General features: G+C 71.9%; 52 protein-coding genes, 1 tRNA gene and 1 pseudogene (2 of these 54 running past the window's edge). 16 read left to right on the top strand and 38 right to left on the bottom strand.

The features are described 5' to 3' along the window. Positions 1-2035, top strand: the 3' portion of a protein-coding gene (locus ACH4TL_RS27590) for a BTAD domain-containing putative transcriptional regulator (RefSeq protein WP_398319795.1). It extends 1622 nt beyond the left edge of the window; the window shows 2035 of its 3657 coding nt (coding positions 1623-3657); the start codon falls outside the window, past its left edge; the stop codon is at positions 2033-2035. Between the two features lie 30 nt (positions 2036-2065). Here ACH4TL_RS27590 and ACH4TL_RS27585 read toward each other — a convergent pair whose 3' ends face one another. Further along, positions 2066-2704 (bottom strand): ANTAR domain-containing response regulator, encoded by a 639-nt coding sequence (locus ACH4TL_RS27585; RefSeq protein WP_398319798.1) that lies wholly within the window; start codon positions 2702-2704, stop codon positions 2066-2068. Positions 2705-2805: 101 nt separating this feature from the next. Between ACH4TL_RS27585 and ACH4TL_RS27580 the strand changes: the two genes are divergently transcribed. Beyond that, positions 2806-2879 (top strand) — tRNA-Leu (locus tag ACH4TL_RS27580). Positions 2880-2988: 109 nt separating this feature from the next. Then, positions 2989-3159: pseudogene (locus ACH4TL_RS27575) on the top strand (transcriptional regulator); the annotation flags it as partial. A 79-nt stretch (positions 3160-3238) separates the two neighbouring features. On the opposite strand, the gene pyk reads toward ACH4TL_RS27575, so the two are convergent. Together pyk and ACH4TL_RS27565 are read right to left on the bottom strand one after the other, a co-directional pair. Beyond that, positions 3239-4669, bottom strand: a complete 1431-nt coding sequence (gene pyk, locus ACH4TL_RS27570; protein WP_398319801.1) for a pyruvate kinase — start codon at positions 4667-4669, stop codon at positions 3239-3241. A 134-nt stretch (positions 4670-4803) separates the two neighbouring features. Continuing rightward, entirely contained in the window at positions 4804-5475 is a 672-nt protein-coding gene (locus ACH4TL_RS27565; protein WP_398319804.1) for an SIMPL domain-containing protein, read from the bottom strand. Between the two features lie 145 nt (positions 5476-5620). On the opposite strand from ACH4TL_RS27565, the gene ACH4TL_RS27560 reads away from it, so the two are divergent. Beyond that, entirely contained in the window at positions 5621-7417 is a 1797-nt protein-coding gene (locus tag ACH4TL_RS27560; protein WP_398319807.1) for a bifunctional metallophosphatase/5'-nucleotidase, read from the top strand. Positions 7418-7436: 19 nt separating this feature from the next. Here the strand turns inward: ACH4TL_RS27560 and ACH4TL_RS27555 are convergent, their stop codons facing one another. The 9 genes from ACH4TL_RS27555 to ACH4TL_RS27515 all read right to left on the bottom strand — a co-directional run bounded on the left by ACH4TL_RS27555 (position 7437) and on the right by ACH4TL_RS27515 (position 21663). Further along, the gene (locus tag ACH4TL_RS27555; RefSeq protein ID WP_398319810.1) at positions 7437-8939 is read right to left on the bottom strand and encodes a lysine N(6)-hydroxylase/L-ornithine N(5)-oxygenase family protein; all 1503 of its coding nucleotides are present in this window, start codon (positions 8937-8939) and stop codon (positions 7437-7439) included. Further along, positions 8936-10342 carry a pyridoxal phosphate-dependent decarboxylase family protein gene (locus ACH4TL_RS27550; RefSeq protein WP_398319813.1) on the bottom strand — a complete coding sequence of 469 codons (1407 nt, stop codon included), beginning with the start codon at positions 10340-10342 and terminating at the stop codon, positions 8936-8938. The genes ACH4TL_RS27555 and ACH4TL_RS27550 overlap by 4 nt, the downstream gene beginning before the upstream one ends. Before the next feature lie 156 nt (positions 10343-10498). Then, positions 10499-11236 carry a respiratory nitrate reductase subunit gamma gene (gene narI, locus ACH4TL_RS27545; protein WP_398319816.1) on the bottom strand — a complete coding sequence of 246 codons (738 nt, stop codon included), beginning with the start codon at positions 11234-11236 and terminating at the stop codon, positions 10499-10501. Beyond that, positions 11233-11853, bottom strand: a complete 621-nt coding sequence (narJ, locus tag ACH4TL_RS27540; protein ID WP_398319819.1) for a nitrate reductase molybdenum cofactor assembly chaperone — start codon at positions 11851-11853, stop codon at positions 11233-11235. The genes narI and narJ overlap by 4 nt, the downstream gene beginning before the upstream one ends. Further along, positions 11850-13490: a nitrate reductase subunit beta gene (gene narH / locus ACH4TL_RS27535; protein WP_398319822.1), complete on the bottom strand. Its 1641-nt coding sequence runs from the start codon at positions 13488-13490 to the stop codon at positions 11850-11852. Before narH ends, narJ begins: the two co-directional genes overlap by 4 nt. Position 13491: 1 nt before the next feature. Then, positions 13492-17220 (bottom strand): nitrate reductase subunit alpha, encoded by a 3729-nt coding sequence (locus ACH4TL_RS27530; protein ID WP_398319826.1) that lies wholly within the window; start codon positions 17218-17220, stop codon positions 13492-13494. 111 nt (positions 17221-17331) lie between these two features. Beyond that, positions 17332-18387, bottom strand: a complete 1056-nt coding sequence (locus ACH4TL_RS27525; protein ID WP_398319829.1) for a tellurite resistance/C4-dicarboxylate transporter family protein — start codon at positions 18385-18387, stop codon at positions 17332-17334. A 220-nt stretch (positions 18388-18607) separates the two neighbouring features. Continuing rightward, positions 18608-21172 (bottom strand): aminopeptidase N, encoded by a 2565-nt coding sequence (gene pepN, locus ACH4TL_RS27520; protein WP_398319832.1) that lies wholly within the window; start codon positions 21170-21172, stop codon positions 18608-18610. A gap of 131 nt (positions 21173-21303) precedes the next feature. Beyond that, on the bottom strand, positions 21304-21663 hold the full coding sequence (locus tag ACH4TL_RS27515) for a chorismate mutase (RefSeq protein ID WP_398319835.1): 360 nt from the start codon (positions 21661-21663) through the stop codon (positions 21304-21306). A 217-nt stretch (positions 21664-21880) separates the two neighbouring features. On the opposite strand from ACH4TL_RS27515, the gene ACH4TL_RS27510 reads away from it, so the two are divergent. Then, positions 21881-22258 (top strand): VOC family protein, encoded by a 378-nt coding sequence (locus ACH4TL_RS27510; protein ID WP_398319838.1) that lies wholly within the window; start codon positions 21881-21883, stop codon positions 22256-22258. Positions 22259-22332: 74 nt separating this feature from the next. Here ACH4TL_RS27510 and ACH4TL_RS27505 read toward each other — a convergent pair whose 3' ends face one another. After that, a complete protein-coding gene (locus tag ACH4TL_RS27505) occupies positions 22333-23130 on the bottom strand; it encodes a S1 family peptidase (RefSeq protein ID WP_398319841.1) in 798 nt (265 codons plus the stop codon). A 232-nt stretch (positions 23131-23362) separates the two neighbouring features. Here ACH4TL_RS27505 and ACH4TL_RS27500 point away from each other — a divergent pair, with 232 nt between their 5' ends. Continuing rightward, the gene (locus tag ACH4TL_RS27500) at positions 23363-24250 is read left to right on the top strand and encodes a hypothetical protein (RefSeq protein WP_398319844.1); all 888 of its coding nucleotides are present in this window, start codon (positions 23363-23365) and stop codon (positions 24248-24250) included. 59 nt (positions 24251-24309) lie between these two features. Then, positions 24310-24783: a PPOX class F420-dependent oxidoreductase gene (locus tag ACH4TL_RS27495; RefSeq protein WP_398319847.1), complete on the top strand. Its 474-nt coding sequence runs from the start codon at positions 24310-24312 to the stop codon at positions 24781-24783. Positions 24784-24891: 108 nt separating this feature from the next. On the opposite strand, the gene ACH4TL_RS27490 is transcribed toward ACH4TL_RS27495, so the two are convergent. The 14 genes from ACH4TL_RS27490 to hisI form a co-directional block, all read right to left on the bottom strand. Next, entirely contained in the window at positions 24892-26352 is a 1461-nt protein-coding gene (locus ACH4TL_RS27490; RefSeq protein WP_398319850.1) for a glutamate synthase subunit beta, read from the bottom strand. After that, positions 26345-30889 carry a glutamate synthase large subunit gene (gene gltB, locus ACH4TL_RS27485; protein WP_398319853.1) on the bottom strand — a complete coding sequence of 1515 codons (4545 nt, stop codon included), beginning with the start codon at positions 30887-30889 and terminating at the stop codon, positions 26345-26347. Before gltB ends, ACH4TL_RS27490 begins: the two co-directional genes overlap by 8 nt. Positions 30890-31206: 317 nt before the next feature. After that, positions 31207-31938, bottom strand: a complete 732-nt coding sequence (locus tag ACH4TL_RS27480) for a VIT1/CCC1 transporter family protein (RefSeq protein ID WP_398319856.1) — start codon at positions 31936-31938, stop codon at positions 31207-31209. 178 nt (positions 31939-32116) lie between these two features. Next, entirely contained in the window at positions 32117-33100 is a 984-nt protein-coding gene (gene lgt / locus ACH4TL_RS27475) for a prolipoprotein diacylglyceryl transferase (protein WP_398319859.1), read from the bottom strand. A gap of 72 nt (positions 33101-33172) precedes the next feature. Next, complete coding sequence (locus ACH4TL_RS27470) at positions 33173-33949, bottom strand: DsbA family protein (protein ID WP_398319862.1); 777 nt, start codon at positions 33947-33949, stop codon at positions 33173-33175. 67 nt (positions 33950-34016) lie between these two features. Next, the gene (gene trpA / locus ACH4TL_RS27465; protein WP_398319865.1) at positions 34017-34832 is read right to left on the bottom strand and encodes a tryptophan synthase subunit alpha; all 816 of its coding nucleotides are present in this window, start codon (positions 34830-34832) and stop codon (positions 34017-34019) included. Continuing rightward, on the bottom strand, positions 34832-36067 hold the full coding sequence (gene trpB, locus ACH4TL_RS27460; RefSeq protein ID WP_398319868.1) for a tryptophan synthase subunit beta: 1236 nt from the start codon (positions 36065-36067) through the stop codon (positions 34832-34834). Before trpB ends, trpA begins: the two co-directional genes overlap by 1 nt. Before the next feature lie 133 nt (positions 36068-36200). After that, positions 36201-36338: a tryptophan biosynthesis modulator TrpM gene (gene trpM, locus ACH4TL_RS27455; RefSeq protein WP_398300732.1), complete on the bottom strand. Its 138-nt coding sequence runs from the start codon at positions 36336-36338 to the stop codon at positions 36201-36203. A 7-nt stretch (positions 36339-36345) separates the two neighbouring features. Then, the gene (gene trpC, locus ACH4TL_RS27450) at positions 36346-37155 is read right to left on the bottom strand and encodes an indole-3-glycerol phosphate synthase TrpC (RefSeq protein WP_398319871.1); all 810 of its coding nucleotides are present in this window, start codon (positions 37153-37155) and stop codon (positions 36346-36348) included. Positions 37156-37291: 136 nt separating this feature from the next. Beyond that, a complete protein-coding gene (locus ACH4TL_RS27445; protein WP_398319874.1) occupies positions 37292-37711 on the bottom strand; it encodes a DUF2752 domain-containing protein in 420 nt (139 codons plus the stop codon). 111 nt (positions 37712-37822) lie between these two features. Beyond that, positions 37823-38062 (bottom strand): HGxxPAAW family protein, encoded by a 240-nt coding sequence (locus tag ACH4TL_RS27440; protein ID WP_398319877.1) that lies wholly within the window; start codon positions 38060-38062, stop codon positions 37823-37825. A gap of 107 nt (positions 38063-38169) precedes the next feature. Beyond that, entirely contained in the window at positions 38170-38844 is a 675-nt protein-coding gene (locus ACH4TL_RS27435; protein WP_398319880.1) for a TIGR02234 family membrane protein, read from the bottom strand. 401 nt (positions 38845-39245) lie between these two features. Beyond that, entirely contained in the window at positions 39246-40766 is a 1521-nt protein-coding gene (locus ACH4TL_RS27430) for an anthranilate synthase component I (RefSeq protein ID WP_398319883.1), read from the bottom strand. Between the two features lie 44 nt (positions 40767-40810). Continuing rightward, positions 40811-41176, bottom strand: a complete 366-nt coding sequence (hisI, locus tag ACH4TL_RS27425) for a phosphoribosyl-AMP cyclohydrolase (RefSeq protein WP_398319886.1) — start codon at positions 41174-41176, stop codon at positions 40811-40813. Between the two features lie 131 nt (positions 41177-41307). Here hisI and ACH4TL_RS27420 point away from each other — a divergent pair, with 131 nt between their 5' ends. Continuing rightward, positions 41308-42174: a hypothetical protein gene (locus ACH4TL_RS27420; protein WP_398319889.1), complete on the top strand. Its 867-nt coding sequence runs from the start codon at positions 41308-41310 to the stop codon at positions 42172-42174. 76 nt (positions 42175-42250) lie between these two features. Further along, positions 42251-42883 carry a TIGR03085 family metal-binding protein gene (locus ACH4TL_RS27415; RefSeq protein WP_398319892.1) on the top strand — a complete coding sequence of 211 codons (633 nt, stop codon included), beginning with the start codon at positions 42251-42253 and terminating at the stop codon, positions 42881-42883. A 49-nt stretch (positions 42884-42932) separates the two neighbouring features. On the opposite strand, the gene ACH4TL_RS27410 is transcribed toward ACH4TL_RS27415, so the two are convergent. After that, on the bottom strand, positions 42933-43256 hold the full coding sequence (locus ACH4TL_RS27410; RefSeq protein WP_398319894.1) for a DMT family transporter: 324 nt from the start codon (positions 43254-43256) through the stop codon (positions 42933-42935). 119 nt (positions 43257-43375) lie between these two features. Between ACH4TL_RS27410 and ACH4TL_RS27405 the strand changes: the two genes are divergently transcribed. Beyond that, the gene (locus ACH4TL_RS27405; protein ID WP_398319897.1) at positions 43376-44290 is read left to right on the top strand and encodes a LysR substrate-binding domain-containing protein; all 915 of its coding nucleotides are present in this window, start codon (positions 43376-43378) and stop codon (positions 44288-44290) included. Between the two features lie 6 nt (positions 44291-44296). On the opposite strand, the gene ACH4TL_RS27400 is transcribed toward ACH4TL_RS27405, so the two are convergent. Further along, positions 44297-45319 (bottom strand): LacI family DNA-binding transcriptional regulator, encoded by a 1023-nt coding sequence (locus ACH4TL_RS27400; protein WP_398319900.1) that lies wholly within the window; start codon positions 45317-45319, stop codon positions 44297-44299. A gap of 166 nt (positions 45320-45485) precedes the next feature. Between ACH4TL_RS27400 and ACH4TL_RS27395 the strand changes: the two genes are divergently transcribed. Genes ACH4TL_RS27395 through ACH4TL_RS27385 form a run of 3 tightly spaced genes read left to right on the top strand, consistent with a single transcriptional unit; the run spans position 45486 to position 47808 of the window. Further along, positions 45486-46514: a Gfo/Idh/MocA family oxidoreductase gene (locus ACH4TL_RS27395; RefSeq protein ID WP_398319903.1), complete on the top strand. Its 1029-nt coding sequence runs from the start codon at positions 45486-45488 to the stop codon at positions 46512-46514. Continuing rightward, positions 46511-47299 (top strand): TIM barrel protein, encoded by a 789-nt coding sequence (locus ACH4TL_RS27390; RefSeq protein ID WP_398319906.1) that lies wholly within the window; start codon positions 46511-46513, stop codon positions 47297-47299. Before ACH4TL_RS27395 ends, ACH4TL_RS27390 begins: the two co-directional genes overlap by 4 nt. Positions 47300-47346: 47 nt before the next feature. Then, positions 47347-47808, top strand: a complete 462-nt coding sequence (locus ACH4TL_RS27385) for an OsmC family protein (protein WP_398319909.1) — start codon at positions 47347-47349, stop codon at positions 47806-47808. Here ACH4TL_RS27385 and ACH4TL_RS27380 read toward each other — a convergent pair. Next, positions 47781-48872, bottom strand: coding sequence for an alkene reductase (locus tag ACH4TL_RS27380; protein ID WP_398319912.1), 1092 nt, complete (start codon positions 48870-48872; stop codon positions 47781-47783). The genes ACH4TL_RS27385 and ACH4TL_RS27380 overlap by 28 nt on opposite strands. Positions 48873-48930: 58 nt before the next feature. Here ACH4TL_RS27380 and ACH4TL_RS27375 point away from each other — a divergent pair, with 58 nt between their 5' ends. From ACH4TL_RS27375 to ACH4TL_RS27365, 3 genes are all read left to right on the top strand, one after another. Further along, positions 48931-49296: a MerR family transcriptional regulator gene (locus tag ACH4TL_RS27375; protein ID WP_398319915.1), complete on the top strand. Its 366-nt coding sequence runs from the start codon at positions 48931-48933 to the stop codon at positions 49294-49296. A gap of 83 nt (positions 49297-49379) precedes the next feature. Next, on the top strand, positions 49380-50051 hold the full coding sequence (locus tag ACH4TL_RS27370) for an RNA polymerase sigma factor (protein ID WP_398320639.1): 672 nt from the start codon (positions 49380-49382) through the stop codon (positions 50049-50051). Next, entirely contained in the window at positions 50048-51055 is a 1008-nt protein-coding gene (locus ACH4TL_RS27365) for a CU044_5270 family protein (protein WP_398319918.1), read from the top strand. The genes ACH4TL_RS27370 and ACH4TL_RS27365 overlap by 4 nt, the downstream gene beginning before the upstream one ends. Positions 51056-51113: 58 nt before the next feature. Here ACH4TL_RS27365 and hisF read toward each other — a convergent pair whose 3' ends face one another. The 8 genes in view from hisF to hisD are tightly spaced (at most 49 nt apart) and all read right to left on the bottom strand, a layout consistent with a single transcriptional unit that may run on beyond the window. Next, the gene (gene hisF, locus ACH4TL_RS27360) at positions 51114-51884 is read right to left on the bottom strand and encodes an imidazole glycerol phosphate synthase subunit HisF (protein ID WP_398319921.1); all 771 of its coding nucleotides are present in this window, start codon (positions 51882-51884) and stop codon (positions 51114-51116) included. Continuing rightward, positions 51881-52306, bottom strand: coding sequence for a RidA family protein (locus tag ACH4TL_RS27355; protein ID WP_398319924.1), 426 nt, complete (start codon positions 52304-52306; stop codon positions 51881-51883). Before ACH4TL_RS27355 ends, hisF begins: the two co-directional genes overlap by 4 nt. Next, entirely contained in the window at positions 52303-53034 is a 732-nt protein-coding gene (gene priA, locus ACH4TL_RS27350; protein WP_398319927.1) for a bifunctional 1-(5-phosphoribosyl)-5-((5-phosphoribosylamino)methylideneamino)imidazole-4-carboxamide isomerase/phosphoribosylanthranilate isomerase PriA, read from the bottom strand. The genes ACH4TL_RS27355 and priA overlap by 4 nt, the downstream gene beginning before the upstream one ends. A 49-nt stretch (positions 53035-53083) precedes the next feature. Then, positions 53084-53728 carry an imidazole glycerol phosphate synthase subunit HisH gene (gene hisH / locus ACH4TL_RS27345; protein ID WP_398319930.1) on the bottom strand — a complete coding sequence of 215 codons (645 nt, stop codon included), beginning with the start codon at positions 53726-53728 and terminating at the stop codon, positions 53084-53086. Further along, the gene (locus ACH4TL_RS27340) at positions 53725-53889 is read right to left on the bottom strand and encodes a hypothetical protein (protein WP_179933723.1); all 165 of its coding nucleotides are present in this window, start codon (positions 53887-53889) and stop codon (positions 53725-53727) included. Before ACH4TL_RS27340 ends, hisH begins: the two co-directional genes overlap by 4 nt. Beyond that, positions 53890-54483 (bottom strand): imidazoleglycerol-phosphate dehydratase HisB, encoded by a 594-nt coding sequence (gene hisB, locus ACH4TL_RS27335; protein WP_398319933.1) that lies wholly within the window; start codon positions 54481-54483, stop codon positions 53890-53892. It abuts the gene before it with no gap. Then, positions 54480-55586: a histidinol-phosphate transaminase gene (locus ACH4TL_RS27330; RefSeq protein ID WP_398319936.1), complete on the bottom strand. Its 1107-nt coding sequence runs from the start codon at positions 55584-55586 to the stop codon at positions 54480-54482. The genes hisB and ACH4TL_RS27330 overlap by 4 nt, the downstream gene beginning before the upstream one ends. After that, positions 55583-55656: the final stretch of a histidinol dehydrogenase gene (gene hisD, locus ACH4TL_RS27325; RefSeq protein WP_398319939.1), read on the bottom strand. Its footprint extends 1252 nt past the window's final position; the window shows 74 of its 1326 coding nt (coding positions 1253-1326); the start codon falls outside the window, past its right edge; its stop codon occupies positions 55583-55585. Before hisD ends, ACH4TL_RS27330 begins: the two co-directional genes overlap by 4 nt.

The raw sequence follows: 55656 nt of genomic DNA, 5'->3' as shown, positions 1-55656 counted from the left end.
CGCCACGGCCGAAGGACGCGCCATGGCCGTATCCGCCATCGCCGGAATCGGCGGCATCGGCAAGACCACCCTCGCCGTCCACGTGGCACACACCGCCCGCCCCTCCTTCCCCGACGGACAGCTCTACGTCGACCTTCAGGGCGGGGCGCCCACCGCCGCCGACCCCGAAGCCGTGCTGGGCTCCTTCCTCCGCGCCCTCGGCACCCCCGACGCCGCCATCCCCGACGGCGTCGAGGAACGCGCCGCCCTCTACCGGTCCCTGCTCGGCGGCCGCCGCGTACTGGTCCTCCTCGACAACGCCCGCGACGCCGCCCAAGTACGGCCGCTCCTCCCCGGCACCGAAGGCTGCGCCACCCTGGTCACCAGCCGCACCCGCCTGGTGGACCTGGCGGGCGCCCACCTCGTCGACCTCGATGTGATGAGCCCCGACGAGGCACTGACCCTCTTCCTCCGCATCGTGGGCGAAGAGCGGGTCGTCGGGGAGCGCGACGCCGTCCTGGACGTCGTGGAAGCCTGCGGCTTCCTCCCCCTGGCCATTCGCATCGCCGCCGCACGGCTGGCCGCGCGCCGCACCTGGACCGTATCCAGCCTGGCGCACCGGCTCGCCGACGGGCGTCGCCGACTGGACGAACTACGCGCGGGCGACCTCGGGGTCAAGGCCACCTTCGAGCTGGGCTACGGCCAGCTCGCACCGCGGCAGGCGAGGGCCTTCCGGCTCCTGGCCCTGGCGGACGAGCCGGACATCTCCCTCTCCTCGGCGGCCGCCCTCCTCGGCACGGACACGTTCGAAACCGAAGAGCTGCTGGAGTCCCTGGTCGACACCTCTCTGCTGGAATCCGCCGTTCCCGGCCGCTACCGCTACCCAGAGCTCGTACGCCTCTTCGCCCGCGACTGCGCCGAGCGCGACGAGCCCCCGTCCGACCGGGACACGGCGCTCTCCCGGCTCCTCGACTTCTACCTCGCCACAGCGGCACGGATATACGCGCGGGAACGGCCCGGTGACCGGCTCGTCGAGCATCTGACGCCCACCGACCACCCGGGCCTCGACTTCCCGGACCGCGACGCCGCGCTCGACTGGCTCTTCGGCGAGGGTGACTGCCTCTTGGCATGCACCACCCAGGCAGCCACCGGCGTGGACCTGGGCCGGGCAGCGGACATCCTCCTCGCCGCCTCCGACCTTGCCGAGTCCGGGTCCCATACCCGACGGTACGAGGCCGTGGCCGCGACCCTCAGCACGGCCGCGCAGACCGCAGGGAATCTCCGGGCCGAAAGCCGCGCCAGGGCGGCCCTGGCCCATGCCCTCCACCTCCGCGGTCAGGCCGAAACGGCCCATGAGCAAGCACAGCGCGCCCTGAGCCTCGGCCGCGCTGCGGAAGACCCGGCCGTCAGCGGCCGTCTCCCCCACCTGTGCGGCATCACGGCGATCCTTCTGCTGCGGTACGCCGAGGCTGAGGACCACTTCCGCCAAGCCATCGATGCCTTCCGCGCCGACCGGGACCGGCCCGGCGAAGCCGCGGCGCTGTGCCACCTGTCGCGGGTCCGTTCCGCGCTCGGTCGCACGGCCGACGCCGTCGAGCTGGCCGGGCAGGGCGTGGCGCTGTACGAAAGCCTCGGCCTCACCCTGCGTCTGGCCAACGGGAGGTACGCGCTCGGCCTGGCGCTGGCCGCGGCCGGGCGCCTCAGGGAGGCGGCGGAACAGTTCACCGAGGCCCTCGATGGCTTCCGCGCGCACCGCCAGCGCCTGTGGGAGGGAACAGCCCACCGCCAGCTGGCGGACATCGAGCTGGCCCTGCGCCGACCGGCCGAGGCCGCCGCGCACGCCGAGGAAGCCCTCACCCTGGGCCTCGTCGGCGGCGACCGGCGCCGCGCCTCCACCCTGACCGTGCTCGGCAAGGTCCTCGCGGAACTCGGGCAGATCGACCGCGCCGCGGCCTGCTGGCGCGAGGCGCTCGCCCTTTACGGTCAGCTCGGAACGGCCAAGGGCGACGAGGTGCGGGAGCTGCTGGAGCTACTGGACCCGGTCACGGCGTTCTGAAGCCAACACCGATGGCCCCTGCCCCCGGGCCTACTGCTCGGGCTGCTTCTTCTTCTCCGCCGCGTCCTCGATGACCGCCTCGGCCACCTGCTGCATCGACAGCCGCCGGTCCATCGACGTCTTCTGGATCCAGCGGAACGCGGCGGGCTCGGTCAGCCCGTACTCCGTCTGGAGAACACTCTTGGCCCGGTCCACCAGCTTGCGGGTCTCCAGCCGCTGCGAGAGGTCGACGACCTCCTGCTCCAGCGTCTTCAGCTCGGTGAAGCGGGAGACGGCCATCTCGATGGCGGGCACCACGTCGCTCTTGCTGAACGGCTTCACGAGGTACGCCATCGCCCCGGCGTCCCGGGCCCGGTCGACCAGTTCGCGCTGCGAGAACGCGGTGAGCATGAGGACGGGCGCGATACGGTCGCCCGCGATCCGCTCGGCGGCGGAAATCCCGTCGAGGACCGGCATCTTCACATCGAGGATGACGAGGTCGGGCCGGTGCTCCCGGGCGAGCGCGACGGCCGTCTCACCGTCTCCCGCCTCGCCGACGACGGAGTACCCCTCCTCTTCGAGCATCTCCTTGAGGTCGAGGCGGATGAGGGCCTCGTCCTCGGCGATGACGACGCGGGTGGTCTGCGGTGGGACATGCGACTGCGCGTCGGGGGCGTCAGCGGTGCTCACTGTGCTCCTCGGGTTCCTCTACAGGTGGGGGCACCACGAGCCTACCGATGTCCTGTATCTTTGACGCACGGAGGGGCTAGACTAACCTTCGGAATGCAGGGGCTCCGGTAGTCCAATCGGCAGAGACGATACCCTCAAAAGGTATTCAGTGTGGGTTCGAATCCCACCCGGGGCACTTTTCCTTCGATTCCAAGGTCGCCAGGGAATCGAAAGCTTTCACTCAATGAAGTGAACAACTCTTCGAATGCGCGCACGGGAACCGCTCAGCGGCCAGGCTCGCGCTCGTGTACGACCTCGAAACACGTAAGCGAGCCCTCACGCTGGTCGGCCAAGGCCGAAGCCTCAATTCCGTGAGCAAGCAGACGGGCATATCCCGATGGGCGCTTCGCGCATGGCAGATTCGGCTGGAGCCGACATCTCGTGCGACCGCATGCCCCAGATGCGCACCCGAACCACAGCGTGGCCCGCCGGGCGTCCGTCGCGCTCATGGACGCACACGTCGGGCCGAAGTACTGAGTGCGGGACTAGCGGGGACTAGCGGAGGTCGTCCGCGCCGATGTGGTGGACGCGGACCAGGTTGGTGGAGCCGGAGACGCCGGGTGGGGAGCCCGCGGTGATGACGACGAGGTCGCCGCGCTGGCAGCGGCCGAGGCGCAGGAGTTCCTCGTCGACCTGGCGGACCATCTCGTCCGTGGAGTCGACCATCGGGCCGAGGAAGGTCTCCACGCCCCAGGTGAGATTGAGCTGGGAGCGGGTGCCCGGCTCCGGGGTGAAGGCCAGCAGGGGGATCGGGGAGCGGTAGCGGGAGAGGCGGCGGACGGTGTCGCCGGACTGGGTGAAGGCGACGAGGAACTTGGCGCCGAGGAAGTCGCCCATTTCGGCCGCCGCGCGGGCGACGGCGCCGCCCTGGGTACGGGGCTTGTTGCGCTCGGTGAGCGCGGGGAGGCCCTTGGCGAGGATGTCCTCCTCGGCGGCGGCGACGATGCGGCCCATGGTCCTGACCGTGGCGATCGGGTACTTGCCGACGCTGGTCTCACCGGAGAGCATCACCGCGTCGGTGCCGTCGATGACGGCGTTGGCGACGTCGGAGGCCTCCGCCCGGGTGGGGCGGGAGTTGTCGATCATCGAGTCGAGCATCTGGGTCGCGACGATCACCGGCTTCGCGTTCCGCTTCGCCAGCTTGATCGCGCGCTTCTGGACGATCGGCACCTGCTCCAGCGGCATTTCGACGCCGAGGTCGCCGCGGGCGACCATGATGCCGTCGAAGGCGTCGACGATCTTCTCCAGGTTCTCGACCGCCTGGGGCTTCTCGATCTTGGCGATGACGGGGAGGTGGCAGTCCTCCTCCGCCATCACCCGGTGCACGTCCACGACGTCGTCGCCGTTGCGGACGAAGGACAGGGCGATGATGTCGGCCCCGGTGCGCAGCGCCCAGCGCAGGTCCTCGATGTCCTTCTTGGAGAGGGCGGGGACGGAGACGGCCACGCCGGGCAGGTTGAGGCCCTTGTGGTCGGAGATCATCCCGCCTTCGATGACGATGGTGTGCACGCGCGGCCCGTCGACGTCGACGACTTCGAGGGTGACGCGGCCGTCGTCGACGAGGATGCGCTCGCCCTTGTTGACGTCGTTGGCCAGCCCCTCGTAGGTGGTGCCGCAGCGGAAGCGGTCGCCTTCGATGGGTTCGACGGTGATGGTGAACTCGTCTCCGCGTTCAAGGAGTACGGGTCCCTCGTGGAAGCGGCCGAGCCGAATCTTCGGACCTTGAAGGTCGGCGAGGATGCCGACGCTGCGACCGGTCTCCAGCGAGGCCTTGCGGACTCGCCGGTAACGCTCCTCGTGCTCGGCATAGGTGCCGTGGCTGAGGTTGAAGCGGGCCACGTCCATTCCGGCTTCGACGAGTGCCTTGATCTGCTCGTACGAGTCGGTCGCGGGTCCCAAAGTACAGACGATTTTTGCTCGGCGCATGCTGCCGAGCCTATGACTTACTCGCGGGTAAAGAACCGGAAAGCAGCCACTCCCCCATGGCCTTTGCATGGCGGGTTATCGACAACTAATGAAACGTGCATAGGGGTGCTCCGATGAGCACACAGAGCGTCCTTTCACAGCTCGGGGCGGGTAATCGTGAAGCGCGCCGTGACGTGCGCGGATACGGTCTGGCGCGCGGGTTCGAGGTCGAACGCGGGCGCGTCCCCGGCGGACCGGCCGCGGAAGGCCGCCACCGGCATCGCCAGGTCCGCCTCCCCCTGCGTGTCCAGGTCGGACAGCTCGACCAGGGCGACGAGCCCGGCGCCCAGCGCCCCCGCGTACTCCCGGGCGCGCTGCACGGCCTCCCGGACCGCCTGCTGCCGGGCCTGGCCGTGGACGGGTGAGTCGGGGCGCAGCCCCCACCAGGGTCCTTCGACCCGGGTCAGTTCGAGGTCGGCGAGGCGGGTGGTGAGTTCGCCGAGGGCGGTGAAGTCGGTGACGGTCACGGTGAGGTGCACCCGGCCGTGGTAGGCCCGCACCCGTTCCTGGCGGCCCCTGGCCAGCTCAGGGCTGATCGCGAAGGCGCCGGTCTCCAGCTTCTCGATCGCCTCGCCGTAGGACTTCACCAGCTCCAGCGCCCGTTGGTTGCGGCGGGTGAGGTCTTCCAGCGCGGCGCCGCGGTCGGTGCCGCGCGCGCTGACAGTGACGGAGAGGCGGGCGATCTCGGGGTCGACCTCCAGGTGTGCTTCGCCGAGCACGGCGACGCGCGGGGTGTCGGGGGTGCCGTACGGGACGTGCCGATCCATGGGCGGACTCCTGTTCGGGGCTCGCGGACGTGGCTTGATCCTGCCCTGTGCCGGGGGTGCCAAGGGGGTGTTGCGGAACGGTACGGCTGGGCCAGAATCTACGCGCGTTGTGCCCATTTCGCAGGTATCTCAGGGGAGTTCAGCCATGCCGCTCAACCGTCGGACGTTTCTGGGCCGCACCGCGGCCACCAGCGCGGGGGTCGCGATCGCCTCGGCCGCGACCACGGGAGCAGCCGGGGCTCACGGCGGTGGGCGGGGCCGCGACCGGTACGAGTTCACCGTCATGGGCACCACCGATCTGCACGGCAACGTCTTCAACTGGGACTACTTCACGGACGCCGAGTTCGACGACGCGGCGCACAACGACGTGGGCCTCGCGAAGATCTCGACCCTGGTGGAGCAGGTCCGGAAGGAGAAGGGGCGGCGCAATGCGCTGCTGATCGACGCGGGCGACACCATCCAGGGCACCCAGCTGTCGTACTACTACGCCAAGGTCGACCCGATCACCGGCGAGGGCGGCCCGGTGCATCCGATGGCGCAGGCGATGAACCTCATCGGCTATGACGCGGCGGCGCTCGGCAACCACGAGTTCAACTACGGCATCCCGGTGCTGCGGAAGTTCGAGGAGCAGTGCGACTTTCCGCTGCTGGGCGCGAACGCGCTGGACGCCGCGTCGCTGCGGCCCGCCTTCCCGCCGTACTGGATGACCCGGCTGCGCACGCCGTGCGGGCGCGGCGTGAAGGTGGCGGTGCTGGGGCTGACGAACCCGGGGATCGCGATCTGGGACAAGGCGAATGTGCAGGGGAAGATGACCTTCCCCGGTCTGGAGGAGCAGGCGGCGAAGTGGGTGCCGCGGCTGCGCTCGATGGGTGCGGACGTGGTGATCGTCGCGGCGCATTCGGGCTCCAGCGGGACGTCCAGCTACGGCGACCAGCTGCCGTACGTGGAGAACGCGGCCGCGCTGGTGGCCGAGCGGGTGGCGGGCATCGACGCGATCCTGGTGGGCCACGCGCATGTGGAGATCGCCGAGCGGCGGGTGGTGAACAAGGAGACGGGCCGGGAGGTCGTGCTGTCCGAACCGCTGAAGTGGGGCCAGCGGCTGACCTGCTTCGACATCGGTCTTGAGTGGGCGCGGGGCCGCTGGCGGGTGGAGTCGGTGGCGGCGAAGGTGCTGAACTCGGCTTCGGTGGCGGAGGATCCGCGGATCGTGGGGCTGCTCGGCGATGAGCACAGACGAGTCGTCGGGTACGTCAACCAGGTCATCGGCACGTCCACGGCGGCGATGACGGCCGCGGAGGCGCCGTACCAGGACGCGCCGATCATCGACTTCATCAACCATGTGCAGACGGAGACGGTGAAGGCGGCGCTGGCGGGCACGGAGCACGCGGAGCTGCCGGTGCTGTCGCAGGCGTCGTGTTTCTCGCGCACGGCGCGGATTCCGGCCGGGGAGGTGACGATCCGGCAGGTGGCGGGGCTGTATCCGTTCGAGAACACGCTGGAGGCCAGGGTGCTGACGGGCGCCCAGCTCAAGGACTATCTGGAGTTCTCGGCGCGGTATTACGTACAGACCCCGGCGGGCGGCGAGGTGGACCCGTCGAAGCTGACGAACGCCGGCGACACCCCCGACTACAACTACGACGCGGTGAGCGGTCTGACGTACGAGATCGACATCGCGAAGCCGGTGGGGTCGCGGATCGCCGCGCTGCGCTTCGACGGCGAGCCGGTCGAGGCGTCGGCGCGGTTCGTGCTGGCGGTGAACAACTACCGGGCGAGCGGCGGGGGCAACTTCCCGCACGTGGCCGCCGCCCGGCAGGTGTGGGCCAACTCGGAGGAGATCCGTAACACGATCATCGCGTGGGTGAAGGCGAAGGGGACGATCGACGGGGCCGGGTTCGCTTCGGTGGACTGGAAGCTGACGCGCGACGGCACGCCGGTGTTCTGAGCCCCGCCGTCGGCGCCGGTCAGGTCCGGGTGTGGGTCAGGCCGGTGCGCTGGTCGGGGAGGTGCATGCGGCCGCTGCCCCGGGCGACCGGCGCCGATGGGGCGGCGGGCCGCGGCGGGGCGGCGGCGCCCGGCCGGGAGGGCTGGAGCCCGAAGGTGGTGAAGGCGGTGCGGGGCGGCAGGGGGTGGACGGGTTCGGCGCTGAGCGAGTTGAGGATGACGGCGGAGCGCCAGGCGGCCAGCCCGAGGTCGGGGGTGCCGACGCCGTGGGTGTGCCGCTCGGCGTTCTGCACGTGCACGGATCCCTTGATGAGGGGGTCGAGGACCAGCCGGTGCTGGGCGTCGATGCGGGGCCGTTCGGAGGCGTCGCGCCGGATGTAGGGGTCGAGGGCGGCGAGCAGGGTGTCGACGCGGCGCTCGCGGTAGCCGGTGGCGAGGACGACGGCCTCGGTGGTGTGGCGGACGCGGGTGCCCTGGTGGACGTGTTCCAGGTGGAGTTCGAGCCGGGCGGCGGCGATGCGGCCGGCGGTGCGGACGGTGACGCCGGGGGTGAGGACTGCGCCGGGCCAGCCGCCGCCCTGCTGGGCGCGGCGGTACAGCTCGTGGTGGATGGCGGTGATGGTCTCGTGTGCGATGCCCTTGTAGAGCTGCCACTGTCCGGGGAGGAGCTGGTCGCGGACGGCTTCGGGGAGGGCGTGGAAGTAGCGGGTGTAGTCGGGGCTGAACTGCTCCAGGCCGAGCTTGCTGTACTCCATGGGCGCGAAGGACGGCGTACGGGCGAGCCAGTGCAGCCCTTCGGCGCCGAGCGGCCGGTTGCGCAGCAGGTCGAGGAAGACCTCGGCGCCGGACTGGCCGGAGCCGACGACGGTGATGTGGCCGGTGTTCAGCAGCCGTTCGCGGTGTTCCAGGTAGTCGGCGGAGTGCAGGACGGGGACGTTGGGGGCCTCGGCGAGGGGGCGCAGGGTCTCCGGGACGTGGGGTTCGGTGCCGACGCCGAGGACGAGGTGGCGGGCGTGGGCGCGGCCGGGGGACACGGCTTCGCCGTCGGGGCCGAGCCTGCTGAAGTCGATTTCGAACAGCTCGTGGTCGTGGTCCCAGCGGACGGCGTCGATCCGGTGGCCGAAGTGGAGGCCGGGGAGCTGTTCGCTGACCCAGCGGCAGTAGGCGTCGTATTCGGTGCGTTCGATGTGGAAGCGCTCGGCGACGTAGAAGGGGAAGAGCCGTTCGCGGGCCTTGAGGTAGCTGAGGAAGCTCCAGGGGCTGGTGGGGTCCGCGAGGGTGACGAGGTCGGCGAGGAAGGGGACCTGGACGGTGGCGCCGTCGATGAGGAGGCCCGGGTGCCAGTGGAAGGCGGGCCGCTGTTCGTAGAAGGCGGTGCGCAGGGTGGGGACGCCGTGGGCGAGGGCGGCGAGGGAGAGGTTGAACGGGCCGATGCCGACGCCCGCGAGGTCCAGGGGCTGTCCCGGGGTGGTGGGGTCGGGTTCGGGGGCGGACGGCGGTGCGGGGGGTTGTGGGGTGCTCATGGGGTGGTCGTGCCTTCCACGAGGTCGAGCAGCCGGCGCAGATCGCCGGGCTGGATGTGCGGGTTGAGAAGGGTGGCCTTGAGCCACAGCCCCTCGGGGGTGGCCGCGCGGCCGAGGACGGCGGTGCCGCGGTGCAGGAGGCGACGGCGCAGCGCGGCGACGGCGGCGGGTCCGGCTCCGGCGGGGCGGAAGAGGACGGTGGAGAGGGTGGGGCGGGCGTACAGCTCCAGTCCGGGGCGGCTCCGGACGAGGTCGGCGAGGGCCGCGGCGTGTGCGCAGACCTGGTCGACGAGGTCGCCGAGGCCGTGGCGGCCGAGGGCGCGCAGGGTGACGGCGATCTTGAGGATGTCGGCGCGGCGGGTGGTGCGGAGGGAGCGGCCGAGCAGATCGGGCAGTCCGGCGTCGGTGTCGTCGGTGGCGTTGAGGTAGGCGGCGTGGTGGCCGAGGGGGGCCAGGGCGGTGGTGTCGGGGACGGCGAGCAGTCCGGCGGCGGCCGGTTGCCAGCCGAGCTTGTGCAGGTCGAGGGCGACGGTCGGGGCGCGGTCGAGTCCGTCGAGCCGCTTGTTCAGGGTGTCGCTGAACAGGAGCGGCCCGCCGTAGGCGGCGTCGATGTGGAGGGTCGCGCCGTGGGTGTCGCAGAGGTCGGCGAGGTGCAGGAGGGGGTCGATGGCACCGGTGTCGGTGGTGCCCGCGGTGGCGACGAGCAGGGTGGGGCGGTCGGGTGGTGCCCCTTCGATGTCGCCGAGGGCGTGGTGGACGCGGGCCGGGTCGAGGACGCCGCCGGGGGTGGGGAGGGTGTGCGGCGGGTGCAGGCCGAGCAGCCAGGCGGCGCGCTGGACGCTGTGGTGGGCGTTGGCGCCGCAGACGATACGGAGGGGCGCGCCGCGGGCGGCTTCGCGGGCGAGCAGCAGGGCGAGCTGGTTGGACTCGGTGCCGCCGGTGGTGACGAGGGCGTCGGGGGCGGGTCCTTGCGGGTAGACCAGCTCGGCGAGGGCGCGGCAGGTCAGCGCCTCCAGTTCGGCGGCGGCCGGGGCCTGGTCCCAGGAGTCGAGGGACGGGTTGAGCGCGGAGACGGCGAGGTCGGCGGCGGCCGCGACGGCGAGTGGCGGGCAGTGCAGATGGGCGGCGCAGTGCGGGTCGGCCGGGTCGGCGGCGCCCGCGGTGAGGGCGGTGACGAGGGTGCGCAATGCGCGGTGCGGCCCTTCCCCGTGGTCGGGGAGGGAGGGTAGGGCCGCACCGCGCAGCTGGTGGCCCACGGCGCCGGGTCCTCCGGCGGGGATCGGCCCGCCGCGGTCGGCGGCGCCGTGGGTGAGGGCGTCGAGGACGGTGTCGAGCATCGGGCGAAGCGCGCCTGGGCCCTCGCTCCCCCCGGCGAGGAGGCGGGCGGTGCCGAAAGCGGGCATGGGCGTGCCCCTAGGAGGTGTCTGGGGTCGGACGGGTGCTGCTCTGGCGTATGTCGGAGCTGCCTCAAGCTACTTCGCCCGCAAGCGGATCGACCGGGGTTGGCCCGAAGTGCACCCGTTCGAGGTACGGCCCGGTCGGTGTGGGTTGATCGGTGATCAGCGGGAGGTCCGCCGTTCCCGCCGGGGAGGCGTGGCCGGGTGGCGGTAGGGGTGGGCGGGGGTGCGGGAGCGGTAGACGACGTAGGGCCGGGCGAGGTAGCCGACGGGGACGGTGAAGGCGTGGACGAGGCGGCTGAAGGGCCAGAGGGCGAACAGGGCCATGGCGAGCGCGGCGTGGATCCGGTAGACGAGGGGCGCGCCGGTCATGGCGGTCACGTCGGGGTCGAGGGTGAACAGGCTGCGGAACCAGACGGACACGCCCTGCCGGTAGTCGTAGGCGTGGTGACCGGCGCCGGTGGCGGTGGCGGTGAGCCCGGCGAGCAGGACGGTGGCGAGCAGCGGGTACACGGCGCGGTCGCTGCGGCTGGTGGCGGCGCGTACGGCGGGGACGCGCAGCCGCCGGTACAGCAGGATGCCGAGGCCGGTGGCGGTGGCGAGCCCCGCGGTGCCGCCGACGAGGAGGGCGTTGGCGTGGTACAGGCCCTCGCTGACGTGGAGGTGCTCGGTGAGGGTCTCGGGGATGATCAGGCCGACGACGTGTCCGGCGATCACGAAGAGCAGCCCGTAGTGGAAGAGGGGGCCGCCGATGCCGAGGAGGCGGTGTTCGTGGAGCTGGCTGGAGCGGGTGGTGAAGCCGAACCGGTCGTAGTGGTAGCGCCAGGCGGTGCCCGCGGTGAAGAGGACGAGGGCGAGGTAGGGCAGGACGCCCCACAGGGCGATGTGGACGTGGGTCATCGGCCGCTGCCTTCCGCGACGGGGCTGATGCCGAACGGCTCCAGCCCGACGGTTTCGGTGGGGGGTCCGTTGCGGGCGAGCGCGAGGGCCGCGGCGCGGTCGGTGGGTGAGGTCCCGGGCAGGGTGTCGCAGACGGCGCGCAGGACGTCGGCGTACGGGCTGCCGTGGTCGGTGAGGGCGAGCCTGAGCAGTTCGAGACCGGCGCGGTGGTCGAGCAGGACGCGGGTGCCGGGGCCGGGGCAGCGGGCGGCGAACTCCAGGATCAGCGGCAGGTGGTCGGGCAGTTCGTCCTCGGGTGGCTCCCATCCCTCGGCCCGGTAGCGGGCCTTGAGGCCGGCGAGGGTGGCGCCGCGGCGGCGGGTGTCGCCGTCGGTGTAGTAGGTGAGGTGCAGGGTGCGGCGGCGGCTGCGGTCGAAGGTGTGGACGTAGGCCGCGGCCAGGTCGAGCGCCGGGGTGCCGTCGACGGCGGCGCAGAACCGCAGCAGGGGTGCGGCGGCGGGGGTGGCGAGTCGGGTGAGGGCGTCGGTCACGAGGGTGTGGCGGGCGGGCCAGTCGGGGCCGGGGTAGCCGAGGAGGAGGGCGGCGGACTGGTGCAGCGCGGGGGTGGCGGGGTTCACCGGTCGCCGTCCTCGCGGCGGGGGAACAGTCCGGCGGGGCGGCCGCGGCCGTTCCAGCCCAGCAGGTTGAGCCGCCCGGCGAGCCCGGCCCCGGCCCCTGCGGGTTCGGCGGGTTCGGGCACCGGGGGCGCGTGGAAGGCGCCGGGGGCGTCGTACGGCATCATGCCGGGCAGTCCGTCGCCGTCGAGGCTGCAGCTGTCGGTGGGGGCGTCGCCGCCGGAACCGCCGGGCCCCGCGGTGTAGCTGGTGGGGATGACGTACCGCTCCTCGTACTTGGCGAGGGCGAGCAGCCGGTACATGGCCTCGATGCCGTCGCGGTCCATGCCGACGGCCGCGGCGATGGCGGGGTCGCGGTCCTCGCCGAGGTTGACGCGCCGCATGTGGCTGCGCATGGCGGCCAGTCGGCACAGGGCGGCCTCGACGGGTTCGGGGTCGCCCGCGGTGAACAGCCCGGCGAGGTATTCGAGCGGGATGCGCAGGCTGTCGATGGCGCCGAAGAGGTTGACCGGGTCCTCGCCGTCGTGGCCGGTGGCGGTGAGGGCGTCGACGACCGGGGAGAGCGGGGGGACGTACCAGACCATGGGCATGGTGCGGTATTCCGGGTGCAGCGGCAGGGCCACCCGGTAGCGGCTGATGAGGGCGTGCACCGGGGAGCGGCGGGCGGCCTCGATCCAGTCGTCCGGGATACCGGAGTCGGCGGCGGCGCGGGCGACGGCGGGGTCGTCGGGGTCGAGGAAGCAGTCGAGCTGGGCGCGGTAGAGGTCCTGTTCGTCGGGGGTGGCGGCGGCCTCGCCGACCTTGTCGGGGTCGTAGAGGATGACGCCGAGGTAGCGCAGCCGTCCGACGCAGGTCTCGGAGCACACGGTGGGCTCGCCCGCCTCGATCCGCGGGTAGCACAGGGTGCACTTCTCGGCCTTGCCGCTGCGGTGGTTGAAGTAGACCTTCTTGTACGGGCAGCCGCTGACGCACATGCGCCAGCCGCGGCAGCGGTCCTGGTCGACCAGGACGATGCCGTCCTCGATCCGCTTGTACATCGCGCCGGAGGGGCAGACGGCGACGCAGGACGGGTTGAGGCAGTGCTCGCAGATGCGGGGCAGGTAGAAGAGGTACGCCTGTTCGTACTCCAGCCGGACCTTTTCGCTCATCTTCGCCAGGACCGGGTCGCCCGCGAGGTGTTCGGGGCCGCCGCCGAGGTCGTCGTCCCAGTTGGGGCCCCAGGTGACGGCGGTGGGGCGGCCGTCGATGAGGGAGCGGGGCGGGGCGGTGGGCACGTCGTCGCCGAGCGGGGCGGTGGTGAGGTTGTCGTAGTCGTAGGTCCAGGGCTGGTAGTAGTCGTCGAGCCGGGGCAGTTCGGGGTTGGCGAACAGCCGGGCGAGGCGGCGGGCGCGGCCGCCGGTGCGGGGGACGAGCTTGCCGCGCTTGAGCTGCCAGCCGCCCTTCCAGGTGTCCTGGTCCTCGTAGCGGCGGGGGTAGCCCTGGCCGGGGCGGGTCTCGACGTTGTTGAACCAGACGTATTCGGTGCCGGAGCGGTTGGTCCAGGTCTGTTTGCAGGTGACCGAGCAGGTGTGGCAGCCGATGCACTTGTCGAGGTTCATGACCATGGCGATCTGGGCCATCACCCGGGGGCGGCGGGGCATGTCAGTACTCCACGTTCTGGGAGCGGCGCCGGATGACGGTGACCGCGTCCCGCTGGTTGCCGGTGGGGCCGTAGTAGTTGGGGGCGAAGGAGAGCTGGGCGTAGCCGCCGATGAGGTGGGTGGGCTTGATGAGGAGTTTGGTGAGGGCGTTGTGGACGCCGCCGCGGCGCCCTGTGGCCTCGGACTTGGGCACGTTCACCAGCCGTTCCTGCACGTGGTACATGAACACGGTGCCGGCCGGCATGCGGTGGGAGACGACGGCGCGGGCGACGACGACACCGTTGGCGTTCACGGCCTCGATCCAGTCGTTGTCGCGGACGCCGACGGCTTCGGCGTCGGGGACGCTGAGCCAGATGACGGGGCCGCCGCGGGCCAGGGTCTGCATCAGGAGGTTTTCCTGGTACTCGGAGTGGATGGACCACTTGGAGTGCGGGGTGACGTAGCGGACGGTGACCGCGCGGCCGTCACCGCCTTCCGCCCCGGGTGGTGCCTCGCCGAGGGCGGCGAGGTCCAGCGGGGGCCGGTAGACGGGGAGTTGTTCGCCGAGTTCGGCCATCCAGGAGTGGTCGAGGTAGAAGTGCTGGCGGCCGGTGAGGGTGTGCCAGGGCTTGCGGTGCTCGGTGTTGATGGTGAACGGGGCGTACCGGCGGTCGGGGGCTTCCTTGCCGGACCATTCGAAGCTGGCGCCGACCTGCACGGGCCTGGCCTGGGTGTCGGAGAACACGACGCGGCGTTCGGCCACGGAGGCGCCCAGTTCGGTGAGGCCGGAGCCGGTGCCGCAGCGGTCGGCGAGCCGGGCGAACCCTTCGGCGGCGACGCGTCCGTTGGTGGTGCCGGAGAGGGCGAGGATGGCTTCGCACATCTTGGCGTCGGTGTCCAGCAGGGGCCTGCCCTCGGCGGCGCCGCGGGTGGCGGTGCCGCAGCGTTCGGCGAGCCAGTCGGCTTCCGGGCCGGGGTGCACGGTGATGCCCTTGACCTGCATGCCGGACTGCTCGGGGAGGGGGCCGAAGGCGGCGAGGCGGTCGGCGACGGCGGTGTAGTCGCGGGTCACCAGGGTCAGGTTCGGCAGGTTCGTACCGGGTACGGCGGGGGTACGGCCGTCGCGCCAGTCGGGTACGGCCCCGCCGGGCTGGGCCGTCTCGCCCGGGGTGTCGTGCATCAGGGCGGTGGCGACCAGGTCGTGGGCCACGTCCAGCCGCCCGGCGGCGAGTTCGCTGAGCTTGCGGGCGAGGCCGTGGAAGATGTCGAAGTCGGTGCGGGCCTGCCAGGGCGGGATGATGGCGGGGGTGAAGGCGTGCACGTAGGGGTGCATGTCGGTGCTGGACAGGTCGTGTTTCTCGTACCAGGTGGCGGCGGGGAGCACGAGGTCGGCGAAGAGCGTGGTGGAGGTCATCCGGAAGTCCAGCGCGAGCAGCAGGTCGAGCTTTCCGCGGGGCGCCTCGTCCTGCCAGGTGAGGTCGGCGGGGCGGTTTCCGGGCGGGGTCTCCTCGGCGGTGGCGTTGTCCTGGGCGCCCAGGAGGTGGCGCAGGAAGTACTCGTTGCCCTTGGCGGAGGAGCCGATGAGGTTGGCCCGCCATACGGTGAGCACGCGGGGCCAGTTCTCCGGTGCGTCGGGGTTCTCGCAGGCGAACTCCAGCTCTCCGGAGGAGAGTTGGTCGGTGACCCACTCCCCCGCCGATCGTCCGCTCTCGTTGATCCGGCGGCCCAGTTCCAGGGGGTTGGCGGCGAAGGTGGGGTACGAGGGCATCCAGCCCAGCCGCATGGACTGGGCGACCAGGTCGGCGGTGTGGCGGCCGGTGAACAGGCCCTGGCCGGTGGGTGAGGCGAGCGCGTCGGCGCCGTACCGTTCGTAGCGCCACTGGGAGGTGTGGAGGTACCAGTACGGGGTGCCGGCCATCTGCCGGGACGGGCGGGCCCAGTCGGCGGCGGTGGCCAGCTGCTGCCAGCCGGTGTACGGGCGCACCTTCTCCTGGCCCACGTAGTGCGCCCAGCCGCCGCCGTTGACGCCCTGGCAGCCGGTGAGCAGCAGCAGGGTGAGGAAGGAGCGGTAGATGGTGTCGGAGTGGAACCAGTGGTTGGTGCCCGCCCCCATCACGATCATGCAGCGGCCGCGGGTCTTCTCCGCGGTGCCCGCGAACTCCCGTGCCGCGCGGATCACGGCGGCGGCCGGGACCGAGGTGATGGCCTCCTGCCAGGCGGGGGTGCAGGGTGCGGAGGCGTCGTCGTAACCGGCGGGCCACTGGCCGTCCAGGCCGGGGCGGCCCACCGCGTACTGGGCCAGGAGCAGGTCGAAGACGGTGGTGACGAGCCGTCCGCCGATCCGCCGGGCGGGGACGGTACGCCGGACCGTGGCGCCGGGGGTGTCGAAACGGGGCAGCTCGACCTCGGCGGTCTCGGCGCCGGGGGCCCGGTGGAGCGTGAGGCGGGGGGTGATGCCTTCCAGGTCGAGGTTCCAGCGGCCTTCGCCGTGCTTGCTCCAGCGGTCGCCGAGGGTGCCGTTCGGGACCGCGGGACGGTCGGTTTCCGCGTCGTACAGCACCGGCATCCAGTGCCGGTCCGCCTCGTCGGCGTGGGCGGCCAGGCCGGGTTCGGTGTCCGCCAGACCGGCGGCGGTGAGGAAGGTGCCGGGGGTGTGGCGCCCGTCCCGTTCGGTCAGTTCCACCAGGAAGGGCAGGTCGGTGAAGCGCCGTGCGTAGTCGGTGAAGTAGGGGACCTGGCGGTCGACGAAGAACTCCTTGAGGACGACGTGTCCCATCGCCATGGCCACCGCCCCGTCGGTGCCGGGGTGGGGGTGCAGCCATTCGTCGGCGAACTTGGTGGCGTCCGCGTAGTCCGGGGAGACCACGACCACCTTCTGTCCCCGGTAGCGGGCCTCGGCCATCCAGTGGGCGTCGGGGGTGCGGGTGACCGGCACGTTGGAGCCCCACAGCATCAGGTACGCCGCGTCCCACCAGTCGCCCGACTCGGGGACGTCGGTCTGGTCGCCGAAGACCTGCGGGGAGGCGATCGGCAGATCCGCGTACCAGTCGTAGAACGAGATCATCGGGGCACCGATCAGCGCCATGAAGCGGGCGCCGACCGCGTGGGAGGCCATGGACATGGCGGGGATGGGGGAGAAACCCGCGATCCGGTCCGGGCCGTGGGCGCTCAGGGTGTGCACATGGGCGGCGGCCGCGATCTCCAGGGCCTCCTCCCAGCCGATCCGCACCAGCCCGCCCTTGCCGCGGGCGGACTGGTAGCGGCGCCGTTTGACCGGGTCCGAGGTGATCTCCCCCCAGGCGGCGACGGGGTCGCCGAGCCGGTCGCGGGCCTCCCGGTAGAGCTCGAGGAGTACACCGCGGACGAGCGGGTGACGCACCCGGGTCGGCGAGTAGGTGTACCAGGAGAAGGAGGCGCCGCGCGGGCAGCCGCGCGGTTCGTACTCCGGCCGGTCCGGGCCGACCGAGGGGTAGTCGGTCTGCTGGGTCTCCCAGGTGATCAGCCCGTCCTTGACGTAGACCTTCCAGGAGCAGGAGCCGGTGCAGTTGACCCCGTGGGTCGAGCGCACCACCTTGTCGTGCGCCCAGCGCTCGCGGTACGGGGAGTCCTCCACGGTCTGGTCGGTCCGGTAGACGGCCCGCAGGTCGGGGGTGGTGGGGAGGCGACGCAGGGACGTCCCGGCGGCGAGGAGCCGTTCGGTCACGGCGGAGGCGAGGGTCCCGGTCTGCTGGTGGGGGGTGCGGCGCGCCACGGTCCACTCCTTCGGCGGTGGCTCCGCGCCGTGTCTTCCGGCCGGGGCCCTGGATGGATGTCGCGCGACAGCATCACTCGGGATTCGGCCATGAAGCCTGAGGTCTTTCGGTCATTTAGCATCACCTAGGCCGTTTTTTTCTCGCGGTTTGCCTTTTCCGCGCCGAACTTGCGTTCTGGTCGGAATATTCCGGTGGACCATTCCGGCCACGGAGAGCGACCACGCCCCGAGCGCCACCCAGGCACCGGCCTGACCGATGAGGACCAGCGGGCGCAAGCCCTCTGCCTTGCCGAGGGCGCCCGTGGAGACCGCGTACATACCGGTGGGGAAGACGATCGTCCACCAGGTGGGTTCGTACGCCAGCGGTATCCGGTGCCGCAGATGCCGCCAGGCACCGGCGGCCAGCAGCGGCGGCAGCAGACAGGTGGCCCAGGCCCACAGGACGAGGAGGACATCGCGGTTCAGGGCGGGGCCCAGGGCCGCGTCGAGCCCCGGGTGGGCGAGGCGGGCCCCGGCCAGGAGGCTGATGGCGCAGGCCCCCATGGTGATCCAGTAGGGCGGCGTCAGGTCCCGCGGCGCCACGCCGAACCGCAGCAGCCGGCCCGCCACCAGCGTGGCCACCGCCGCGTACAGCAGCAGCCCGGCCGCCCACGCGAGCGCGGTGCCCGGCAGGCCACGGGCGGGCGCCGGCCCGCTCACGGCCAGCACGGCGGACTGGACGCCCACCACGCACAGGAACCAGGTGCCCTCGGCCCGCCGCACAGCCCCGCCCGCGCCGAGCCGGTGCGCCATCCGCGCCACGCATCCCAGCAGGACGGTGCAGACGGGCACGGCCAGCACCGTCAGGACCGTCGTGACCGCCCGCCACGGTCCGTGCGCCAGCCGGGCGGCGAGCACATCGGAACCGGCGACGAAGGTGAAGAAGCCGAACACCCGTCCCGGGTCGCGCAGATCAGCGGCCACCTCCCGCGAATGGCGCGCCACGCGCCACACCAGCGCCGCCAGCAGCCCGGCGTAGAGCGCGACGGCCAGCTCCAGCAGCGCGTCCGACACCTGTGGGGCGCCCGCCGCCGCGAGCCCCTGGGACACGATGCCGGTCGCCATGACGGGAGCGAAGGCGGCGGGTGGCAGGTCACGGGCCGTTGCCCCGTACATCGTCCGTGTCACAGGGGAAGGGTGCCATCGGCGGTGGTTTCCCCAGCGTTCACCTTGCTCAGTGTTGGTTCGAGTTGGCCTTTGTCGGCCCGTGTTTTGGTGCGCGCTTGGCACAACGCCTCCCTTCCCTCGACCGGCCGAACGCGGTCGGGGGAAGGGAGGGGCTCGTGTGGCGTGAAGTACCAACACGAACAGGTGTTTCCCCCCTCTGACGGCGGGGTGCGCGCCGCGGCTACGCCCTCTGCTTCTCCTCCTGCTTCTCCCGCACTCGCAGGGCGCGCCGCAGGTCGTCGAGCTGGTCTTCGAGGCAGCGGCGCAGGGCGGGGAGCAGGTCGGGGGTGGTGAGGCATTCCTCGCCGAGCCGCAGGGTCGTGGCGTCCACCGTCGTCGGGAAGCCGGACCGGGCGATCGCCTGGGCGATGGCGGGTCCGCGGCGGGCGGCGGTGGTCACGGCGTCGGTGAAGTAGCGCGGTACGTACGCGGTGAGCAGGTCGTGGTGTTCGGGCTGCCAGAAGCCGGTGGCGGTCGCGGTGACCAGATAATTGGAGAGAGGCGCGATTGGGGTGGTCTCGCCGAACAGGGCGTCCCAGGCGGCCTGTTTGGCCTCCGGGTCGGGAAGCGCGGCGCGGCAGCGGGCGGCGCCCTCCTGGCCGGTGGCGCTGGAGTCGCGGGCGAGTTCGGCGTCGATGTCGGCGGGGTCGGCTGCGCCGAGGATCGCGAGCCTGCCGAGGATCTGCCAGCGCAGTTCGGGGTCGAGGGCGGGCCCGCCGGGGACGGTGTCGCCGTCGAGCCAGTCGGTCAGCTCGGCGGGGGCGGTGGCGCTGGCGATGTAGGTGCGTACGGCGGAGAGCCGCAGCCCGGGCCCGGAGCCGTCCTCTGTGCGGCGCAGCAGGTCGCGGCAGGTGGCGGCGAGGGTGTTGAGGGCGGCGGGGCGCTGGTCGGCGGGGAGGTAGCGGTCGGCGATCTGGGTGCGGGCGAAGGCGAGGACGCCCTGCACGATCGCTATGTCGGTCTCGTGCGGGAGGTGGGTGCGGGCGATGTCGAGGTAGTCGGCGCCCGGGAGGTCGCCGTCGCGCACCATGTCGCGGGCGGCGTTCCAGAGGGTGGCGCGGCTGACGGCGTCGGGGAGGCCGGAGAGGGAGCGCACGGCGGCCTGCCAGGAGCGGGTGTCGAGGCGGATCTTGGCGTAGCTCAGGTCGCCGTCGTTGAGGAGCAGCAGATCGGGGCGGGGGCCGGTGAAGGAGAGGGTGGGGGCGGGGTCGGCGCCGTCGAGTTCGGTCTCGACGCGGTCGCGCAGCACGAGTTGGTGCGGGGCGGCGGGTTCGTGGTCGTAGAGGCCGATCGCGATGCGGTGGGGGCGGCGGCTCGTCGAGGGACCGCCCTCGTGACGGATGTCGAGGTGCCATTGGCCGCCGTCGGTGGTGAGGGCGGGGGTGAGGGTGTCGACTCCGGTGGTGCGCAGCCAGAGGTCGGCCCAGGCGTGGACGTCGCGGTCGGAGGATCGGGCGAGGGAGTCGATGAAGTCGGCGAGGGTGGCGTTGCCGAAGCGGTGCCGGGCGAGGTGTTCGTTGATCCCGGCGAGGAAGTCCTTTTCGCCGAGCCAGGTGACGAGCTGGCGCAGCGCGGAGGCGCCCTTGGCGTAGGAGATGCCGTCGAAGTTGAGGCGGGCGGCGGCGGTGTCGGGGACGAGTGCGGGCGCGGGGGCGACGGGGTGGGTGGAGGGGCGCTGGTCGGCGTCGTAGCCCCAGCCCTTGTGACGGATGCCGAAGTCGGCCCAGGTGCCGGTGTAGCGGCTGGTCTCGGCGATGATCTGGAAGCCCATGTACTCGGCGAAGGACTCGTTGAGCCAGATGTCGTCCCACCAGGTCATGGTGACGAGGTCGCCGAACCACATGTGGGCCATCTCGTGGGCGATGACCATGGCGCGGGTCTGGCGTTCGGCGTCGGTGACGGCGGAGCGGAAGACGAATTCGTCGCGGAAGGTGACGAGGCCGGGGTTCTCCATGGCGCCGGAATTGAACTCGGGGACGAACGCCTGGTCGTAGGAGTCGAAGGGGTACGGCTCGTCGAAGATCTCGCGGTAGCGGTCGAAGCAGCGCCGGGTGATGTCGAAGAGTTCATCGGCGTCGGCTTCGAGGTGAGGGGCGAGCGAGCGGCGGACGTGCAGTCCGAACGGCAGTCCGGCGTGCTCGGTGTGCACGGAGTGGTACGGGCCGGCGGCCAGCGCGACCAGATAGGTGCTGATGGGCGGGGTGGGGGCGAACCGCCAGCGGCCGTCGGCGGGGTCGCCGTCGCGGGTGGCGATGCCGTTGCCGAGGACGGTCCACCGGGGCGGGGCGGTGACGCGGACGTCGAAGACCGCCTTGAGGTCGGGCTGGTCGAAGGCGGCGAAGACGTCGCTGGCGTCGGCCATGCAGCACATGGTGTAGAGGTACTTCTCACCGTCGGCCGGGTCGGTGAAGCGGTGCATGCCCTCGCCGGTGTGCGAGTACGTCATGTCCGTCTCGACGCGCAGCTCGTGCTCGCCCTCGGTGAGGCCGGTGAGCGGGAGCCGTCCGTCGGCGATGACCACGGCGGGGTCGAGGGCGAGGTCGTGTCCGTCGAGCACCGCCCGGTGCAGGGCGGCGGGGTTCAGCTCCACGAAGGTGTCCGCGCCGGCCTCGCGGGCGGTGAAACGGATGGTCGTGGTGGAGCCGAACCGTTCGTCGCCGCGGGTGAGGTCGAGGTCGATCGTGTAGCGGTGGACCTCGACGAGGCGGGCTCGGATCTGCGCTTCCTCGCGCGTCAGTACGGACATGGGGACATGCTGCCCTACGGGCGGTGGGCGGCACACGGGTCTTCAGGGTCTGCCGGGCGCGGGGGCGGACGGGGGCGCACCACCGGTGTGCGCCCGCGCCGTACGCCCGGCGGACGGGGTCCGCGGCTGACTCAGGAGCGCGCGATCGTCTCGTGATGCCGGATGACCTCGGCGATGATGAAGTTGAGCAGCTTTTCGGCGAAGGCGGGGTCGAGTTTGGCGCTTTCCGCCAGTTCGCGCAGTCGGGTGATCTGGCGGGCCTCGCGGGCGGGGTCGGCCGGGGGCAGCTTGTGGGCGGCCTTGAGGTGACCGACCTGCTGGGTGCACTTGAAGCGCTCGGCGAGCATGTGGACCACGGCCGCGTCGATGTTGTCGATGCTGTCGCGCAGCCGGGCCAGCTCCGCGCGTACGGCGTCCTCGACCTCGTCGGTCGTGCTGGTCGGGTCGGGCTGGCCGGTGCGGTCGGCGGGGTCGGTCTCGCGGTGCGTCATGGCCCCTGACCCTATGCCAGCGGGGCCGCGGCCTCGGCCCCGGGACCGCCCCGCCCCCGGTGGGGGGTTGTGAAGGGGACGGGACGGTCTCCCGTGGAGGTCTGCCCCCTCGGTCGCAGCGCCTCCACCGTGAAGGAGCCGCAAATGCGAGACGGGGTTCCCTTTGACGCCGGGATTTTCCGCACGGGCCGATCGGACCGCGGTTACTCTCACCGGCATGATCGCGACGCTTCAGTGCACCGTCATCGACTGTCCGGACCCGCCCGCGCTGGCCGCCTTCTACGGCGCGATCCTGGGGTGGCGGGTGGATGACAGCGACCCGGAATGGGCGACCCTGACCTCGGCGGACGGGCAGCGGTTCGCCTTCCAGCTGGCACCGGACCACCGGCCGCCGCGCTGGCCGGACCCGGCGTATCCGCAGCAGATGCATCTGGACTTCGACGTGCCGACGATCGAGGACGCGGAGCGGGCGCAGCGGGAGGTGATCGCGCTGGGCGCGACGTTCCTGCACGACAGCCGCGGGGAGCGGTCGGGGTTCCGGGTCTTCGCCGACCCGGCCGGGCACCCGTTCTGCATCTGCTACGGCCAGATTTGACGAGGGCGGATACGGCACGGACCCGGCGCGCTCCGTCGCGCCGGGTCCGTGTCCACCGTGGGGGTGTGGTGAGGTCAGCCGCCGAGCTGGGCCGCGGCGCTCTTGATGTTCTGGGCGAAGGTGCTCACCTCGGTGTAGACACCGGGCTTGCCGGGCCGCGCGCAGCCCTCGCCCCAGCTGACGATGCCGACCTGGATCCACTGGCCCGCGTCGTCCTTGCGGAACATCGGGCCGCCGGAGTCGCCCTGGCAGGTGTCGACGCCGCCGGTGGACATCTTGCCCGCGCAGATCTCCTCGCCCGCGACGAGCTCGCTGTACGCCGACTTGCAGGTGGCGTCGTCGACGAACGGCACGGTGGCCTTGAGCAGGTAGCGCTGCTGGCCGCCGCCCTCGGTCGCGGCGCCCCATCCGGCGACAGTGAAGTCGCCCTTGTTGTACGCCGTGGTCTCGGCGATCTTCAGCGTGGGCTGGTTGATGGGCTTGGCGAGCTTGATGAGCGCCCAGTCCTTGCCGGTGCCGTTGTAGCCGGGGGCCTGGAGGACCCGGGTGGACTTGACCTTGACGGCGCTGGAGCTCTGGAGGTCGACGACGCCCGCGGTGGCGGTGATGGAGGTGTTGGCGCCGCTGCCGTCCACGCAGTGGGCGGCGGTGAGCACGATGTCCTGGGTGTAGAGGGCGCCGCCACAGCCCATGGAGAGCCGGACCATGAAGGGGAATTCACCCTGGGCGGCGCGGGTGCCGCCGACGACGGAGGGGCTGGGCTCGGGGCCGGCGGGCTGGGCGGTAGCGGTGCCCGGGGTGAGGCTGAACGCGGCGAGGGCGACCGCGCCGAGGGCCGCGGATCTCTTCAGGTGCTTCAGTGCGTTTCGCAACGGAAGTCCTTTCGTGGGGGGTTGCGCAAGAATGTCAGGCCCACGTCAAATGACAAGACCTGTGCATGCCCTGTGATTATGTGAAGTCCGCGAACGGCATGGCAAGGGTGACGTTCCGGCCATGCGCCCGGAGCGCCTCAGCGCACACGCCGTCACGCCCCCGCCGCCGTACCCGCGTCCGCCCCCGCGCGGCCTCCGCGCCACCACGCCCGGCCGCCCGTACAGTGGGCACGTGGCGGCACCGGGCAGCGACATCGAACACGGCTATCCGCACCTGGACATGGTCCGGGCCGCGCTCACCGCGCTCTACCGGCGGCTCTCGCGCGACACGGTGGACACGTTCGGGCTCAGCGTGGTCCCCGGCGATGTCGCCTTCTCCGACCAGGACGACCTCCACCTCGGCGTCCAGCGGGTGGCCCGGGTGATGGTGCAGCACATGCGGCTGCCGGACGCCCGGATGATCGTGAGCTTCCGCGAGATGCGGCACGCGGGGAACGTGGAGCTGGCCGCCGGGCCGGAGTACTTCATCGAGCTGAACTCCCGCTTCAAGACCCACCGCCGCGACATCGGGGCGGCCCTCGCCCACGAGGTCACCCATGTGTATCTGCACCGGCTCGACCTGGCCTTCCCCGGCACCCGCGACAACGAGATCCTCACCGACACCACCGCCGCCTACCTCGGCACCGGCTGGCTGCTGCTCGACGCGTACCGCCAGGACGCGGTGACCAGCCAGAAGCTGGGGTATCTGACGCCGGAGGAGTTCGGCTACGTCCTCGCCAAGCGGGCCCGGCTCTTCGGCGAGGACCCGTCCCCCTGGTTCACCAGCCCGCAGGCGTACGAGGCGTACACCAAGGGGCTGGAGCTGGCGCGGCGCGACGAACGGCAGCCACCGCTCGCGGCAGCGGGCTGGACCGGCCGCCACCGGTACGCCAAGGACCGCCGTTCGGCCCAGTCCGGCCGCCCCTCCCCCACCGGCGGCGACTACGCCTTCGAGGACGGCCCGCCGTTCAGCGTGTCGTTCCCCTGCCCGACCTGCCGTCAGCGCATCCGGCTCCCGGTGCGCGGCAGGCTGCGGGCGCGCTGCGGACTGTGCCGTACGGTCCTGGAGTGCGACACCTGACGGGCCGGAGCGGGACCGGGTCGGCGTTCGAGCGCACTCCACGTCGTACCCTCGCGTGCATGAGCCCCTCCATCGCCACCAACACCCGTGTCGCCCTGGACGAGCTGCTGGAGTTCGTCCGCCCGCGCCACCGCGCCATCCTGATGACCCGCCGGACCGACGGCTCCCCGCAGGCGTCCCCGCTGACCTGCGGCGTCGACGACTCCGGCCGCATCGTCATGTCCACCTACCCCGAGCGCGCCAAGGTCCGCAACGCCAAGCGCGAGTCGTCCGTCAGCCTGATCGTGCTGTCCGACGAGTGGAACGGCCCCTGGGTCCAGATCGACGGCACCGCCGAGGTGATCGACACCCCCGACTCTGTCGAACCGCTGGTCGAGTACTACCGCAACATCGCCGGTGAGCACCCGGACTGGGACGAGTACCGCTCGGCCATGCGCAAGCAGGGCAAGTCGCTGATCCGGGTCACGCCCGACCGCTGGGGCCCGATCGCCACCGGCGGCTTCCCCGCCCGGCTCGTTCAAGACGAGGGCTAGCCCCCGGACGCTCGAACGCCACGCGGCGCCCGCCCCCGGTCGGGATGGGGGGAGGCGCCGCGCGGCCGGTCCGTACGCCGTTGTACGGGCGGAGACCTTGAAGAACCGTCAGACCATGAGGGCCCGGTCGGTGGGGCGGATCGGGGCGGGCAGGGCGCTGGCCCCGGCCAGGTAGCGGTCCACGCCACGGGCCGCGGAGCGGCCCTCGGCGATGGCCCAGACGATCAGCGACTGGCCGCGGCCCGCGTCACCGGCGACGAAGACGCCCGGCACATTGGTCGCGAAGTCGGCGTCGCGCGCGACGTTGCCGCGCTCGTCCAGCTCCAGGCCGAACTGCTCGACGAGGCCGTTCTCCCGGTCGGTGCCGGTGAAGCCCATGGCCAGGGTGACCAGCTGGGCCGGGATCTTCCGCTCGGTGCCCGGCTTCTGCTCCAGCTTGCCGTCCTTGAACTCCACCTCGATCAGGTGCAGCCACTGGACGTTGCCGTCCTCGTCGCCCTCGAAGTGGGTGGTGGAGACGGAGTAGATCCGCTCGCCGCCCTCCTCGTGGGCCGAGGTGACCTTGTAGAGCATCGGGAACGTGGGCCAGGGCTGGCCCTCGCTACGCTCCTCGCCCGGCTTGGGCATGATCTCCAGCTGGGTGACGGAGGCGGCGCCCTGCCGGTGGGCGGTGCCGACGCAGTCGGCGCCGGTGTCACCGCCGCCGATCACCACGACGTGCTTGCCCTCGGCGCTGATGGGGGACGCCGTCAGGTCGCCCTCCTGCACCTTGTTGGCGAGCGGCAGGTACTCCATGGCGAAGTGGATGCCGTTCAGCTCGCGGCCCGGGACCTTCAGGTCGCGGGAGGTGGTGGCACCGGCCGCGATGACGACCGCGTCGTACCGCTTGCGCAGCTTGGCCGCGTCGATGTCGCGCCCGATCTCCGTCTCGGTGCGGAACTTGGTGCCCTCCGCGCGCATCTGCTCGATGCGGCGGTTGATGTGGCGCTTCTCCATCTTGAACTCGGGGATGCCGTAGCGCAGCAGCCCGCCGATGCGGTCGGCGCGCTCGTAGACGGCGACCGTGTGCCCGGCGCGGGTCAGCTGCTGGGCGGCGGCGAGCCCCGCCGGGCCCGAGCCGATGACGGCGACGGTCTTGCCGCTCAGCCGCTCGGGGGGCTGCGGGGTGACGTCGCCCGAGTCCCACGCCTTGTCGATGATGGTGACCTCGACGTTCTTGATGGTCACCGCGGGCTGGTTGATGCCGAGGACGCACGCGGACTCGCACGGAGCGGGGCACAGCCGCCCGGTGAACTCCGGGAAGTTGTTGGTCGCGTGCAGCCGCTCGCTGGCCTCGCGCCAGTCCTCGCGGTAGGCGTAGTCGTTCCACTCGGGGATGAGGTTTCCGAGCGGACAGCCGTTGTGGCAGAACGGGATGCCGCAGTCCATGCACCGGCCGGCCTGCTTGCTGATGATCGGCAGCAGCGAGCCGGGGACGTAGACCTCGTTCCAGTCCTTGACCCGCTCGTCCACCGGACGGGTCTCGGCCACCTCGCGGTCGGTGGTCAGGAAGCCCTTGGGGTCAGCCATTGGTCGCCGCCTCCATCATCTTCTCGTGGGTCTCGGACTCGGAGAGTCCGGCTCGCTCGGCGGCGTCCTTGGCGGCGAGCACGGCCTGGTACGTAGCGGGGATGATCTTGCTGAAGCGGGCCAGGGCGCCGTCCCAGTCGGCGAGCAGCGCGGCCGCGACGGTGGAGCCGGTCTCCTCCTGGTGGCGGCGCACAGCGTCGTGCAGCGCCTGCTTGTCGGTGTCGTCCAGCTCACCGATGGCGTCGAGGAGAGCGCCGTTGACGTTGTCCCGGTCGAGGTCGATGACGTACGCGATGCCACCGGACATCCCGGCCGCGAAGTTGCGCCCGGTCGGGCCGAGGACGATCGCCTGGCCGCCGGTCATGTACTCGCAGCCGTGGTCGCCCACGCCCTCGGAGACCACGGTCGCGCCCGAATTGCGGACGCAGAACCGCTCGCCGACCTTGCCGCGCAGATACATCTCGCCGCCGGTCGCACCGTACGCGAGGGTGTTGCCCGCGATGGTCGAGTACTCGGCGAGGTGGTCGGCGCCCCGGTCCGGGCGGACGACCACGCGGCCGCCGGACAGGCCCTTGCCGACGTAGTCGTTGGCGTCGCCCTCCAGCCGCAGCGTGACGCCGCGGGGCAGGAACGCGCCGAAGGACTGTCCGGCCGAGCCGGTGAAGGTGATGTCGATGGTGTCGTCCGGCAGGCCGGCGCCGCCGAACTTCCGGGTCACCTCGTGGCCGAGCATGGTGCCGACGGTCCGGTTGATGTTGCGGATCGCGACCTGGGCCCGGACCGGCTGGGCGGCCTCGGCGGAGTCGGCGTTCAGCGCGTCGGCCGCGAGCTTGATCAGCTCGTTGTCCAGGGCCTTCGCCAGGCCGTGGTCCTGCTCGATCAGCTGGTGGCGCACGGCGCCGTCCGGCAGCTCGGGGACGTACAGCAGCGGGGCGAGGTCCAGGCCCTGCGCCTTCCAGTGCTGCACGGCCCGGCTGGTGTCCAGCAGCTCGGCGTGGCCGATGGCCTCGTCGAGGGTACGGAAGCCCAGCTCGGCGAGGAGTTCGCGGACCTCCTCGGCGATGAACTGGAAGAAGTTGACCACGTACTCGGCCTGGCCGCTGTAGCGCTCGCGCAGCACCGGGTTCTGGGTGGCGATGCCGACCGGGCAGGTGTCCAGGTGGCACACGCGCATCATGACGCAGCCGGAGACGACCAGCGGCGCGGTCGCGAAGCCGAACTCCTCGGCGCCGAGCAGCGCGGCGATCACCACGTCGCGGCCGGTCTTCAACTGGCCGTCGGTCTGCACGACGATGCGGTCGCGCAACCCGTTGAGCAGCAGCGTCTGCTGGGTCTCGGCGAGGCCCAGCTCCCAGGGGCCGCCCGCGTGCTTGAGCGAGGTGAGCGGCGAGGCGCCGGTGCCGCCGTCGTGGCCGGAGATCAGCACGACGTCGGCGTGCGCCTTGGAGACGCCCGCGGCGACGGTGCCGACGCCGACCTCGGAGACCAGCTTGACGTGAATGCGCGCCTTGGGGTTGGCGTTCTTCAGGTCGTGGATCAGCTGGGCCAGGTCCTCGATGGAGTAGATGTCGTGGTGCGGCGGCGGGGAGATCAGGCCGACGCCGGGCGTCGAGTGCCGGGTCTTGGCCACCCACGGGTACACCTTGTGGCCGGGCAGCTGGCCGCCCTCGCCGGGCTTGGCGCCCTGCGCCATCTTGATCTGGATGTCATCGGAGTTGACCAGGTATTCGCTGGTCACGCCGAAGCGGCCGGAGGCGACCTGCTTGATGGAGGAGCGCCGCGCCGGGTCGTGCAGCCGCTCGGAGTCCTCGCCGCCCTCACCGGTGTTGGACTTGCCGCCCAGCTGGTTCATGGCGATGGCCAGGGTCTCGTGCGCCTCCTGGGAGATGGAGCCGTACGACATGGCGCCGGTCGAGAACCGCTTGACGATGTCCTCGGCCGACTCGACCTCCTCGATCGGGATCGAGGGCCGGTCGCCGTCCTTGAAGGAGAACAGGCCGCGCAGCGTCATCAGCCGCTCGGACTGCTCGTTCACCCGCTCGGTGTACTTCTTGAAGATGTCGTAGCGGCGGGCACGGGTCGAGTGCTGGAGCCGGAAGACGGTCTCCGGGTCGAACAGGTGCGGCTCGCCCTCGCGGCGCCACTGGTACTCGCCGCCGATCTCCAGCGCGCGGTGCGCGGAGGGGATGCCGCTGGCCGGGTACGCCTTGGCGTGCCGGGCGGCGACCTCCTTGGCGACGATGTCCAGGCCCGCGCCGCCGATCTTGGTGGTGGTGCCGTGGAAGTAGGCGTCCACGAAGGACTCGTCCAGGCCGACGGCCTCGAAGACCTGGGCACCGCGGTAGGAGGCCACGGTCGAGATGCCCATCTTGGACATCACCTTCAGGACGCCCTTGCCGAGCGCCTTGATCAGGTTCTTGATCGCGGTCTCGGCCTCCATGCCGGGCAGGAACGTCCCCGCGCGGACCAGGTCCTCGACCGACTCCATCGCCAGGTACGGGTTGACGGCCGCGGCGCCGTAGCCGATGAGCAGCGCGACATGGTGCACCTCGCGCACGTCGCCCGCCTCGACCAGCAGCCCCACCTGGGTGCGCTGCTTGGTGCCGATGAGGTGGTGGTGGACGGCTGAGGTGAGCAGCAGCGAGGGGATCGGCGCGTGCTCGGCGTCCGAGTGCCGGTCGGAGAGCACGATCAGCCGGGCGCCGTCCTCGATGGCGGCGTCGGCCTCGGCGCAGATCTCGGCCAGCCGCGCGGCGAGCGCGTCGCCACCGCCGCCGACCCGGTAGAGACCGGAGAGGTTGGCGGCCTTCAGGCCCGGCATGTCGCCGTCGGCGTTGATGTGGATGAGCTTGGCCAGCTCATCGTTGTCGATCACCGGGAAGGGCAGGGTGACGCTGCGGCAGGAGGCCGCGGTCGGCTCCAGCAGATTGCCCTGCGGGCCCAGCGAGGAGATCAGCGAGGTGACCAGCTCCTCGCGGATCGCGTCCAGCGGCGGGTTGGTGACCTGCGCGAACAGCTGGGTGAAGTAGTCGAACAGCAGCCGCGGCCGCTCGGAGAGGGCGGCGATCGGCGAGTCCGTGCCCATCGAGCCGATCGGCTCGGCACCGGCCTTGGCCATCGGCGCGAGCAGGACCCGCAGCTCCTCCTCGGTGTAGCCGAAGGTCTGCTGGCGGCGGGTGACCGAGGCGTGGGTGTGCACGATGTGCTCGCGCTCGGGCAGGTCCGCCAGGTCGATCAGCCCGGCCTCCAGCCAGTCGCCGTACGGCTGCTCGCCGGCCAGCTCGGCCTTGACCTCGTCGTCCTCGATGATCCGGTGCTCGGCGGTGTCCACCAGGAACATCCGGCCCGGCTGGAGCCGGCCCTTGCGGACCACCTTGGCCGGGTCGATGTCCAGGACGCCGACCTCGGAGGACAGCACGACGAGGCCGTCGTCGGTGACCCAGTAGCGCCCCGGGCGCAGACCGTTGCGGTCCAGCACGGCGCCGACCTGGGTGCCGTCGGTGAAGGTGACGCAGGCCGGGCCGTCCCAGGGCTCCATCATCGTGGAGTGGTACTGGTAGAAGGCGCGCCGGGCCGGGTCCATCGAGGGGTGGTTCTCCCACGCCTCGGGGACCATCATCAGCACCGAGTGCGGCAGCGAACGGCCGCCGAGGTGCAGCAGCTCCAGCACCTCGTCGAAGGTCGCCGAGTCGGAGGCGTCCGGGGTGCAGAGCGGGAAGATCCGGTCCAGGCCCTTGTCCCCGAACAGGTCGCTGACCAGCTGGGACTCCCGGGCCCGCATCCAGTTCCGGTTGCCCTGGACCGTGTTGATCTCGCCGTTGTGGGCGACGAAGCGGTACGGGTGGGCCAGCGGCCAGCTCGGGAAGGTGTTCGTGGAGAACCGGGAGTGGACCAGCGCGATGGCCGTGGCGAAACGGCGGTCGGACAGGTCCGGGAAGAACGGCTCCAGCTGACCGGTGGTCAGCATGCCCTTGTACACCACGGTGCGGGAGGACAGCGAAGGGAAGTAGACGTCCGCCTCGCGCTCGGCGCGCTTGCGCAGCACGAACGCCTTGCGGTCCAGGGCCAGCCCGCTGCTGGTGCCGTCAGCGACGAACAGCTGGCGGAAGGCGGGCATGGTGGTGCGCGCGCCGTTGCCCAGCAGCTCGGGCGCGACCGGCACCTCGCGCCAGCCGAGGACGGTCAGCTCCTCCTCGGCGGCGATCCGCTCGATGTGCTCCGCGGCCGCGTCGTCCTGCCCCTCGGGGAGGAACGCGATGCCCACGGCGTACGAACCGGCCTCGGGAAGGTCGAAGCCGGTCACGTCCCGCAGGAAGGCGTCCGGGACCTGTACGAGGATGCCCGCGCCGTCACCCGAATCGGGCTCCGAGCCGGTGGCTCCGCGGTGCTCCAGGTTCCGTAGCACGGTGAGAGCCTGCTCAACGAGCTCGTGGCTGGCCTCGCCGGTGAGGGTCGCCACAAAGCCGACGCCACAGGCGTCGTGCTCATTGCGCGGGTCGTACATCCCTTGGCGGGCGGGGTGGGATGCGGAACGCATCGGCTCTCCCGTCGTCGTCATGGCATTTTGGGTGTGCCGAGGGACGACGTTGGCCCTCCGCGAGAATTTCGTGCAGGTTACATGATGAGTCGGTTCTCGGGAAGTGGATATTCCGTTTCACCATGCGGACACCCCGCACGGGGTGAGGTTGGGCGATGGGGACCTGTATGACCACGATCGCCCCGGCGCGAGACGGGCCACACTGCCCGAGCGCTTCGGCTTTATGCCCGCTGGTAAAGGGATCGAAACCGTCGAGTAACAGAGTAATGACGCGGTTACTCGCGGGAGAGGCGTCCGCGGAGAGCCCCGCGGCAGGGTCAGCCTACGGCCGTACCGAAGAAGAGGCCCAGGGCATACGTCACGCCCGCCGCCGCCCCGCCCAGCGCGAGCTGCCTCAGCCCGCTGAACCACCACGACCGGGCCGTCACCCGGGCCACCACCGCACCGCAGCCGAACAGCCCGACCAGCGCCAGCAGCACAGCGGGCCACAGCGCCACCGCGCCCAGCAGATACGGCAGCACCGGCAGCAGCGCGCCCAGCGCGAACGAACCGAACGAGGACACCGCGGCGACCAGCGGCGACGGCAGATCGTCCGGGTCCACGCCCAGCTCCTCGCGGGCGTGTATCTCCAGCGCCTGCTCCGGGTCCTTCGACAGCTGCGCGGCCACCTCGCGGGCCAGCTCCGGCTTCACGCCGCGCGACTCGTACAGCGCCGCCAGCTCCGCCATCTCGTCCGCCGGATGCTTGCGCAGCTCACGCCGCTCGACCTCCAGCTCGGCCTCGACCAGCTCGCGCTGGGAGGCGACGGAGGTGTACTCACCGGCCGCCATCGAGAACGCACCGGCGGCAAGCCCCGCCAGCCCGGTGATCACGATGGTCTGCCGGTCCACGGCCCCGCCCGCGACACCGGTCATCAGCGCCAGGTTGGAGACCAGCCCGTCCATGGCTCCGAAGACGGCCGGGCGCAGCCAGCCGCCGTTCACATCGCGGTGGGTGTGGTTGTCGCGGTGGGCGACGTGCGGTGAGTCGATCGTGTCGATGACGGACATGTGCTGACGTGCTCCCTTCGCGGGCGCGGACCTGCCGCCCGCACCCCAATAGCTCGAAGGTAGACACGCGAACCCCCCTCCCGCCAGCAAGGAAGGCCGAACTTACCGCCCTGACCTGCGGAAACGCAAAAAGGCCGCCGGAACTCGCTGGTTCCGGCGGCCTTGTGGGGCGCGTGTGTCAGGGCTTCTCGGTGGCCTTCGCCTCGGCCGGAGCCCCCGCGACTTCCTTGCTCTCGGCCGCGCTCTCGGCCGCGGCCTCCTTCGCGGTCCCGGCCTCGGTCGCGCTCTCAGCCTCGGCCTGAGTCTCGGTCCCGCTCCCGGTCTCGGCCGCGCCGTCTTCCAGCGCCGCGGGTTCGACGACCTCTTCCCGGCCCGGGGACCTCTTCGCGGAGACCACCAGGTACACCACCGCCGCCAGGAAGACGACGATCGCCGTCCAGTCGTTGAGCCGCACGCCCAGGATGCGGTGGGCCTCGTCCACCCGCAGGGCCTCGACCCAGCCGCGGCCCGGGGTGTACGCGGCCACATAGAGGGCGAACGCCCGGCCATGCCCCAGCGTGAAGCGGCGGTCCGCCCAGATCACCAGCAGCGCCACGCCGACGCACCACAGCGACTCGTACAGGAACGTCGGGTGGTACGTACCGGCGACGCGCCCGGTGGCCGGGTCGGCGTCGATCTTCAGCGCCCACGGCAGGGTGGTCGCCTTGCCGTACAGCTCCTGGTTGAACCAGTTGCCCCAGCGGCCGATCGCCTGGGCGAAGGCGATCCCGGGAGCGATGGCGTCCGCGTACGCCGGGAGCGGGATCCCCCGGCGACGGCAGCCGATCCAGGCGCCCAGCGCGCCCAGCGCCACGGCCCCCCAGATGCCCAGGCCGCCCTGCCAGATCTTGAAGGCGTCGACCCAGTCCTTGCCGTCCGTGAAGTACAGCTGGTAGTCGGTGATGACGTGGTAGAGCCGCCCTCCGACCAGGCCGAAGGGCACCGCCCACACGGCGATGTCGGCAACGGTGCCGACCTGGCCGCCGCGGGCGACCCAGCGCCGCCCACCGAGCCAGACGGCAACGAAGACGCCGATGATGATGCAGAACGCGTAGCCGCGCAGCGGGATCGGACCGAGGTAGATCACACCGGACGACGGGCTGGGAATGTAAGCGAGTTCCATGACAGGGTCGACGCTACCGTGCCGGGCGGCCAATGCGGCAACCTGCCCGGCACAACGTGTGGATAACGGGTCTCAGCCCCGCGCCGCCGCGGCGACCATCCGCTTCAGCTTGTTGGGCGACAGCGGGTTCTTCGGACCGTAAATCGACTTCCCGTCGAGCAGCACGGTCGGGGTCGAGGGGAAACCGGAACGGTTGAAGTCGGCGTGCGACTTCCTGACCCAGCCGTCGTGGCGGCCGTTCTCGACGCACTTGCGGAACGGCGCGGTGTTCAGCCCGGGGACCTTGTCCGCCAGCCGGATCAGCCGCGCGTTCTTCGCGTACGCGTCCTGCGTCTCCTCCGGCTGGTTCCGGTACAGCACATCGTGGTACGCCCGGAACTTCCCCGCGTCCTGGGCGCAGGCGGCCGCGTTCGCCGCGCGCACCGAGCCGGTGCCGCCCAGGTTGCCGTCGATGATGGCGACCAGGTGGTACTCCACCCGCATCCGGCCGCGGTCCGCCAGCTGGTTCACGGTCTTGTGGAAGACGTCCTCGAACTGCTTGCAGCCCGGGCAGCGGAAGTCCTCGTACACGGTCAGCGTGGCCGGGGCGCCGCGCTTCCCGACCGGAACGACCAGGTCACCCTTGCCGATCGCGCCGCGCGGCGGCTCGGTGGAGCTGCCCGACTTCCCCGAGTCCTGATTCGCCTTGGTCGCGAACACGCCCACACCGCCGGCCACCGCGAGGACGGCGACCACCGCCCCGACCATGCCGAGCGTCCGCTTCCGCTTGCCGCGCGCCCTGTCCTTCTCGCGCTGTTCCCGCAGTCGCTCCCGGGCGCTGCGCTTTCCCTCACGGTTTTTCTGGCTCACGCCCTCGCCTAACGAGGCGGAGGGGCACCGCTCGGCCCCTCCGCCCCGTATTCCCTCGAACGAGGGACTAGCGAGCGCCCTTGATGCCCTCCGCCAGCTCGCCCGCGAGCCGGCGCACGCCCTCCAGCCCGGCCTCCGGGCTCTCGGCGTCCAGCAGCCGCTTCACAAAGGCCGAGCCCACGATGACCCCGTCAGCGAAGTGGGCGACCTCGGCCGCCTGCGCGGCGTTCGACACCCCGAGCCCCACGCATACCGGCAACGCGGTGGTCGCACGGGTGCGCGTGACCAGCTCGCGCGCCTCCTGTCCTACCGATTCCCTCGTTCCGGTGACGCCCATCAGGGACGCGGCGTAGACGAAGCCGCTGCCCGCCGCCGTGATCTTCGCCAGCCGCTCGTCGCGGCTGCTCGGCGCGACCACGAACACCGTCGCCAGCCCGTGCTGCTCGGCGGCCTTCCGCCACACCTCGGACTCCTCGACCGGCAGATCCGGCAGGATGCATCCGGCGCCGCCCACCGCGGCCAGCTCCGCGGCGAACCGCTCGACGCCGTAGCGGTCGACGGGGTTCCAGTAGGTCATGCACAGGATCGGCGCGCCGGTCGCCGCGTGCACGTCCCCCACGGTCCGGATCACGTCGCGGATCTTCACCCCGCCCCGCAGGGCGATGTCGTCCGCGGTCTGGATCACCGGCCCGTCCAGCACCGGGTCGCTGTGCGGCAGCCCGACCTCGACCACGTCGCAGCCGCCCTCGATCATGGCGGTCATCGCCGCCACTCCCCCGTCGACCGACGGGAAACCGGCGGGCAGATAGCCGACGAGCGCCGCGCGCCCCTCGTCCTTCGCGGTGGCCAGGACGGACCCCAGCAGCTCCAGGTTCCCGGCCATCACTTGGCTCCCTCGTCGTACAGCCCGAAATACCGCGCCGCGGTGTCCATGTCCTTGTCGCCCCGCCCGGACAGGTTGACGACGATGACCGCGTCCTCGCCCAGCTCCCGCCCGAGGTCCAGCGCCCCGGCCAGCGCGTGCGCGCTCTCGATCGCCGGGATGATGCCCTCGCTCTGCGACAGCAGCCGCAGCGCCTGCATCGCCTGGTCGTCGGTGACGGCCCGGTACTCGGCCCGTCCGACGTCCTTCAGGTACGCGTGCTCGGGCCCGACCCCGGGGTAGTCGAGACCGGCCGAGATCGAGTACGGCTCGGTGATCTGCCCGTCCTCGTCCTGGAGGACGTAACTGCGCGACCCGTGCAGGATGCCGGGCTCCCCCAGGCTGAGCGTCGCGGCGTGCTCACCGGAGTCCACGCCGTGCCCCGCGGGTTCGAAGCCCACGATCCGCACGCTCTCGTCGGGCAGGAACGCGTGGAACAGCCCGATCGCGTTCGACCCGCCGCCCACGCACGCCGCCACCGCGTCCGGCAGCCGCCCGGTCCGCTCCAGGATCTGCCGCCGCGCCTCCACGCCGATCACCCGGTGGAAGTCCCGCACCAGCGCCGGGAACGGATGCGGTCCGGCGACCGTGCCGAACAGGTAGTGCGTACGGTCCACGTTGGCGACCCAGTCGCGGAACGCCTCGTTGATCGCGTCCTTCAGCGTCCTGCTGCCGGACTTCACGGAGACGACCTCGGCGCCCAGCATCCGCATCCGCGCCACGTTGAGCGCCTGCCGCTGGGTGTCGACCTCGCCCATGTAGATCGTGCACTCGAGACCGAACAGGGCGCACGCCGTCGCCGTCGCGACCCCGTGCTGACCTGCGCCGGTCTCGGCGATGACCCGGGTCTTGCCCATGCGCTTGGTGAGCAGGGCCTGACCCAGCACGTTGTTGATCTTGTGCGATCCGGTGTGGTTCAGGTCCTCGCGCTTGAGGAAGATCCGCGCACCCCCGGCGTGCTCGGCGAACCGCGGCACCTCGGTCAGGGCGCTCGGCCGCCCCGTGTAGTTGACCAGCAGATCCTCCAGTTCGGCGGCGAACGCGGGATCGGCCTTGGCCTTGTCGTACTCGGCGGCGACCTCGTCGACCGCGGCGACCAGCGCCTCGGGGATGAACTTGCCGCCGAACGCACCGAAATACCCCTCGGCGCTGGGGACCCGGCCCTCGGGGTCCGGAATGAAGAAATCAGAGGACATCAGACGTACTCCGCGAAGTGGTGAGAGACGGAAAACGGCGCCACCGGCCGACGGCCGACGACGAGAAGGGAGAGGACGGGGTCACAGAGGGGGTGCTGAACGTGCCGTCAGCAGGCCCGGCGACGCCTCGTCCTCAACGCCATCGGCGCCCGTTGACCTGCCCCGGCTCGCATCCGATGTGATAGCGCACGCGACGCCCCCGCACCCGCCGGGCGGGTGCGCGGCAGCCCCGGGGGCGGCACCCCCGCGCCAGGCGCGCGTACACGTCCATGATCCGCTCAGTCCCGCCCGTGCCGCAGCGCCGGGTGCGCACCGGCCGCCACCAGATCGGCGACCGCGCCCTTCGGGTCGCGCCCCGTCACCAGGGATTCCCCGACGAGCACCGCGTCCGCGCCGTCGTTCGCGTAGGCGATCAGGTCGTGCGGTCCGCGCACACCCGACTCCGCGATCTTGACGATGTGGTCCGGGATCTCCGGCGCGACCCGCGCGAAGTTCCCCCGGTCCACCTCGAGCGTCTTCAGGTTCCGCGCGTTGACGCCGATCAGCCGCGCCCCGGCGGCCACGGCCCGCTCGACCTCTTCCTCGTCGTGCACCTCGACCAGCGGGGTCAGCCCGATCGACTCGGCCCGCTCGATCAGCGAGACCAGCGCCTCCTGCGGCAGCGCGGCCACGATCAGCAGCACCACGTCGGCGCCGTACGCCCGCGCCTCCCACAGCTGGTAGGAGGTGACGATGAAGTCCTTCCGCAGCACCGGGATGTCGACCTTGGCCCGGACGGCCTCCAGGTCGGCCAGCGATCCGCCGAAGCGCCGCTGCTCGGTGAGCACGCTGATGAGCGCCGCGCCGCCCGCCTCGTAGTCGGCGGCGAGCGCGGCCGGGTCGGCGATCGCGGCGAGCGCGCCCTTGGACGGGCTGGACCGCTTGACCTCGCAGATCACCTTGACGCTGTCGCCCTTGAGCGCAGCCACGCCGTCCTTCGCCGGCTGGGCCTTGGCCGCCCGCTCCTTGAGCTCGTCGAGGGTGACGCGCGCCTGCCGCTCCGCGAGGTCGGCACGGACACCGTCGATGATCTCGTCGAGCACACTCACGCGAGCGGCCCCCTTCCGGGACGGGGATGGAGCTTCTGGTCGAATGCGATGGTAGCTGTCAAAGGACCGAGGTCCCGCATCCGGTTGACGCCGCGTCCCACCAAGTGGTCGTACACATCGTCATCTACAACAACGGTCAGGGTGCCAGTAGTCCCCCGAAGGGGAAATTCCGGACCAGCGTGAAGGCGAGGACGGCGCCGCCGATCGCCCAGGCGTGCCACGGTTGCCATGCCCATGTGCCCCGGCGGCGGCGCCATCCGAGCGCGGTTGCGCACCACACCGCCCACCCCGCGCAGAACACGCCCGCGCACACCACGACCAGCGCGTTGTCCCCCAGGGCCCGCAGCAGCTCGCCGTGCGCCACGGCGTACGCGCTGCGCAGCCCGCCGCACCCGGGGCAGTACAGCCCGGTCAGCCGGAACAGCGGGCAGACCGGGTAGTGGCCGGGCTGATGGGGATCGACGGCGCCGACGTAACCGAACGCGGCGACGACGGCGGCGAGCACCCCGAACGGGGCGAGGAGTCGGCGGGCCGCAGCCGCGGGAGACGGGACCACATGCCGAGTCTCCCCGGGAAACCACGAAGGCGCAGCTCAGGACCGTGCCCACGGACCCGTACGGATCATCGGGCAGGCGGCCCCGCGCCGCGCCTCGGCTGCTTCAGCCACTCACTCCTGGGGCTGCACCTGCTTCTCGCCCACCATCCGCAGCGGCTTGGCCTTCGGGGCGCCGAGCCCGGCCGCGCGCATGGCCATCGTGACGACACCGCCGAGGAGAGCGATGACGATGCCCGCCCAGAAGCCGAGCGGGTTCGCCAGCACGGTGAACGCACCGGCGACGCAGCAGCCGATGAAGACGATGGTGACACCGGTCCAGGCGGCCGGGGTGTGCCCGTGGGCGTTGGACATGAATTCTCCTCGTAGCTCTACACAGCGCCTGGTGCGGGCGCGCGGGGCGAAGCTCCCAGGCCATTGTCCCCGATGCCGGATGCGCCCTTGAGCGGGGGTGGCCACCCTCACCGCGAGAGGGTCGGGTCCTCCCCGCGGTCCAGGGCCTTCCACAGCTCCTCGGGCCGGTCCGGGTCTGCCGCCGCGGCGGCGGCACGGCGCCGGGCGGCGCCCCGGCCCTCCGCTCCGGCCCGCTCGTACCGCCCGGACATGGCGGGCCAGTGGCGCCCGTACGCCAGCGCCAGCACGCCCGCGAGCAGCAGCAGCACACCGCCCGCCAGGGCGACCCATGGCCAGGGCGTGTACGTCACGTCGTGGATGGCACTGCCCGCCACGCCGGTCACCTTGGACGCCTTCTCCTTGAGCGCCGCCTTGTCGGAGGCCCCCATCGCGGCACTGATGACGATGCCGGTGCCGCTGAGGGCGAGGAGGAGGGAGACGACGATGCGGCCGACGCGGCGTACGGCGAACACGGCCACGAGCGCGGCGAGACCGACGACGGCGAGGGCACCGGGCAGCCCGGTGATGTCGTCACCGTTGGCGCTCTGCGACAGGGAGCCCTGCGCGACGCTGGCCGTGCCCTCGGCCCACTTGCGGCTGGTGGCGAGCAGGACGAGCGCCGCGCCGAGCGCACCGCACAGCAGCGCGACGGCGAGGCTGCCGCGCGCCGCTCGGCGGCCGCGCACGGCGGAGACGGAGGGCTCGTTCTCGGCCCGGGGCGGGGGTACGGCTGCTGCACTCACGCCTACCACTATCCCCCACGCCCACCCGGCCCCCACCCGTGGGCTGCGATGCGGGCTCGTGGGGCGCGTAGCCCGCCCGCTCGCGGACGCGAGGCCCGCCCGTCGGCGGGCCCCACGCGGCGGAGCAGCACATCGGCAGGGGCGAGGGAACAGCCCCTCGGCCCCGCCCGGCGGCGAACACGGGTGCGGCGCCTCCGGGGCAGGCCCCAAACCCACCCCCGGCCAGGGCCTGAGGCCCGAGGCGGACTCCTGTCCCCGGCCCGGCCGACGTTGGCCCGGAGCACGAAGCCGAGCCCCCAAACCCAGCCCGGCCGGCGCCCGAGGCCCGGGGCACGGGGCAGCGCCCCGGATCGGGAAGGGGCGGGGTGGGGAACAAACCCCCTCCGGGCCTGCCCCGCGTGCTACCCCCGGCGGGAGGTCAGGCGGTTGGCTGCGTGGACCGCTCGTAGCACCGCCGCCGCCTTGTTGCGGCATTCCGCGTCCTCCGCCGTCGGATCGGAGTCGGCGACGACACCGGCGCCCGCCTGGACGTAGGCCGTGCCCTCGCGCAGCAGCGCGGTGCGGATGGCGATGGCCGTGTCGGAGTCGCCCGCGAAGTCGAGGTAACCGACGCAGCCGCCGTACAGCCCGCGGCGGCTCGGCTCCAGCTCCTCGATGATCTGCATCGCACGCGGCTTGGGGGCACCGGAGAGGGTGCCCGCCGGGAAGCAGGCGGTGAGGACGTCGAACGCGGTGCGCCCCTCCGCCAGCTCACCGGTGACCGTGGAGACGATGTGCATGACATGGCTGTAGCGCTCGACCGACATGAAGTCGACCACCTCGACGCTGCCGGGCTCGCAGACCCGCCCCAGGTCGTTGCGGCCGAGATCGACGAGCATCAGGTGCTCGGCCCGCTCCTTGGGGTCGGCCATCAGCTCCTCGGCGAGGGCGGCGTCCTCCTGCGGGGTGGCGCCACGGGGCCGGGTGCCCGCGATGGGGTGCAGCATGGCGCTGCCGTCCTCGACCTTGACCAGTGCCTCGGGGCTGGAGCCCACCACGTCGAAGCCGTCGAAGCGGAAGAGGTACATATAGGGGCTGGGGTTGGTGGCCCGCAGGACCCGGTAGACGTCGAGGGCGCTGGCCGAGCAGGGCGTCTCGAAGCGCTGCGAGGGGACGACCTGGAACGCCTCGCCCGCGCGGATGCGCTCCTTGATGTCGTCCACGGCCGTCATGAAGTCCGCGCCGCCCCACAGCGCGGTGTACTCGGGCACCTCGGACGGCGGCAGGGCCGTGGGGTCGGTGGGGACGGGTCGTACGAGGTCGGCGGCCATCGCGTCGAGCCGGGCCACGGCGTCCGCGTACGCCTCGTCCACACCGGTGTCGAGGTCGTTGTGGTTGATCGCATTGGCGATCAGCAGCACGGTGCCGTCCCAGTGGTCGAGGACGGCGAGGTCGGAGGTGAGCAGCATGGTCAGCTCGGGGAGCCGCAGATCGTCGCGCCCGTGCTCGCCGATCTTCTCCAGGCGGCGGACGACGTCGTAGCCGAGGTAGCCGACCATGCCGCCGGTGAAGGGCGGCAGATGGACGAGTCCGCCCAGGTCACGCGGGGTGTGCAGGGTTTCGACCGTGGCGCGCAGGGCGGCCAGCGGGTCGCCCTCGGTGGGGACGCCGACGGGCGGGGTGCCCAGCCAGTGGGTGCGGCCGTCGCGCTCGGTGAGGGTGGCGGCGCTGCGGACGCCGACGAAGGAGTAGCGGGACCAGGAGCGGCCGTTCTCGGCGGACTCGAGCAGAAAGGTGCCGGGGCGCTCGGCGGCGAGTTTGCGGTAGAGGCCCACCGGGGTGTCGCCGTCCGCGAGCAGCTTGCGGGTGACGGGGATGACACGGCGGTCGGCCGCCAGCTTGCGGAAGGTCTCGAGGTCCATCGTGGCAGCGTCCTGGGTCATGGCGGGGAGCCTAGTGGGCGATCTTGGGTCCGGAGGGCCGGGCGCTACTCGCCCAGCGGGAGGACGTCCGCGTCGAAGCAGGTGCGGTCGCCGGTGTGGCAGGCGGCGCCGACCTGGTCGACCCGTACGAGCACGGTGTCGCCGTCGCAGTCGAGCGCGACGGACTTGACCAGCTGGATGTGGCCGGAGGTGTCGCCCTTGACCCAGTACTCGCGGCGGCTGCGGCTCCAGTAGGTGCAGCGGCCGGTGGTGAGGGTGCGGTGCAGCGCCTCGTCGTCCATCCAGCCGAGCATCAGCACCTCACCGGTGTCGTACTGCTGGGCGATGGCGGGGACGAGGCCGTCGGCGCCGCGCTTGAGGCGGGCGGCGATGGCCGGGTCGAGGGCGGAGGGACGATCGGAGCCGGTCATGCGACCATTCTGCACGTCCGGACGGGTGCTCCGCGGTCCGATATCGGCGGTCGCGGCCGTCCGCGGTCTCGACTGCCAAGACGGCCGGGCCCGATGGTCGGGACGCGGGAGCGATGGGGCATGCTTCGGGCATGACGTTTCCACCGCCGTCGCCCGACCCCAACCGGCCTGGAAACGGCGGGGGGTTCGGTCCGCCGCCGCAGGAGCCAGCGCAGCCGTCGCAGCCGTCGCAGCCGCAGGGAACTTTCGGGCCGCCGGTCGACCCGGGGCAGCTGGTCCCGTCGCCCCGGCCCGGTCCGCCCGTGCTCCCCGGCGGCTTCGGACCGCCCCCGCCTCCGCCGCCCCCGGGCGGGCGGCCGCCCGGCACCGGCCGTTCCCGGACCGCGGCGATCGTGACGGGCGTGGCGGTGGGCCTGGCGGTGGTCGCGGGCGTGGCCGTCTTCGGCGCGCGGGACGATGACGGCGGCGACCGAGCGGCCGACGCCCCGGCCGCCTCGAACCGCCCCCTCTCCTCGCCCTCGGGCGCCGCGTCCGCTCCGGCGGGTTCGGAGGACCCCGGCCAGGGCGCGCCGCTGGGCGGCGGGGACGACCGGTCCGCCCCGTCCCCCGACGCCTCGGAAACGGGGAACAGCAGGATGCCGTACGCCGTGCTGGGGCCGGGTACCTGTTTCGACCACCCGGCGATGGACAGCAGTGTGACGAAGATCGAGAAGCGCTCGTGCAAGAGCCCGCACGACGCCGAGGTGATCAGCAACAAGAAGCTGAACGGGGACTTCTCCTCCGAGCGGGCGATCCAGCGCAAGGCGCTCTCGCTGTGCGAGACGGACGCCGAGAAGCGGCTGGAGAGCGTCCCCAACGACGGCCGGGAGTATTACTACTACGCGCTCTACCCGGCCCTCGGCACCTACACGGAGCACGGCAAGGACCGGGTCTCGTGCGCGCTGACGGTGAGCACGGGCAAGGACGGCGCGAAGCTGAAGGAGCCCATACCGGAGTAGCGGCGGGCGCGGGATCGGCGCCCTTCGGGGCGCCTTCTCATGGCGGGCGGCGGGCGGCGGCCGTAGGGTGGGCGGTATGTCCACTCACGCGAAGCGCGAACGCCTGCTCCTCGCCGACCTCTTGGAGAACGCGGGACCCGACGCCCCGACGCTGTGCGAGGGCTGGACCACCCGCGATCTGGCGGCCCATCTGGTGGTGCGCGAGCGCCGCGCCGACGCGGCCGGCGGCCTGGTGATCAAGCCGCTGGCCCAGCGGCTGACCCGGGTGCAGGCCGAGTTCGCCGCGAAGCCGTACGAGGAGCTGGTGCAGCTCTTCCGCACCGGCCCGCCGCGGATGTCACCCTTCGCGATGAAGCAGCTGGACGAGGCGGCCAACACCGTCGAGTTCTACGTCCACGCCGAGGACGTCCGCCGCGCCCAGCCGGACTGGACGCCGCGCGAGATCGACCCGGTCTTCGCCGACGCGCTGTGGTCCCGCACCGAGCGGGTCGCGCGGGTGTTCGGCCGCAAGTCCCCGGTCGGTCTGGTGCTGCGGCGCCCGGACGGCCGTACGGCGGTCGCCCACCGCGGCGTCCCGGTGGTCACGGGCACCGGCGAGCCCGGCGAGCTGGCGCTGTTCCTGTACGGGCGGCAGAAGGTGGCCCGGGTCGAACTGGACGGTGACAAGGAGGCGGTGGCCGCGGTGCGGGACGCCAAGCTCGGCGTCTGAGCCCCGGCCCCAGTAGTCCCGGCCCCGGCGGCCCCGGCCCGGCCGGGCGTCATTGCGCGCTGCCGAGGTTGAGCGTGACGACGCCGCCGATCACCAGGGCCACGCCCAGCGCCTTCGCCGCGGTGAGCGGTTCGCCCAGGAAGAGCAGACCGATCACCACGATGAGGGCCGTGCCGAGGCCCGACCACAGCGCGTACCCCACGCCGACCTGCATCCCGTAGTGGATCGCCCGCGCCAGCAGGAAGCACGCCACCGCGTAGGAGGCGAGGCAGGCCAGGGCGGGTCCGGGGCGGGAGAAGCCCGCGGTGGATTTGAGCAGACTGGTGCCGATCAATTCGGCGGTGATGGCGGCCAGAAGGAGGAGGTAGGCCATGCCGACAGTCTCCGAGCGGCGGGAAGTGCGCGTCAAACCTGTCGACAGGGGCCTGAGACCCCCGAAATGTGGTGCTCGCCCTTGCCCGGCCGACCAGGCGCCGCGTAGCGTCGCCGACCGTGCGTACGCCCCTCCCCCCGCTGCCCGGGCTGCTGGCCTACGAGGCCACCGCGCGGCTCGGCAGCATCGCGGCGGCCGCCGATGAGCTGGGCCTTTCTGCGTCGGCGGTAAGCCAGCGCATCCGGGTGCTGGAGGCGCACCTGGGGATCGCCCTGTTCGAGCGCCAGGCGCGCAGCATCCGGCTGACGCCGATGGGGCAGGCGTATCTGCCCACCGTGCGGGGCGCGTTCGACGATCTGTCGGCGGGCACCACCGGGCTGTTCGGCCCGGCCGGGCGCGGACGGCTGACCGTGCGGGTGCAGGTCTCGTACGCCATGACCTGGCTGATGCCCCGGCTCCAGGACTTCCACGACTGCTATCCGCACATCGACCTGCGGGTGGTGACCGCGATCTGGGCCAACGAGGTGCCGCCGCACGAGGTGGATCTGGAGATCCGTCACGGCAACGGCCGCTGGGCCGGGTTCACCGCCGATCTGCTGCACGAGGACCAGGCGGTGGTGGTCGGCTCCCCCGCCCATCTGGAGGCGTACGGGCCGCTGACCGGGCCCGCCGATCTGGAGCACCGGCCGCGGGTGCACGTCATCGGCTACGACGACCTCTGGCAGCGGCTGTTCCCGCACACGCCGCCGCCGTCGCGGGGCGCGGAGGCGACCATCACGCTCGACACCACCGTGGCGGCGACCCAGTTCGCCGCCTCCGGGCTGCACTGCGCCCTGGTCCCCGAACGGTTCGCGCGCGCCGCCGTCCGCGAGGGGCGGCTCGTGGTGCTCCACGACCGTCCGGTGCCGCTGCGCCAGGCGCACTATCTGCTCCAGCGCGAGGGGGAGGCCCATATGACCGCGGAGGGGCGCACGTTCGTCCAGTGGCTCATACGGCAGGACATCGAGGACCCGCCGCTCCAGCCGGGCGGCTAGTACGTTCTAGGAGCTCTGGGGCTTGTCGGGGGCCGGACCGGTGGTGGCGCGCTCCACCAGGTGCGGCGCGAACACGCGCTCCGTCGCTTCCCGGCCCGCGACGAGGTCCAGCGCCCCGCTCACCGCGGCCTCCGCGAGCCGGGCCGCGTCCTGCGACACCGTCGTCATCTGCACATGCGGGAACTTGGCCAGCCGCGAGTCGTCGTACCCGACCACCGAGATCTCCCCGGGCACCGCGCGACCCTCCCGCCCGAGGACGTCCAGCACGCCCGTGGCGCAGCGGTCGTTGAAGGCGAGGACGGCCGTGGGCGGGGTCTCGCGGGCCAGCAGATAGCGCATGCCCTGCGCGCCCGCGGTCTCGGTGAGCCCCCCGGCCAGCACCTCCGCCGAGTCCTGGAGCCCGTGCCGCCCCATGGCCTCCAGGAAGCCGAGCCGCCGGTCGGAGCTTCCGGGCGCCCCTGCCCCGTCGATGTGCGCGATGCGCCGGTGGCCGAGGGCGGCGAGGTGGTCGACGGCGAGCGCGACGCCCGCGTGGTCGTCGCCGCGTACGACGCCCACGCCCGGTACGTCGGTGGGCCGGGCGACCAGCAGCGTCGGCAGCCGGCGGGACAGCCGGGTCAGCTCCTCCGTACCGAGCCTGCTGCCCAGCAGGACGGCCGCCTCGCACCGCTCGCGCAGCAGGGCGCCGACCGCGGTGGTCTCGTCGCGACTGGGGGCCACCGCGCTGAGCGTCACGTCGTAGCCGCGCGCGGCCGCGGCGGCGTAGATCTGTTCCACGAGGTCGCCGTGGAAGGGCTGCTGGAGTTCGAAGGTGACGCCGAGCAGCCGTGAACTGCTCTGGCGCAGCTTGCGGGCGCGCTGGTCGGGGACGTACCCCATCTCGTCGGCGATCTTCAGCACGCGTTTGCGGGTGGCGTCGCTGGCCCCGGGGACGCCGCGCATCACGATCGAGACCAGCGCGGTGGAGATACCGGCGGCCCGTGCGACATCGGCCATGGTCGGCCGCGCGCCGCCCGCCTCCTCGGTCACTCCCGTCACTCCTGCCTGCTGAAACGCCGTCTGGCCGGTGCCCTGGCCGAACCGCCTCCGAGCATATCGATCTCTTGACCAGCTCCCCTTTCCCGCTCTACGGTCTTGCGACTAGAACGTACTAGTTCTTCCACTCCACGGTACGAGGCTCAGGGGAGATACGCAGATGACCGTCACCGACACCGTGCGGCTGGCCACGATCGGCGCGGGCCGCATCGGCTCGCACCACGCCGGGCTCGTCGCCCGGCACATCCCCGGCACCGCCCTGGCCGCCGTCGCCGATCCGGTGCCCGGCGCCGCGGAACGCCTCGCGGCCTCCCTCGGCGCGCCCACGGCCACGACCGATGTTGAAGCGATTCTCGACCGGGACGACATCGACGGCGTGCTGATCACCGCCCCGGCGCGGGCCCACACCGACCTGGTCGTGGCCGCGGCGGCCGCCGGAAAGCACATCTTCGTGGAGAAGCCGATGGCGGTGACCCTGGCGGACGCCGACCGCGCCATCGCCGCCGCCCGGGACGCGGGCGTCGTCCTCCAGGTCGGCTTCAACCGCCGGTTCGCCCCCGGCTTCGCCGCCGCCCGCGCCGCCGTCGACGACGGCCGGACCGGCACCCCGCAACTGCTGCGCTCCCTCACCCGCGACCCGGGCCCGTTCACCGCCGACCCGGCCCGGATACCGCGGTGGACGATCTTCCTGGAAACCCTCATCCACGACTTCGACACCCTGTGCTGGCTCAACCCCGGCGCGGCCCCCGTCCGCGTCCACGCCACCGCCGACGCCCTGATCCGCCCCGACGCCAAGGCCGACGGCCACCTCGACACCGCCGTCGTCACCATCCGCTTCGACAACGGCGCCATCGCCACCGCCGACGCGTCCTTCTCCGCCCTGTACGGCTACGACGTACGCGCCGAGGTCTTCGGCCCCGGCGGCATGGTCACCGCCGGAAGCGGCCGCAGCACCGACATGACCTACTACGGCCCCGAGGGCCTGCACGCCGACACCGCCCGGCGCGACACCGACCTCCTCCGCCCGGCCTACCTCGCCGAACTCACCGCCTTCACCGACGCCGTCCGCCACGGCACGCCCCCGCCCGTGACCGGCGCCGACGCCCGCCGGGCGCTGTCCGTCGCCCTGGCCGCCATCCGCAGCGTCGAGACCGCGGCCCCCGTCGACCTCGCCGAGGTGACCGCATGAGCGACCGGAGCCCGTTCACCCTCGCCGCCAGCGCCGAAATGCTCTACCTCGACCTGCCGTTCACCGAACGGGTCCGCCGGATCGCCGACCAGGGATTCCAGGTCGAGATCTGGGACTGGTCCACCAAGGACATCGACGCCCTCGCCGCCACCGGCGCCACGTTCTCCTCCATGACCGGCTACCTCACCGGCGACCTCACCTCACCCGACGGCATCGACGCCCTGCTCGCCTCGGCCCGCCGCTCCCTCGCCGTCGCCGAACGGCTGAACTGCCCCCGCCTCAACCTCCACGGCACCGGCCTGGACCCCCAGGGCCTGCCCGTACGCCCCGTCGACCGGACCACCCCCGCGATGTGGCTCACCGCCGCCGACACCCTGCGACGCGTCGCGGACCTGGGCGAGGCCGCCGACCGCGTCTTCACCCTCGAAAACCTCAACCTCGCCGTCGACCACCCGGGCACCCCCTTCGCCCGCGCCGCCGACACCCTCGCCCTGGCCCGCGCCGTCGACAGCCCCCACCTACGGCTGAACCTGGACCTCTACCACGCCCAGATCGGCGAGGGAAACCTCATCGGCCTCTGCCGCGAAGCCCTCCCGTACGTCGGCGAGATCCAGGTCGCCGACGTCCCCGGCCGCTGCGAACCGGGCACCGGCGAAATCCACTACCCCGCCATCGCCCGCGCCCTCCACGACCTCGGCTACACCGGCGTGGTGGGCCTCGAATCGTGGGCCCGACACGACCCCGACACCGCTCTGGAGCGCTTCCGCTCCGCATTCATGGGGTAGCTTTCGCCGCTGGCAGGGCTTGCCGTCTTGTGAGGAGTGTCGAAACGATGGGCCGTCAGCACACCTACCGCACCACCGTCCGCTGGACCGGCGACACCGGGAGCGGATACCGGGGCTACGAGCGCGCGCACGATGTTCTCAGCGAGGGCAAGCCCACCCTCGCGGCCAGCGCCGACCCGGCGTTCCGGGGAGATCCGGAGCGCTGGAATCCGGAGGACTTCCTCGTCGCCTCGCTCGCGCAGTGCCACATGCTGACGTACCTGTCGGTGTGCGCCCGGGACGGCGTGACGGTCACGGCGTACGAGGACGAGGCCACCGGGACCATGGAGGAGTCGGCCGGGCACAGCGGCCGTTTCACCGAGGTGGTGCTGCGGCCGGTGGTCACCGTCGCGGACGCGGCGATGGTGGAGCGGGCCCGTACGGCGCACCACGATGCCCATCAGCAGTGCTTCATCGCCAACTCGGTCAACTTCCCCGTCCGTCACGAGGCGACGGTCAGGGTGGGGTAGTCGGTGTAGCCCGTCTCGCCGCCCACGTACATCAGGTACCGGTCGCGGACCGGGTTGAGCGGGGCGCCGGTGCGGAGGCGGTGGACGAGATCGGGGTTGGCCAAGAAGGGGCGGCCGAGGGCGATGAGGTCGGCGCCCTCGGCCAGGAGGCGTGTCGCCTGGCGGAGACCGCCGTCGGCGGGGATCTGGTCCACCGGCAGCACCGGATTGGCCATCAGGGTGGTGGGCCAGATCTTGCGGATGCACTGGAAGACGGGCTGGTCGGGGTCGGCGTATCCGACGTGGAGATAGGCGAGGCCGAGGTCGGCCAGGGCCTCGGTGAGGGCGGGGTAGATGGCCTCGGTGTCGTCCTCCTGGATGCCGTTGACCGTGTGGCCGGGCGAGACGCGCAGGCCCACCCGCTCGGGGCCGATCGCCTCGGCGACGGCGCGGACTGTCTCGACCACGAACCGGATGCGGCCGCTCACCGGGCCGCCGTAGGCGTCGGTGCGGCGGTTGGTGTTCCCCGCCAGGAACTGGTGGAGGAGATGGCCGTTGGCGGAGTGCACCTCCACCCCGGCGAAACCCGCGGCGACGGCGTTGCGGGCGGCGGCCGCGAAGTCGGCGATGGTGGTGCGGATGTCGTCGGCGGTCATCTCGCGGGGTACGACGGACTCCTGATGACCACTCGGGGTGAAGATCGTCTCGGGGAGCGGGACCGGGGAGGGAGCGAGCGGGGTCAGGCCGCTGGTGGCGGGGTGACCGACCCTGCCGCCGTGCTGGATCTGGAGGAACATCGGACGGCCGCCCGCGGCACGGACCGCGTCGGTGACGCTCCGCCACCCGGCCACATGGGCGTCGTCGTGGATCGCGGCGATGTTGGGGTACGTCTGCCCGACGGCGTTGGGGGTGGATGCCTCGCCGATGATCAGCCCGGCGGAGGCGCGCTGGGCGTAGTACGTGGCCATGATCGGCAGCGGCACGCCGTCGGCGGCCGCGCGGTTGCGGGTCAGCGGGGCCATCACCAGGCGGTTGGGGAGGTCGAGGGGGCCGAGACGGGCCGGTTCGAAGAGTGCGTTCGTCATGCCGGTACCGTAGAAGTTGCCATTGGTGTCAGATTCAAGTCGGAACGGGCGGTGCGGCATGCGGATCGGGGAGCTGGCACGGCGCACCGGAGTGAGCGAGCGGTCGCTGCGCTATTACGAGCAGCAGGGCCTGCTGTCGGCCGAGCGCACCCCGGGTGGCCACCGCGATTACGGCGAGGGCGCGGTGGACCGGGTGATCCGCATCCAGGAGCTCTACGCGGCGGGGCTGTGCAGCGAGAAGATGGCCCAACTGCTGCCGTGCATGCGGGACTCGGACGGCGGCCCGTCCCGGATCGCCAGCGGGCAGCTGGTCGCCGACCTCGCCGTGGAGCGGGAGCGCATCAACCGGATGATCGGTGACCTGCTCCGCTCCCGCGACGTCCTGGACGAAGTGATCGCCGCGGCGTCGGCCCCGGCCGACTAGGCATCACGCGCCCCTTCTGTGGCGCAGGTCACGGGAACCTCGCACCTCGTGCGGAGAGGCACGAGGTGTGAGGGATGAACGAGATGACTGAGGGCCTGCGCGAGCGGATACGGGCGGGTGACCGCGAGGCGTTCGCGGAGCTGTACGAGGAGCACGCGCGGAGCGTCTACAACCATGCCTTCCGGCTGACCGGGGACTGGTCGGTCGCGGAGGAGGTGATGGGGGACACGTTCCTCGACGCCTGGCGGGGGCGGCGGCAACTGGAGCCGGGGGACGGCTCGTTGAAGCCGTGGCTGCTGGGCGTGGCGACGAACAAGGCGCGCAACGCCAACCGGGGTATCGGCCGCCGCCTGGCCTTCCTGGCCCGCCGCCCCGCGCCCGCCCCGGTGGCGGACTTCGCGGAGGAGGCCGCGGGCCGGATCGACGACGCCCGCCAACTGGCCGCCGTACGGGAGGTCTACGGCCGACTGCGGCGCGGGGAGCAGGAGGTGCTGGCGCTGTGCGTGTGGTCGGGCCTTGACTACGCGCAGGCGGCCGAGGCGATGGGGATTCCGGTGGGGACGGTGCGTTCGCGGCTGTCCCGGGCCCGCGCCCGGCTCCGCAAGCTCGCGGAACAGCGGCTCACGGAGGAGAAGAAGGAAAAGGCGGAGGAAAAGAGGAAAAAGAAGGAACCGCCCCGCCGCCGCGGAGAGGTACAGCACAAGGCCGTATTCGCGGCCCTGCCGTTTCAGGAGTTTCAGGAGGACCCCCGATGAGGCCCGAGCGCGAGGACGCCGCGTACGAGGACACCGCGTGCGAGGAACTTGCCCGGCTGCTTCCTCCCGTCCCGGGAGAGCGGGACGTGCCCTCTACTCCGTACCTCCACCAGAAGGACCGTTTGATGCAGCTCATCGATGACGACCAGAAGAACAACTCCGCCCCGAAGGCCCGGCCGCGGCTGCTGCGCCCGGCGCTGCTGCTGCCCGCCGCGGCGCTGGCGCTGACCGGGGCGCTGGCCGTCACCTTCACCGGGGGCGGGGCCTCCGGCGACACCACCGCCCGGCCCCACGAGACCGCCACCGTCCTGCTCGACCGGATCGCCGGAACCGCGGCGAAGTCGGACGTCGAGCCGGTGCGCCAGGACCAGTTCGTCTACATCAAGAGCCTGACGGCGGGGGCCGAGCTGAAGGAGGACGGCTCCTCCACCATGGAGCCGCTGAGCAAGCTGGAGGTCTGGAAGTCGCAACAGGCGAAGCGGATCCACAAGACCGGCGAGTCGTACCAGAACGGGGACTACTCCAACGTCTACGAACTGGGCGGGTCTCCGGCGGGGATCAACCGTGCCACGTACCAGTGGCTGGCGTCCCTGCCGACCGACCCGGACGTCCTGCTCAAGGAGCTGGACCGGATGACCGAGGCGAACGAGGGGCAGGAGAAGGCACAGGCCGTCTTCGAGCAGATCGGCTCCCTGGTGGGGACGGTGATGCCGCCGCGGAACGCCGCCGCCCTCTACAAGGCCGCCGCGAAGATCCCCGGGGTGAAGCGGCTCGATGACGCGGTGGACGCGGCGGGCCGCCATGGGGTCGGCATCGCCCGCGTCGACAAGCGGACGGGGATCATCACCGAGTGGGTCTTCGACCGGGACAGCCTCACCTACCTCGGCGATCGCAGCTACCGGACGAAGGACTTCGGGGCGGGCAAGAAGGGCGACATGCTGGAGGAGTTCGCCGTCCTGAAGCGCGGGATCGTCGACCACTACCGCGAGCGGCCGACCGGCTGAGACGCGACGCGGCGGGGGATCACCATCCGGTGGTCCCCCGCCGCCGTACGAGCGTCCCTCAGCGGACCGGGTGGCCCGCGTCCCGCAGCGCGCCCTTGACCTCGCCGATGCGCAGGTCGCCGAAGTGGAAGACGGAGGCGGCCAGCACCGCGTCCGCGCCCGCCGCGACCGCCGGGGCGAAGTCGGTGAGCTTGCCCGCGCCGCCGCTGGCGATGACGGGGATGGTGACGTGCTTGCGGACGGCCTCGATCATGGCGGTGTCGTAGCCGTCCTTGGTGCCGTCCGCGTCCATCGAGTTCAGCAGGATCTCCCCGGCGCCCAGCTCGGCCGCGCGGTGGGCCCATTCGACGGCGTCGATGCCGGTGCCGCGCCGGCCGCCGTGGGTGGTGACCTCGTAGCCGGACGAGGTCTCCGTACCGGACGCGCAGCGGCGGGCGTCGACCGACAGGACGAGGACCTGGCTGCCGAAGCGCTCGGCGATCTCGCGGATCAGCTCGGGCCGGGCGATGGCGGCGGTGTTGACGCCGACCTTGTCCGCCCCGGCGCGCAGCAGCTTGTCGACGTCCTCGGGGGTGCGCACGCCGCCGCCGACGGTCAGCGGGATGAAGACCTGCTCGGCGGTGCGGCGCACCACGTCGTAGGTGGTCTCGCGGTCGCCGGAGGAGGCGGTGATGTCGAGGAAGGTCAGCTCGTCGGCGCCTTCCTGGCCGTAGATCCGGGCCATCTCGACGGGGTCGCCGGCGTCCCGCAGGTTCTGGAAGTTGACGCCCTTGACGACCCGGCCGTTGTCCACGTCCAGGCAGGGGATGACTCGGACCGCCAGGGTCATGACGTTCGGGCTCCTCGGAATGCTTCCAGTTCGACTTCCACCAGCACGCGCGAGTCGACGAAGCCGGACACCACGACCAGGGTCGCGGCGGGGCGTACGGCGTCGAAGAGCTCCTTGTGGGCGCGGCCCACCGCGTCCACGTCGCGCGCGTGGGTGAGGTACATGCGGGTGCGGATGACCGACTCGACGCCCAGGTCGAACTTCTTCAGCGCGTCGAGCGCGTGGCCGAAGGCGGCGAGCGTCTGCTCGTACGGATCACCCTCGCCCTCCAGGACGCCGCGCTCCGCGAGCGGCATGGTTCCGGAGACGACCACCAGGTCCCCGGCCGCGACGGCCCGGGCGAAGCCGATGGTCTCCTCCCAGGGGCTGCCGGTCTGGACCCGTCGCGCCGTCTTCTCGGCCGAGCTTTCGGGTGAGGTCATGCGGATACCGCCTCCAACGCCTCTTCCAAGGTGAACGCCTTGGCGTAGAGCGCCTTGCCCACGATGGCGCCCTCGACACCTTCCGGTACCAGGGTCGCAAGGGCGCGCAGGTCATCCAGCGAGGAAACGCCGCCGGAGGCGACGACGGGCTTGTCGGTGGCGGCGCAGACGCCCCGCAGCAGCTCCAGGTTGGGGCCCTGGAGGGTGCCGTCCTTGGCGATGTCGGTGACGACGTAGCGGGCGCAGCCCTCGGAGTCGAGGCGGGCGAGGGTTTCGTACAGGTCGCCGCCGTCGCGGGTCCAGCCGCGGCCGCGCAGGGTGGTGCCGCGGACGTCGAGGCCGACGGCGATCTTGTCGCCGTGCTCGGCGATGACCTTGGCGACCCATTCGGGGGTCTCCAGGGCTGCGGTGCCGAGGTTGACGCGGGTGCAGCCGGTGGCGAGGGCGGCGGCGAGCGAGGCGTCGTCGCGGATGCCGCCGGACAGCTCGACCTTCAGGTCCATGGCGCGGGCGACCTGGGCGATCTGCGCGCGGTTGTCGCCGGTGCCGAAGGCGGCGTCGAGGTCCACCAGGTGCAGCCACTCGGCGCCGGCCCGCTGCCAGGCGAGGGCGGCCTCCATCGGGTCGCCGTACGACGTCTCGGAGCCGGACTCGCCGTGGACGAGGCGGACGGCCTGGCCGTCGCGGACGTCGACGGCGGGGAGGAGTTCGAGGCGGTGCGTTGGCATGCGGGAACCTTACGGTGAGGACGGGGCGGGTACGGGCGGGGCGGGCCGGTCAGAGCGTGTCGAGCCAGTTGCGCAGCAGCCGGGCCCCGGCGTCGCCGGACTTCTCGGGGTGGAACTGGGTGGCCCACAGCGGGCCGTTCTCCACGGCGGCGACGAACGGCTCGCCGTGCGTCGTCCAGCTGACCTTGGGACCGGCCATGTGCGGGTTGCCGACCTCCAGCTCCCAGGTGCGGACGGCGTAGGAGTGGACGAAGTAGTAGCGCTCGTCCTTGTCCAGGCCCGCGAAGAGCCGCGAGTCGCCGGGCGCGGTGACCGTGTTCCAGCCCATGTGGGGGACGACGGGGGCGCGCAGCGGTTCGACGGTGCCGGGCCATTCGTCCAGGCCCTCCGCCTCGACGCCGTGCTCGATGCCGCGGCCGAAGAGGATCTGCATGCCGACGCAGATGCCCATGACCGGGCGGCCGCCCGCGAGCCTGCGCCCCACGATCCAGTCGCCGCGGGCCTCGCGCAGCCCCTTCATGCAGGCGCTGAAGGCGCCGACGCCGGGGACGAGGAGGCCGTCGGCAGCCATGGCCTTGTCGTAGTCGCGGCTGATCTCGACGTCCGCGCCGACATGGGCGAGGGCCCGTTCGGCGGAGCGGACATTGCCGAAGCCGTAATCGAACACGATCACGTTCTTCGTGCTGGTGCTCAATTCCAGACCTCCAGCCGCAGGATCCCGGCCAGCAGCGACATCGTGGCGCCCACTCCCAGCAGCACGATCACGCCCTTGGGCAGCCCCTGCTTGGCGAAGGAGATGACTCCGCCGAGAAGGAACAGCCCGAGCAGGATGAAAACGGTCGACAGCCCGTTCATTCAGAGGGCGCCCTTCGTGGAGGGGAGGATTCCGGCGGCGCGCGGGTCGCGCTCGCTCGCGTACCGCAGCGCCCGGGCGAGCGCCTTGAACTGGCACTCCACGATGTGGTGGGCGTTGCGCCCGTACGGCACGTGGACGTGCAGGGCGATCTGCGCCTGGGCGACGAACGACTCCAGGATGTGCCGCGTCATCGTGGTGTCGTACGTGCCGATCATCGGCGCGATGTTCTCCGGCTCGGTGTGCACGAGGTACGGGCGGCCGGAGAGGTCGACGGTCACCTGGGCCAGCGACTCGTCCAGCGGCACGGTGCAGTTGCCGAAGCGGTAGATGCCGGTCTTGTCGCCGAGCGCCTGCTTGAAGGCGGCGCCGAGCGCGAGGGCGGTGTCCTCGATGGTGTGGTGGGTGTCGATGTGCAGGTCGCCCTCGGTCTTGACGCTGAGGTCGAAGAGGCCGTGGCGGCCGAGCTGGTCGAGCATGTGGTCATAGAAGCCGACGCCCGTCGCGACATCGACCTTGCCGGTGCCGTCGAGGTCGATCTCGACGACGACCGAGGTCTCCTTGGTGGTGCGTTCCACGCGGCCCACGCGGGTCATGCGCTCTTCTCCTTCATCAGCTCGCGAACCGCGTCGAGGAACGCGTCGTTCTCGGTGGGGGTGCCCGCGGTGACCCGCAGCCGGCCCGGTACGCCGTTGTCCCGGACCAGGACGCCGTGGTCCAGCAGGGTCTGCCAGGCCGCGTGGGCATCGTCGAAGCGTCCGAACTGGACGAAGTTGGCGTCCGAGTCGGTCACGTCGCAGCCAAGGGCGCGCAGTTCCCGCACCAGCCGGTCGCGCTCGGTCTTGAGCGCGTCGACGTACCCGAGCAGCGTATCGGTGTGCTCCAGGGCGGCCAGCGCGGTGGCCTGGGTGACGGCGGACAGGTGGTACGGCAGCCGCACCAGCTGAACGGCGTCGACCACGGCCGGGTCGGCGGCGAGGTAGCCGAGCCGCAGCCCGGCGGCGCCGAACGCCTTGGACATCGTCCGGGAGAGCACCAGATGCGGACGGCCCTCGATCAGCGGCAGCAGCGAAGGGCGGTGGCTGAACTCGGCGTACGCCTCGTCCACCACGACCAGCGACGGCTTGGCTGCCTGCGCCGCCTCGTACAGCGCGAGCACCGTCCCGGCCTCGACGGCGGTGCCGGTCGGGTTGTTCGGCGAGGTGATGAAGACGACGTCCGGCTTGCGCTCGGCGATCGTCGCGCACGCGGCCTCGACGTCGATGGTGAAGTCGTCGTGCCGCGGTCCTGAGATCCAGCCGGTGCCGGTGCCGCGCGAGATCAGCGCGTGCATCGAGTACGAGGGCTCGAAGCCGATCGCGGTGCGCCCGGGCCCGCCGAAGGTCTGGAGCAGCTGCTGCAGCACCTCGTTGGAGCCGTTGGCCGCCCACACCTGCTCGGGTCCGACCGCGAGACCGGCCGTACGGGTGAGGTAGCGGGCCAGCTCGGTGCGCAGCTCGACCGCGTCCCGGTCCGGGTAGCGGTTGAGCAGGCGGGCCGCCTCGGCGACCCGCTCCGCGATCCGCTCCACCAGCGGTTCGGGCAGCGGATAGGGGTTCTCGTTGGTGTTCAGCCGTACGGGGACGTCCAGCTGCGGCGCGCCGTACGGGGACTTGCCGCGCAGCTCGTCACGGATGGGCAGATCATCGATCCCGGTCACTTGCTCCCAGGTACCTTCCAGTCGAACCGTGCCTTCACCGCCGCGCCGTGCGCGGGCAGGTCCTCCGCGT

This window comes from Streptomyces sp. NPDC021115 (assembly GCF_044333065.1).
GTDB lineage: Bacteria > Actinomycetota > Actinomycetes > Streptomycetales > Streptomycetaceae > Streptomyces.
The sequence above is the reverse complement of the archived record's forward strand: the minus strand, read 5'-3'. Positions and strand labels throughout refer to the sequence as shown.

Bases quoted from the DNA above. Each gene is read 5' to 3' on its own strand.
- pyk (WP_398319801.1), bottom strand. From the start codon at position 4,669: ATGCGCCGAGCAAAAATCGTCTGTACTTTGGGACCCGCGACCGACTCG.
- ACH4TL_RS27565 (WP_398319804.1), bottom strand. From the start codon at position 5,475: ATGGATCGGCACGTCCCGTACGGCACCCCCGACACCCCGCGCGTCGCC.
- ACH4TL_RS27560 (WP_398319807.1), top strand. From the start codon at position 5,621: ATGCCGCTCAACCGTCGGACGTTTCTGGGCCGCACCGCGGCCACCAGC.
- ACH4TL_RS27555 (WP_398319810.1), bottom strand. From the start codon at position 8,939: ATGAGCACCCCACAACCCCCCGCACCGCCGTCCGCCCCCGAACCCGAC.
- ACH4TL_RS27550 (WP_398319813.1), bottom strand. From the start codon at position 10,342: ATGCCCGCTTTCGGCACCGCCCGCCTCCTCGCCGGGGGGAGCGAGGGC.
- narI (WP_398319816.1), bottom strand. From the start codon at position 11,236: ATGACCCACGTCCACATCGCCCTGTGGGGCGTCCTGCCCTACCTCGCC.
- narH (WP_398319822.1), bottom strand. From the start codon at position 13,490: ATGCCCCGCCGCCCCCGGGTGATGGCCCAGATCGCCATGGTCATGAAC.
- pepN (WP_398319832.1), bottom strand. From the start codon at position 21,172: ATGTCCGTACTGACGCGCGAGGAAGCGCAGATCCGAGCCCGCCTCGTC.
- ACH4TL_RS27515 (WP_398319835.1), bottom strand. From the start codon at position 21,663: ATGACGCACCGCGAGACCGACCCCGCCGACCGCACCGGCCAGCCCGAC.
- ACH4TL_RS27510 (WP_398319838.1), top strand. From the start codon at position 21,881: ATGATCGCGACGCTTCAGTGCACCGTCATCGACTGTCCGGACCCGCCC.
- ACH4TL_RS27495 (WP_398319847.1), top strand. From the start codon at position 24,310: ATGAGCCCCTCCATCGCCACCAACACCCGTGTCGCCCTGGACGAGCTG.
- ACH4TL_RS27490 (WP_398319850.1), bottom strand. From the start codon at position 26,352: ATGGCTGACCCCAAGGGCTTCCTGACCACCGACCGCGAGGTGGCCGAG.
- gltB (WP_398319853.1), bottom strand. From the start codon at position 30,889: ATGCGTTCCGCATCCCACCCCGCCCGCCAAGGGATGTACGACCCGCGC.
- ACH4TL_RS27480 (WP_398319856.1), bottom strand. From the start codon at position 31,938: ATGTCCGTCATCGACACGATCGACTCACCGCACGTCGCCCACCGCGAC.
- lgt (WP_398319859.1), bottom strand. From the start codon at position 33,100: ATGGAACTCGCTTACATTCCCAGCCCGTCGTCCGGTGTGATCTACCTC.
- trpA (WP_398319865.1), bottom strand. From the start codon at position 34,832: ATGGCCGGGAACCTGGAGCTGCTGGGGTCCGTCCTGGCCACCGCGAAG.
- trpB (WP_398319868.1), bottom strand. From the start codon at position 36,067: ATGTCCTCTGATTTCTTCATTCCGGACCCCGAGGGCCGGGTCCCCAGC.
- trpM (WP_398300732.1), bottom strand. From the start codon at position 36,338: ATGGACGTGTACGCGCGCCTGGCGCGGGGGTGCCGCCCCCGGGGCTGC.
- ACH4TL_RS27440 (WP_398319877.1), bottom strand. From the start codon at position 38,062: ATGTCCAACGCCCACGGGCACACCCCGGCCGCCTGGACCGGTGTCACC.
- ACH4TL_RS27430 (WP_398319883.1), bottom strand. From the start codon at position 40,766: ATGACCCAGGACGCTGCCACGATGGACCTCGAGACCTTCCGCAAGCTG.
- hisI (WP_398319886.1), bottom strand. From the start codon at position 41,176: ATGACCGGCTCCGATCGTCCCTCCGCCCTCGACCCGGCCATCGCCGCC.
- ACH4TL_RS27420 (WP_398319889.1), top strand. From the start codon at position 41,308: ATGACGTTTCCACCGCCGTCGCCCGACCCCAACCGGCCTGGAAACGGC.
- ACH4TL_RS27415 (WP_398319892.1), top strand. From the start codon at position 42,251: ATGTCCACTCACGCGAAGCGCGAACGCCTGCTCCTCGCCGACCTCTTG.
- ACH4TL_RS27410 (WP_398319894.1), bottom strand. From the start codon at position 43,256: ATGGCCTACCTCCTCCTTCTGGCCGCCATCACCGCCGAATTGATCGGC.
- ACH4TL_RS27395 (WP_398319903.1), top strand. From the start codon at position 45,486: ATGACCGTCACCGACACCGTGCGGCTGGCCACGATCGGCGCGGGCCGC.
- ACH4TL_RS27390 (WP_398319906.1), top strand. From the start codon at position 46,511: ATGAGCGACCGGAGCCCGTTCACCCTCGCCGCCAGCGCCGAAATGCTC.
- ACH4TL_RS27385 (WP_398319909.1), top strand. From the start codon at position 47,347: ATGGGCCGTCAGCACACCTACCGCACCACCGTCCGCTGGACCGGCGAC.
- ACH4TL_RS27380 (WP_398319912.1), bottom strand. From the start codon at position 48,872: ATGACGAACGCACTCTTCGAACCGGCCCGTCTCGGCCCCCTCGACCTC.
- ACH4TL_RS27375 (WP_398319915.1), top strand. From the start codon at position 48,931: ATGCGGATCGGGGAGCTGGCACGGCGCACCGGAGTGAGCGAGCGGTCG.
- ACH4TL_RS27370 (WP_398320639.1), top strand. From the start codon at position 49,380: ATGACTGAGGGCCTGCGCGAGCGGATACGGGCGGGTGACCGCGAGGCG.
- ACH4TL_RS27365 (WP_398319918.1), top strand. From the start codon at position 50,048: ATGAGGCCCGAGCGCGAGGACGCCGCGTACGAGGACACCGCGTGCGAG.
- hisF (WP_398319921.1), bottom strand. From the start codon at position 51,884: ATGACCCTGGCGGTCCGAGTCATCCCCTGCCTGGACGTGGACAACGGC.
- ACH4TL_RS27355 (WP_398319924.1), bottom strand. From the start codon at position 52,306: ATGACCTCACCCGAAAGCTCGGCCGAGAAGACGGCGCGACGGGTCCAG.
- priA (WP_398319927.1), bottom strand. From the start codon at position 53,034: ATGCCAACGCACCGCCTCGAACTCCTCCCCGCCGTCGACGTCCGCGAC.
- ACH4TL_RS27340 (WP_179933723.1), bottom strand. From the start codon at position 53,889: ATGAACGGGCTGTCGACCGTTTTCATCCTGCTCGGGCTGTTCCTTCTC.
- hisB (WP_398319933.1), bottom strand. From the start codon at position 54,483: ATGACCCGCGTGGGCCGCGTGGAACGCACCACCAAGGAGACCTCGGTC.